Below are 54,720 nucleotides of genomic sequence, written 5' to 3'. Positions count from 1 at the left end.
CGAGGCCGCCAACCGCATCCATGTCTCACCCTCGTCCATCTCATCGGCCATCACCCAGGTGGAGGCCGAGCTGCAGGTGCCGCTGTTCGTGCGCCACCATGCGCAAGGCCTGTCCGTCACGCCCGCAGGCGCCGAGGTCCTGCGGGAGATCCGCGGCCTGCTCGACCAGGCCATGGCCTTGTACGACGTGGCCAGCAGCGCGCAAAGCCAGGTGCGCGGCCCCGTGCGCGTGGGCTGCTTCACCACGCTGGCGGCCATGGTCGCCCCCGAGCTGTGCCAGGGGTTCGCGCGCGCCCACCCCAAGGCCACGGTCACCCAGATCGAGGACCACCAGGAAGGCCTGATCCACAAGCTGCGCACCGCGCAGATCGATGTCGCCATCACCTACGACCTGCTGGTGGCCGAATCGGACATCTGCTTCGAGCCCCTGGCCCAGCTGCCGCCCATGGTCATCGTCAGCGAACTCAATCCGCTGGCCAACCACCGCTCCACCACGCTGGAGGCGCTGGCCCAGCTGCCCATGGTCCTGCTGGACCTGCCCCTGAGCCGCGAATACTTCATGTCGCTGTTCCGCGAAGCCGGCGTCTCACCCCTGATTGCGGCCCGCAGCGCCAGCCCCGACGTGGTGCGCTCCCTGGTCGCCAACGACGTGGGCTACTCCCTGGTCAACGTGCGCCCGCGCAACTCCCACGCGCTGGACGGCAAGAAGATCGTCAACCTGCACCTGAACGGCAACCACCGCCCCATGAAACTGGGCCTGGCCTGGGCCCGCGAACAAAAGCCCCGCCATGTGGTGGAAGCCTTCATGCACCGCTGCCGCAGCTTCATCTCCAATGAATACATTCCGGGGATGACGGCGCCTGGGCGCGGAGAGGCGAACTGAGCGGCGCGCAGACCGAATCAGGGCGCCCGTCAGCCCGTGCTCTTGCGCACCTCGTAATGCAGCACCGCCATGCCCTCGCCAATCTGCCGAACCGACAGCAGGCGCAACACCGGATGCAGCACCCGGCGCGGAAACAGTGGCTTGCCCCGGCCCAGCGTGGCCGAGCCCACGCTCAGGATCATCTCGTCCAGCAGGCCCGCATCGTAGAACTGCCCCGCCAGGTCCCCGCCTCCCATGATCCAGAGGTTGCGCCCGCCGGCCGCCGCCTGCATCTGCGCATGCACGGCACGCACATCACCGCTGACAAACCGGATATCGGCACCCGGGATACCAGGCAGCGTGCGGCTGGAAAACACCCAGGCAGGCTGCGTATAGGGCCACGCCGCCCCGGTCTCCTGCGCCACCGTCTCCGCGTGGCGCAGCATCCATTCGTAGGTGGCGGACCCCATGGCCAGCGCGCCCACGCCGGCAATGAACTCCGGGTAGCCCGTGGCCTGCATGTCGCCCAGCGGGAACAGCCAGTCCAGGGCGTCGTCCTCGGTGGCCAGGAATCCGTCGAGTGAGGTGGCGGCGAAGTATTGGGTCTTCATGGGGGAGATGGTAGCCAGGCAGGCGCGGCACGGCCATCCGCCCGCGTGTTGTGCAGGCCGCGCCTGGACCTCATCGTCAAATTTCTTTTGAAGCCGCCTTCAGTCCTGCGGGTCTTTTTCAATTGAAACACCCAGGTCAACATCGCTCCATACCCAGACGACTTGCGAACCGGATTTCCGCCACTGCCCCAACACCTGTACAGCTCCGCCAAAGAACCGCATGACCACCGCCTCCACGCCCCTGTTTAGCCCCCTGCAGCTCGGCCCGCTCAGCCTGCCCAACCGCATGGTGATGGCCCCCATGACGCGCAGCCGCACCAGCCAGCCAGGAGACGTGCCCAATGCACTGATGGCCACCTACTACGCACAACGCGCCAGCGCCGGCCTGATCGTCTCGGAAGCCACCCAGATCTCCCGCCAGGGCCAAGGCTACAGCTTCACCCCCGGCATCTATTCAGAGGCGCAGGTGGACGGTTGGCGCCGCGTCACGGACGCGGTGCATGCCGCCGGCGGGCGCATGGTGCTGCAGCTGTGGCACGTTGGCCGCATGTCGCATGCCAGCTTTCACGCCGATGGCCTGCCGGTCGCGCCTTCGGCGCTGTCGCCCCAAGCGCAGGTCTGGGTGGTCGGCGACGACGGTGTCGGCCGCATGGTCGACTGCCCCGTGCCGCGTGCACTGAGCGCACAGGACATCCAGGACGTGATCGGCGACTTCCGCAGGGGCGCGGCCAATGCGATGCGCGCCGGTTTCGACGGCGTGGAAATCCACGGCGGCAACGGCTACCTGATCGATCAGTTCCTGCGCACCACCTCCAACCACCGCACCGACGCCTACGGCGGCGGCATCGCCCAGCGCACGCGCTTTGCCGAAGAGGTCGCGGCCGCCGTGGCGGGCGAGGTCGGGGCCGAGCGCACCGGCATCCGCCTGGCGCCCTTCATCACGCAGCGCAACATGAACTGCCCGCAGATCATCGAGACCATCCTGCATCTGGCCAGCAAGCTCGACGAGATCGGCCTGGCCTACATCCACCTGTCCGAAGCCGATTGGGACGATGCGCCCGAGATTCCGCAAGACTTCCGCCACGCGCTGCGCCGCGCCTACCAGGGCAAGGTGATCGTTGCGGGCAAGTACGACGCGGAGCGCGCCCAAGCCATCCTGCACGAGGGCCTGGCAGACCTCGTCGCCTTCGGCCGCCCCTTCATTGCCAACCCGGACCTGCCGGCGCGCTACGCCGCCCAGGCGCCGCTGGCCGCATTCGATCCGAAGGCCCTGTTTGGCGGCGACGCGCGCGGCTACTCGGACTACGCAGCCCTCGCCACTGCCTGAAACCCTCCTTGCTCGCCCTCCCTGCTCTCCCTCCTTGCTATCCCCTCTTCCTCAACCTTTGAAAGCACGACCATGAAAGCCGTTGGATACCAGAAACCCCAGGCCATCAGCCAACCCGAATCGCTGATCGACATCACCCTGCCCGATCCCGTGGCCACCGGCCGCGACCTGCTGGTCGAAGTCAGGGCCGTGTCCGTCAATCCGGTGGACACCAAGGTGCGCGCCAGCGGCGCGCCCGCCGAGGGGCAAACGCACAAGGTGCTGGGCTGGGATGCCAGCGGCATCGTCAAGGCCGTGGGCCCCGAAGTCACGCTGTTCAAGCCGGGCGACCGCGTCTGGTACGCCGGCTCCATTGCGCGCGCTGGCACGAACAGCGAACTGCACCTGGTGGACGAGCGCATCGTGGGCCACGCGCCCAGGTCGCTGGACTTCGCACAGGCGGCGGCCCTGCCCCTGACCGCCATCACCGCGTGGGAGATGCTGTTCGACCGCCTGGGCATCGCGCCGGGCAAGCACCCCAGCCACAAGACACTGCTCATCATCGGCGCCTCCGGCGGCGTGGGCTCCATCCTCACGCAGCTGGCCACGCGGCTGACCAGCCTTACCGTCATCGGCACCGCATCGCGGCCCGAGACGCAGGCCTGGGTCAAGGAGCTCGGCGCCCACCACGTGATCGATCACAGCCAGCCGATTGCCGACGAACTCAAGCGCATCGGCTTTCCCACGGTGGACCACATCGTGAGCCTCACGCAGACCGACCTGCACTTCGCACAGATCGTCGAGGCGATCGCGCCCCAGGGAAAATTCGGCCTGATCGACGATCCCGCGTCGCTGGACATCACCAAGCTCAAGCGCAAGTCGGTGTCGGTGCACTGGGAATTGATGTTCACCCGCGCCCTGTTCGGCACCGACGACATGATCGGCCAGCACCGCCTGCTCAACGAGGTTGCCGCACTGGTCGATGCCGGCCTGATCCGCACCACGCTGGCCGAGCGCTTCGGCAGCATCAACGCAGACAACCTCAAGCGCGCCCATGCCCTGATCGAGTCGGGCAAGGCGCGCGGCAAGGTGGTGCTGGAGAACTGGGGCTGAGCCATGAAGACAGAGACCATTTTCAACCTGGCCATCCTTGAAGCGAAGGCCGGCCAGCAAGACCAGCTGCGCGACGCCCTGCGCGCGCTGGTGCCATTCACCCGGCAAGAGGCCGGATGCCTGGACTACACGCTGTTCGAGCTGGCGGACAAACCCGGCACCTTCTACATGCGGGAGTCATTCAGGGACCAGGCAGCGCTGGATGCGCACTTCCGCATGCCGTACTTCAAGGCGTTCGAGAAACGCTTCGACGAACTGCTGGCACGCCCCTTGCAACTGGTGGGCCTGAAGGAAGTGCCCTGACGGGCGGTACGGATCCGGGCGGTACGGGCCTGGGCGGAACGGACCCGGCCGACGACTAGCGCGCGGCTGCAACGCGCCGCCCCCACGCTGGCGGCAGCGTGGGGGTTGCCGCCGACAGCTCGTCCCATACGTACTGGGCGGCAAAGCCGTGGTGACGGCTGCGTGAGCGCACCAGGCAGGCTTGCCGGCCCAGATTTCTTTCGGCCAACGGGACTGCGTCCTGCACGTCCAGGCTCATTGCAGCGGCACCGTTGAGCAGCGCAACCATGCCGTTTTCACGGGCGGCATGCACCAGGTCCTCCAGCGTATCGGACTCCAGATGCACGCCCGGCTTCAGCCCCTGCGCCGCAAAGGCGTTGTCGAGCTGGCGCCGCATGGCGTATTCGCTTGGCAGCAAGGCCAGGGGGTGGTTCGCGACTTCGCTGAGCTCCAGCAGGCGTCGCCGCCGGCGGGGCTTCAATCCCACGGCCACCACCGGCTCGTCGAAACAGGCCAGGATCTCCAGATCGGCATGCGGCTCCGGGTCGAAGCTGACGGCGAGATCGAAATCGCCACGCAACACGCCCTCCACCAAGGCCTGTGCGGTGCGTCTGCGCAGTGCGATCGCCAGCTGCGGCCACTGCGCCTGGGCACTGCGCACGACGGGCAGTACCCAGCATCCCGCGTAGGACTGCACCAGGCCGATGCGCACCAGGCCCGCCACGGTGCTCGCACGCGCCTGCACGTCGCGCAGCGCCGCCTGCAGCTCACTGAGGCAGGCCGACACCCGGCGGTCGAGCTCATGTCCGGAGGCCGTGGCAACGGCGCGCCCGCTCGCACGGTCGAACAGCTGCACGTCCAGGGTCGATTCCAGCAAGGCGATCTGCTCCGACAGCGCCGCCTGCGAGATCGAGGCATCGCGCGATGCCGCACTGAAGCTGTGCGCCCGCATCGCCGACACGAAGTAGCGCAACTGGCGCAATGAGACGAGATCGAGGGGGTCGCGGCTGCGTGCGGACATGGCCATCGGATTATCCGATAGACGCGGCCAGAAAATGCGAATTGCGAAGAAACAAGGGCCTGCCGACACTACGGCCACGAGACAACTCTGGTCACGAGAGCACCGATGAAACGACGCAACTTCCTTCAGTACGCCAGCACGGCGACGGCCATTTCAGCCATGGGCGCAAGCCCCTCGGCGCGCGCACAGGCATTCCCTTCCAAGCCCATCCGCATCATCTGCCCCTATCCGGCAGGTGCGACCACCGATGCCGTCTCCCGCCTGATGGCGAACGCCTTGCAAACGGACAGCGGCAGCACGGTGATCGTGGACAACCGCAGCGGTGCGGGCGGCAACATCGGCACGGAGGCAGCAGCACGCGCAGAGGCCGACGGCTACACGCTGCTGCTGGGCGCACTCGGCCCCATGGCCGCGAACCCGGCGCTGTACTCCAGGCTCAACTTCGATCCAGCCAAGGACTTCACACCGCTGGCATGGGCCGCCTCGGTGCCGTTGATCTGGGCCGTGCATCCCTCCTTCTCGGCGGCCACGGCCAAGGAGGCGCTCGAATGGCTGCGCAAGAACCCGGGCAAGTTCTCCTACGCATCCGCCGGCAACGGCACGCCGCAGCATCTGGCGGGAGAACTCGTCAAGCGCCAGACCGGCACCTCGATCCTGCACATTCCGTACCGGGGCTCCGCGCCTGCACTCAACGACGTGCTGGGCGGCACGGTGCAGATGGTGTTCGAGGCCACGCCGGCCATCCTGCAGCATGTGCAAAGCGGGCGCCTGAAGGCGCTGGCGGTGACGTCCGCCAGACGCATTCCCGCTCTGCCCGGCGTGCCCACGCTCAAGGAATCGGGCGTGGACGCCGAGATCAGCGGCTGGTACGGCTTCCTCGCGCCCGCCGCGACCCCGGCCGACCGCAAGGCCTGGCTGGTCAAGCACATGGGCGCGGCGCTGGCGACCAAGGCCACGCAGGACAGGCTGGCCGAACTCGGCTCGGTGCCCATCGACAACTCGCCCCAGGCATTCGCACGCCTGCTGGACAGCGAGCGGGCACGCTGGCAGACACTGATCCGCGAAGTCGGCATCAAGCTCGACTGAAGGCGCCGCCCCATGCCGCACATCGCCATCGAGGTATCGCCATCCTTGCTCCCGTCGATCCAGTGGGAGCCGGTCCTGCACGCCATGCACCTTGCGCTGGCCGAGCGCGGATGGGCACGGCTCGCGGACCTGAAGTCGCGCGTGGCCCCCATCGCCGTCGGACTGTGCGGCGACGACCCCCACGCGCAGCAACTGATCGCCACCCTGACGCTGACCAACCCGCGCCCGCCGCAGATGTGCTCGGCCATGGCCGAGGTCGTATTCGAGCATCTCTCGCGCGCGATCGGTGCGATCGGCCCGAACGCCCCGTTCGAAGCGCCCCCGGAGTCAGCGGCGTGGGTGCAGTGCTGCGTGTTCCTGCAGGAGCACCCGAAGTCGCACTACTTCAAGCGGCAATGGAACGCGCCGCCGCCCGCTTCCTCAACTCCATGACAACGGGAAAAGCGCCATGTGTTGCGGCTGGCGCTTGGCCGCTGGCCGCTGGCCGCGCGCTGCCGGCTCAGCCCGCCAGGCCTGCGGCCAGCTGCCGCACGGTCCGGGCACTGGCGCCCTTGCCGGTGATGGCCACCGCCGGAGGGTGGGCCAGCATGCGCTCGAAGACCTTGCGCACTTCCTCGGCACCGATGCCATCGATCATCGCCAGCGTTTCGGCCACGGATGTCACGCTGCCATGGGCAAAGAGATCCTCGACAGCCCGCTCCATGGTGGCGTAGGTCCGCTCGCCCGCACGCACCCGCGAGACCGCCAGCTGGTTCTTGGCCCGTTCCAGATGCACGGGGTCGATGCCGGCCGCCTGGGCGCGCAGCAGGCCGCCTGTCGCTGCCACCAGTGCTTCGAGCTTGTCCGGCGTCGTGACCGCATGCACGATGAAGTTTGCCCAGACGTCACCGCCCTCCATCGCCGCATAGGCCGTATAGGCCAGTCCGAGCCGTTCACGCACGGTATCGACCAGGGGCGACGACATCCCCTCCCCCAGCAGATGGGCCGCCAGCGAGGCCACGAGACGCGCACGCTGCGGGTGCTCGCCCTGCAACTGCTCGAACACCAGGGGATAGGCCAGGTTCACGAACACCTGGGACACCTGCGTGAAACGTTGCGCCAGGGCCTGCCCCACATACTTTGCGGGCTGAGGGGGCAACGCCACAGCGGGATCGGCCGACGCAGGCATGCCGGCGAACAGCTGCGCCGCCTGCTCCAGCCAGGCCGGCACATCGAAGTTTCCGGCCGCAACGACGACGGTCTTTTCTCCCACGTAGTGGGACTGCACATGGCGCACCAGATCCTGCCGCGTGAAGCCTTCGATATTGGCCACCGTGCCGATCACCGGCATGCCCATGGGGTCGTCGCCCCAGATGGCGCGGTCCAGCAGGTCGCCGGCGCTGTCCTCCGGGTCCTCTTCGTACTCGATGGCCTCCTGCCGGATCACCTGCAGCTCCCTTTGCAGCTCATGCTCGGGAAACACGCTGTTCAGCACGATGTCCGCAATCATCCCCAGCAAGGCCTGCGCATGCCAGCCCAGGCCGGTCATGAAATAGCCGGTGATGTCTTTTCCGGTGAAGGCGTTGACCTCCGCGCCCAGCCGCTCCGCATCCAGGTTGATCTCCTGCACGGAACGCGTATGCGTGCCCTTGAACGCCATGTGTTCCAGCACATGGCTGATGCCGTTGCTGGTGGAGGTCTCGTCGCGGGAGCCCACGCGCAGGAACACACCCACGCTGACGCTCTGCAAATGCGGCATGGGCAGCGCCAGCAGCCGCACCCCATTCGCAAGAGTGCGCAAGGCCATGGCAGGCCGCTCCAGTTCGGTTGCCGCCAGGGGCTTTTCTTGAATCATGGGCTATTGTCGTCGCGCTCCAGAGGATGCGCAGGGCAGCCCTCTTCAGCCCTCTTTCATGTGCCTGTGATCAAAGCTGCGGGGAGCTCAGCCGCAGCCCATGCGCCACCGGCAGACAGCAAGGCGGACAAGGTCTCGGACCCTGCGCGTTACCCCACAAACTAGCTGGATCTCTGTCGCCAGGCACGATGGAACCATTTCTCATTTCCATACAAACAAACATGCTGACCATTGATTTCGATGACTTCAAATTCGATATCGTGCCGACTTCTCGTTCCATCGAGGAAGATGGCGTCCCTTATCGGGACTGGTTGACTCTCAATGTAAAAATCACGGACGGTAATTTTTCGCGCAGTGTGACCTGCCCCCTTTAGACGTGCCAATGTTCACTTAGCGAGTCCAAGGTTGTGGAGACTACTTGATCTCCAGTGATTGTCTTGCATCCCCAGCGCGCTGGCGATGCAAGGCAGCGAAGCTGGCCGGCGAGATACGCCCAATGAACTGTGAGGCCGCACCTCGTTGTAGTCGCGCCGCCAGCGGGTTATCTCCTGACGGGCCTGCGCTAGCGTCTCGAACCATTGCTCGTTCAAGCACTCGTCCCTGAACTTGCCGTTGAAGCTCTCGATGTAGGCATTCTGGGTGGGGCATCCGGCATCGTTGAGCGGGTGCCGAACGCCGCATGCCGCTGTCCACGCCATGAAGGCCCGACTGGTGAACTCTGGCCCCTGATCCGTGCAGATGGCCAGCGGGTAGCCGCGGAACTGCGCTGCCTGGTCCAGCAAGCGCACGACGTACTCGCCACCCATGCCGTGGTCCACCGCGATGTCCACACACTCGCGGCTGAAGTCATCGACCACCGTCAGGCACTTGATGCGCCGGCCGTTGGTCAGTGCGTCCATCACGAAGTCTGCGCTCCAGATGTCATTGACGTGCTGGCTGGCAGCCAGGGGCTGGCGCTCGCCAGTGGGGCGTTTGACCTTGCGGCGCTTGCGCACCGACAGGTTGGCCAGCTTGTACAGGCGCCACACGCGTTTGTGGTTCACCTGGTGGCCTTCAAGGCTCAACAGGTCGTGGATGCACCGTAGCCAAAGCGCCGGCGCTCGTGCGCCAACTCGACGATGCGCATGCTTAGGCTGGCCGTGGACTCGTTCATGCTGGGCGGCTCCCGGTAGCTGGTTCTGGACAACCCCGCATAGCGACAGGCGCGGCGCTCGCTGATGGACAGTCCCTGAACCATCCTGGCAGCGGCCTCGCGCCTGGCCTGCGGGGTCAGCGCTTTACCCCGAAGCCCACCTTCAGCGCTTCGATGTGCAGGTGGGCCTCGGCCAGCAGCTTCTTGAGCCTGGCGTTCTCGCTCTCGATCTCGCGTAGCCGCGTGGCCTCGCCGGCCTGCATGCCGCCGAACTTGGCGCGCCACTTATAGAAGGTCGCATCGCTGAAACCGCCCAGGCGACACAGTTCCTTGACCGGCATGCCGCCCTCGGCCTGCTTGAGAAAACCGATGATCTGTTCGTCGGTGAATCTGCTCTTCTTCATGTCCGTTCTTCCTCTGAAAACGGACTCTACTAACCTTCGACTGGTACGCCCTATGGGGAGCAGGTCAGGCGAGCACGCCGTGGCACCATGAAGGGAACAGCAGCCGCCCCCAACTACACCCGGTATTGGCAAGCGCAGCGCGCAGGCCCGGGTCTACGAACCGGGCCGAAGGCGTCGGTGAGATAGACGCCCGCATGGGGGTGAACCCCGACAACGGGTTCGATGCGCAGCACAACAAGGTCAGCGAGTACCTGCGCAATGAGTTTTACTGCACTTCAAGTTGCTGCTGGCGCATGGCTGCTGGCAGCGCGAAGGCGACATCCGCAATTTGGTGGCGAGCGGGCTGGAAGATTTGACGCCGCCTACTAGCGCGGCTCTCGGACGTTGCGAGCGGAGGCCGGGATTTCCACTGAGCGGACTTTCTACGACAACTCCCTCGGCAACGTCTGCTGAAAGAGTTCGTTCAGAGCACCCGCAACGATCCTGAAGCCTTCCGCTCCCCCGAGGAGTTCAGCTAGGGCTGGAACGTCGAGAGTCCCGCTCGCCAGGTGCTCCTCAATCCTCGCGCGCAGTGAATGAGTCGCATAGCCCAGTGCGGCTTCACTGAGGAAACTGATCCCCCGTGGAGCATTCTCGTCCACCGCAATGAAAGCGCCGAAGATCGTATGAACCGGCTCGGGGAAGCTCTTCTCCTGCTGCAAGCCCGTCACGAATTCGACCATCAAATTGAGAACGCGCTGCTGTTGTGTCGCCAGAATCTCATCGAGACGTCTGTCACGCTCGTACCCAGCCAAACTCGGCACAGCCAGCAGTTGCGGCAGCAGCGCCATCGCAGCATCTTTTCGCTCTGTCTCGTCGGCCGCTTTCAAAATTGGTCCCAAGGGATTGGGAACTTGACCAGTAGCAAGCAAACGGATGTATTCCTTGGCCACCTCCCTCGTACTGAGCGACAGGAACAGCCCAGGCTCCCACGACTCCACAATGTCATTAGGAGGACGTCGGGCCATCGGATCAATATGCGTCGTGAAGCGCTCAGCTAGGCTATCCGTGCCAGTGAGTTCACCCAAGTTGACTCCCAGGTGGAGTGCGTCATAGAACGAAATCAGCGCGACCACCCGCCGTCCTTCCTTGTCTGGTGCAATCACCACTGAATGCCCTATGTCGAATGGATTCTTCGAGCGCTGCGCGGCCACCTCGGGTGGCTCCCACCAAACGCGGTCCCCCACAGGCCCGTCGTTCTCGATCAAGTCGCGCGCTGCTGCAAGCGACTGCGAGCGGGCCAGTTCAGGAAATGCGTGGGCAAGAAAGGTCACAGCCAAGTACACGACACCACGCATGAAGGATTCACCACCGAACATCCGCACTGCGCTCAACGGGCGCGCCACGAACTGCGTTTTCACTTCGCTGGGTTTGCCGAGCGTAACCTTGTATCCGGCCCTCTCCTGCTGCGCCGCCCATTGTTGGGCTTGCTCCATATTGGCAAAACGCTGCTGAGATCCTTTACCCACGAGTTCAGGCGTCTTATCGAGGTTGAGTGGAGGCGCGATGTGGGTTGAACTCTTCGATACGAGAAACCGTTCGCCGTCTTGGGCAGCAGCAGGGGCTGGACGAACCTCGTCGTGGCGATCTGGGATCACGCCCAGCTTCGCGTTGAAGATGTCCATGCTCTCCAACAATGCCGCAACATGCCGACCAAATTCGTTGTTGTGCTTGGTGCAATAAATTCCCTTGTTCGTTCGCCGTCCGCCAAATGCGGCAGGAAATGTGTGTTCGCCCGAGCCAGCCGGGCCGCCGCCGAAGATGCAGGTTTTTGCCATAGGTGATGTGAGATAGAAAAATTCGGTGGCGGCCAGCTTGTCCAGCCGCTCTAGTGCGAGGAACCAATCGTTGCCCGCGCTCGAGCGCGGCAAGCTATTTCTGCCCGAGATGGTTCTTGAGCAGGAACCAGCACATGTTCAAGGCAAAGGAACGACCCAGCCTGGTCATCTGGTCTTCGGGAATCCCGACCGGACGGTGGGCACCAGGACTGAGAAACCCGAAGACGCCGGCCAAGCCTCTCTCCTCTTCTTGCGTAATTTCTCCACTGTTGCGCAAGAAGGTCAGCACCTCGCCCCACTTGGCAGGGTTATAGCCAGGCGCAGGCACGAGAGCTGCAGCCACATCAGCGGCGACATCCGCGGCGAGCGTTTCAAGTGCGACACGCGCGTTCACAAGCGCAGCGTTGTAGTCGGGCGGCAGCGTGCGGAAGGCATGGGCCGAATCGGCGATCTTGGCAACAATCTCGGTTGCCCGAGGCACACCAGAATTCTGCAACGCAACGACCAAATCGTCCTCCAAAGGCGAGGCATCCTCGATCGACGGGTCGATTTGTATCAGCTTAGCGTTCTGCACCGCATAACCATCCAGCAGCATGCACTGTGTCAGGTCGTGCCAGCGTTCCTTGAATCGATATTTCGGGCTCACTCTGATTTGCAGGTCACCCTGCGTGGCCACTATTTCGGCAAGGACCAACATCAACGTGCGATCGTCCAGATCTCGCACGATGTTGAGCAGTTCGAACAACAAGTGCCCCCGCGAGAGCGCGAGGTGCTGAACCCCGTACTTGCTGAGCATCACGATGGAGACGGCAGGCTCCTGTATTTCTAGGAACTGCGCAAGCGAATGACGTGTTCTCGATCCAATCATTTAAGTGATTCCTCCTCGGCTTGACTGCCTCTCTAGCCATAAGTCAACTAGTGCCTGGCTTCAGTACCGTCGATCCCATACAAGCGGGTACCTTCAACGACAGAACGCCAAGCAGCACGTTCGGGATATTGGAGACTTGCATCCTGGAGCCGCGCAGTCGCATGAGACTTGAAGTCAGCCAGAGGACAATACACCTCGTGCAAGGATACGTCCCGAGGCAGGCTGTATGAGTTCCCCTTCGACGAGTCCCAACCTCCCCCAAGGTAGTACAGAGCAAACTGGTCCAAGGTGGAATCCGATGCTCTGAGAACACCGAAGAGCGCGGGACACTCTTGGGGAGCGACCCTTGCCATCGTCCACAAGATGAATCCTGCGTGATTCATCTTCAACAGCTTCTCAAGTCTTGCCGCTTCCAGGACGTTCTCAGAAAAGGTCCGAAGGACTTTGCCTCTGTCTTTCGCTAGCAGTTCAATGCCATCGGAGTATCGATCTCGGCCCGCTACATAGCTCCGAGTCACGACCTCTGCAGCGCATGAGATCGCTACCGAATCCGTAGCAATCAATTTCGAGATTGCCGGAATACGCTCCTTATCCGTCGCCCCAGCCAGCAGACTCACGGCACGCAACGCCATGTCTTCAATCCGAAGTCGGAGTGCACGTCTGTTTGACGTGGCGCGGTCTACGAACAACGGCTTCTCCACCAACCTCGCAATTGACACACAGAGCTCATCGAGATCAGTGATCCCTTCTCCCCGCAGCGATTCGCCAACCTCTCCAAGCAGATCGATAAACTCATCACAGTTCTCACTTGCAAGCCCTGCCACCACCGACTCCCGCTGAGCAGGGTCCTGAAGATACTGCCGGGCAGCTTTGATGCTGACATCTCCGTCCGTCACGCTGAGCTGCAGCGCGATGGCCAACTTTGCAGGATGAGAAATGTTGCCCTCTACATAAGTGCCCTTCCCGAGCGAGAAGCTGTCATCAGCACTGGCTACTCCGGGGAAGAGAAAATGCACCACCCTTTTTGCGGCGCTCGCCGCCCCTGAGATTTCAAAGGCCATCTGCCGCTCTTCCGCCCCCTCTTTGATCACCTCTTCTGGCTTCTTCAAGATAGTGACGTCATCAGGCAACGCGCCCACGAAGAGACGGGGCTTCTTCCGGAGCAGGTCGAACACGGCCGGGGCCTTTACAGAGAGAGCCGCCAGTCCAAGAATGTCAGCAAAGACGATCTCGTCTCGCAGCAATGGCTCCATCATCCGCACTGCGTTGAATACACGTGCAACGTCCCGTGGCTGCTCCAGGAGATCACGCAAGCCCGAGTGGTACAGGGATCCCAGTCGATCGTCTTGATTGCGAAAGCGCTGGCGCAGTGCTTCCGGATCGAGTCCGTCCAGAGCGTCCTCGATCAGCTTTCTTCGCGCGACCAATGAAAGACTCGGAAGCGGCATTCTCACTTGGACGATCTTGTCCAGATAGCTCGCGGCCTGAGGAACGCCCAACCTCTCAAGGGCGCCGCTGACATACACCGAATCCCATGCGACCACGTAGCCTAGACGAGGCAATCCGCCCACAGCTTTGATGATTCGGACCATCTCGAACACTTCCAGCGGGAACAGTCGGTCTATGTCATCGATGAAGACGATGATCGGGCGATCGAATTTCCGAAGCGCCTCCTCCACTCGCAGCTTGTAAGCCTCGATATCTGGGGTTTTGTACTCGGAGACAGCGCCAGTTGCCTCGCCAGCTGCCTCGACGACAGACTTGATCATGGAAGCCCAGGGTTCCGCACCCGGGATCAGTTTGACCAGGTCGAAAACTTTGGCGTAGGCCTTGATCTCCTTCGCAACCTTCTTGCCATCACGGCTGTGATCATTCAATCTGACAGCGCTGGCGATTCTGGAGAGGAAATGGCGTAGCAACGCATCCTTGTCGCCGACAAGCCACGGATTGAAGTGGACGATCAACGGTGAAGCCAATTCCTCGTCCTCTAACAGCAGTGCCTCGATCATTGCCAGCGCGGAAGTTTTCCCACTTCCCCAGGCTCCTTCAATGGAGACAACCAAGCCCGCAGACGAAGGCACCTTACGCAGGGCCGCCGCAGCAATCCCTGCATATCCTTTGCGCGACAACTTGTCCCGCTGAAGGGCAGAGTCGGATTTCAGCGGAACGTCATAGTCAATATCTGAAGCGTGCTGCATGACTGCGTGCTCACTCTGGGAAGTCTTCTTACCCATCAATGCTCCTCGTCTGATAGCCAAGATGTTGTTGTCGATTGATCTCAATGACTCGAATCGTTGATTTGATTATTGTGCGGGATGGTCCGGCAGCTGAGGCGTGTTAGCACATTGGCAGCGAGCGTGGCCGGTTCAGCAAGCAGGATTCGGGCCGACACCGAACCTCTATACAAGCTTGGACGAACGTTTCGGCCCCAGATTCAAGATGAAATCCACTTGTTGGCTGCCGTTCCTCGATTCAAAGGCGAGCGAAATCAGGGGGTAAGCAATACCACTGTCACAAGCCCTCCGATAATGAATTCGCAGGAAAGAGGAGGCGATCGTGAACATCTCTGATCGAGTCATGGTTCTGGCATCCGCGACCGAAGCGCGCTACGAAGAGCGCGTCGGCATCCGCGAAAAGCGCCTGAAAGAAGCCAACAAAGGCAACATCTGGGCCGCAGACGATCCCGAGCGGGTGGCCAAGCGCCTCGCCCACGTGCGCACCACCGAAGGTGCCATGGTTGCTCCTGCAACCATGCTCAGGGAACTCGCGCCCTCTCCAGATCACGCAGACACCGAAACCCTGGTCGCGCAACTAGCGCAGGAACGGGCCATCGGCCGCGACGACCTCGTCACACCCCAGTTCCTTCAGCTGGCGCTCGCGGCCTCCCGCTGCGTGGGCCGCATCACCGTGCGTGGCGCAAGCGGTGCCCTGCTCGGCTACGGCACGGGCATGCTCGTCGGCCCCGGCATTCTTCTGACGAACCACCATGTGCTCGAGCGGGCCGCAGATGCGGTCCAAAGCGAAGTGACCTTCGGCTTCGAGACGAACACGACCTTGCCGTCCGAGGAGCGCGTCTTCCGCCTCGTGCCGCAAAAGCTCTTCATCACCGACGAGGCGCTGGATTTCACCTTCGTGGCGGTTTCGCCAGCGGACACTCGCGGACAGCCTGGCGCCGACCTGGGCTATATCTGCCTCAACCCGCAGGAAGGCAAGGCCATCAACGGCGAGTTCGTGAACGTGATCCAGCACCCCAACGGCGGGCCCAAGATGTTCGCGCTGCGCGAGAACCGCATCGTGGACGTGCTCACGAACTACCTACAGTATGTGGCCGACACCGCGCCGGGATCTTCGGGCGCACCGGTCTTCAACGACCAGTTCGAGATGGTCGCGCTGCACCACTCGGGTGTCCCGGAGCGCGACGCGCAGGGCCGCATTCTCAACCGCGATGGCCAGCCATGGACCAGCGACCAGGGCGAAGCCCGCGTGCATTGGAAGTCCAACGAGGGCGTGCGCGTGTCGGTTCTCGTCGAGCGCGCCAAGGGGCTCGCCAGAACCAGCGAAGAGCAGGCTCAGCTTGCCCAGGCATTCGACCTGTCGCGCGCCATCCCCCAACTGGAAGCGGCAGGTCCGTCACGGCAGGTGGCCGGTGACGTTGCGAGCGCCGCGCGCCAGCCCGCGATCGAGGGCGACGTGGCGACCTGGACCATTCCGCTGTCCGTGAGCGTGCGCCTCGGCGGGCTGTCCGGCCAAGCCGTCCCGTCAGGCGGCGCTGCCATATCGGCCGAGCCCCCCGCCCTGCCCTCACCGCCCGCCCCCGTGACACCGAAGACATCGCCTGAGCTGATGCGCGCCGTCGGCCGTGCGCGCGACGCATTCCGGACGATCCCAGGCCTGCTCCGCATCCGTGCCGGATGGCAGTTCACCGACGGCTGGATCACCGATCAGGCCGCGATCGTCGCAATCGTCGAGGAGAAGAAGACCACCGCCACGCTGGGCGAACAAGGCATACCCAAGCTGCCGGCGACCTTCGAGGGCTTCCCCGTGGATGTGCGCCAGGCCAGCGCCGAGGAACTCTACGAACTGAGCCGCCTGGACGGCGGCGCCGTGTTCACGGAGCGCACGGCAAACCCCGTCTACCAGAAGCCACCGAACCTCTCGCTGCCCCGGGTGAGGGAGCGCATGAAGGTCCTGGTGCACGTGAGCCCCGAGCAGGGCTGGCCCGTGCTCGACGCCTTCCTGCAGCAGACGAACACGAAGCTCACGGTGGGGATGTATGACTTCGGCGCGCCGCACATCGTCGACGCGATTGCGACCCGGCTCGAAGCAAAGAGCGCCAAGCTGGAACTGGTGATTCAGTACGGTTCCTCGGTGGGGACGGGCACCAAGGCTGGAGACACGGACGACGCTGAGACCGTGAGAACCCTCAAAGGTGCCCTAGGCAACAACTTCGAGATGCAATGGGCCAACGTCGGCCAGAGCGGTTCGCTCTGGGCCTCGGCCTTCCACATCAAGGTGGCTGTCCGCGACTCCCGGGCGTTCTGGCTTTCGAGCGGCAATTGGCAGAGCTCCAACCAGCCGCCCGATGCGCCGCCCGCCGACCAGGCTGGCGCCAAGGCGCTCCTCACGAACTACAACCGCGAGTGGCACGTCGTGATCGACAACCCAACGCTCGCCGGCATCTTCGAGTCCTACCTCCAGTACGACTTCGAGCAGTCGAGCGGCTTCGTGCCCAAGGGCGCTGAGCAGGCCTACGAACTCCTGCCGCCGCTGGAGCCCGATCCACGCGAGGCAGCTGCCGAGATCAGGACCTTCACCCCCCTGGAGATCGACCGCGAAGTGGATGTGCAGCCGGTGCTCACGCCCGACAACTACGTTCAGGTGGTGCTCCCGTTGATCGAGGGTGCGAGGTCGCGGATCTACCTGCAGAACCAGTACATCAACGAATCGCTGGATCCACGGGCCGAACAGACCTACATCCCGCTGCTGGAGGCCATCGCTCGCAAGCAGCAGGAGGGACTGGACGTGCGCATCATCCTGCGCGCCGAGAACGGCGTGGAGGCGCGCCACATCGAGTTCATGAAGACCCACGGCATCGACATGGGCCGCGTGCGCTGGCGCAACCGCACGCACACCAAGGGCATCATCGTCGACTCGACCAGCGTGCTGCTCGGGAGCCACAACTGGTCCTACGACGGCACCGTGCTGAACCGCGACGCCAGCCTGCTCTTCTACGACGCCGAGATCGCACGCTACCTGGAGGGCATCTTCATCTATGACTGGGAGAACTGGTCGAAGACCAAGGTCTACATCCGTCCCGGCAAACCCAAGATACAGGAGATCGCCTCCCCCGAGGAGCTAGCCGCGCTGCGGGCAACCGTCGACCAGGGAGAGGTTAGGGCCCGCCGGCTTTTCCATCCGGACGATTGAGCGCCATCGTCTGGGACAAGGCGCTCCTCAATGCCCGGGGTGCCAAGAGGAACGCTCAACGCGCAAGCGATCAGTCTCGCAGCTTGACGAGCGCCTGCCGCTTGCCCATCTTGAGCACAGCCCGAATCTTCTCGATCTGCGCCGCTCGCGGCATCGCCTTCCCGCTCTCCCACCGGGCCACGGAAAGCGTCGAGGACTCCAGCAGCGCCCCCATGGACTGCTGCGAGAGGCCCAACTGCTCCCGCTTGGCAGCCAGCACTTCGGCCTTGAACTGGAATCGGCGTCCCCGGCGTATCGGAGCCTCGGCGTCCTGAGCCTGCGCTGTGGCCGGAGCCGCCTGACGGGCTGCGGCCTTGTGCAGCCCCTTCACCTGCGACACCAGGTCCTTCACATCCTGCTTGAGCGCCGCGATCTCGGAGCGCTGCGCCATGACAGTCTTGCGCAGGCTGCCCAGTTCGCCCTTGATCTCCTTGCGCGCCATGCGCAGGACTTCGGCTCGGAATGCGTCGGAGAAAGCTGTCATCGTTTCGATCCAATCTATGGATGGTGTGGAGCGTAGCGGGCCCCAACAAAAAACCGCCCGAGGCCGATGCACACGGGCGGTTTGCAGCGAGGCCCTGCGTTTACTTGCCGGCCTTCTCGGCCTTGCGCTTGGCGGCCTCGGGATCCACCACGGCCTTGAACTTCGCACCGGCCACGAACTTAGGCACCGTGGCTGCGGGGATCTTCAGTGACGCGCCCGTGGCGGGGTTCTTGCCGGTGCGTGCGGCGCGCTTGGCGGACTTGAACGTGCCGAAACCGACCAGTTGCACCGCATCGCCCTTCTTCACGGTGGTCTGGATGGTTTCGATCAGCGTGTCGAGCACAGCGTTCGCAGCCGTCTTGGACAGGTCGTTCTTGGAGGCGAGGATTTCGACGAGTTCGGCGCGGTTCATAGCAGCAAAGTGAAATGGCTAAAAGGACCAGTTTATCTCCAAGGCATTACGCTATCCCCTTCAAGAACACATAGGAGAGGCATCGGCATGAGAAGCAATGCGCTGTATTCCCCCAATATAGAGTTGCCGCGCGATGCGTGGACAACCAGAGCGCTTCTCTATTGGGACAGACTGTCGTCCATTGTTCCCCTCGATCACATGCATCGCCCCGACCAGATGAGCGAGCACATGCGGAGACTGCTTGGTGAAGGCCTAGTGGAGCCACTGAGCCCCGGCCCATTCGTGCGCGACATACCCAGGTTTGACGACTGCTTTATCGATCTGGTGGAACACCGCCACTTGAAGAAACATCCCTCTGCAAAGAGAGACACTCCCCCCGCCCAAATCGTACTCATTCATGCAGAAAAGCTCGGTCGCATACCCGACTTCTTGGTCGAAGTGGGGCTCGCCAGACAAGTCCACTGGGCCTGGTATGAGGTAGAAGAAGCGGTCGCCAATCAGTTCATGTCCTATTTGGCGATGTGTCTGGGAGCGATACCCGAAGTCAATGCTGCTCCCGTGACAGACAAGATGGTCTTCGCTTCGCTGCTGCGCCCGCGCGCGCGCCAGATGGCCGGTCAAGTCTTGCACAAGCACAAGGCTCGGGAGGTGGTGCTCCGATCCCTGTTGCCAACGCCCGCTGAGCCAGTGGATATCGACCAACTATTGCTGTTCAAGCAGCGCCATGGTCATCTGCTTCCGCCGCTGCGCGCAAAGGTAGAGGCCCATTGCACGCGCGTGGCGGTGCTTCCGGACCCAGAAGACCGCATCGAGGCCAACGAAGCCTTTCTTCAAGACTGCCAGCAGCAGATCACCGAGATCGAAGCGGTCATGCGAACGAGTTTCGGCAAGATCGTGCTGGGAGCGCTCACGCCGCTGTTTGGGTCAGGACTCTCCCTGCATTCGACGGACCCGGGGAATCCGGTGGCCTATGCGGGCGCCGCGCTGTCCCTTTCAGGTGCAGCCTACCAGGCCTTGGCGAGCATTCATGGCAGTCGAGCCGCCGTAGCAAACCGGCCGCTTGCCTATGTCGCCCATGCGAGAGCGGCGCTCCTGCCGCGCCCTTCATCCTCACCCCAATAGAACGATGCTCAAAACCGAGTCCCTGGACCCTCTGTTCTCGCTGCTGGAGGAGATGACACTTGTCCAACGCGAAGACGGCGCGTTTCAGCCTTCTGCGCGAATGCGCCGCCTGGAGAGTGCGACGCTCTACGGCTACTTGGGCGCCATGGCCCTCCTGGTGATCGCTGCCTGGGTGCAGCGCGCATGGCCCTCGCAATCAGTCGCCACAAGTATCTGGCCGCTCTACGTGGTAGTGCTACTGTGCGCCCTGGCCTATCTGCTGACTAGCGCCTTCAATGCGGGCCATGTGCTCTGGCGCCATCGCAAGCAACGCTTTCCCGGACTGCTTGCCCGTATCAAGCTCGATATCCAGGCCGATGCAAACTTCCTGACCCAATTACACGGTTACGACAAGGCCACGCTGGAGTACGCGCAGTTGCAGTACCGCCACCGCTGGAATATCTTCGACGGCAGGGTCGGGTTGCTCACTGGGGACTTGCGCAAGCTTGGCCTGTTCCCTGCATTGACGGCTTCGGCCATGGCTGCATCGACACTGCTGAAGAACGACAGCAACATTTATCTGTGGATGCCGTTGATCCTGACCGCGTGTTTCTACCTCGTGGCATTCCATGCCCATGGTCGGCGTGAGCGACCTCAGCAGGTCGTCGATCTGCTCGACTACGCCATCGACCACGCGGAGGCTAAAGCCGCATCCCCTCCCGAGGCTCCCAGGACAACTGGACACACCCGGATCAAAGCAGCCCGCGCTCCACGGACGACAGCCCGGCCGCGAGCGGACAACCGAACACATCTGCAGTTGCCAGCAGGTTCTTGAGCGCCTGCGTCGCCCATGTCTCTAAACTATGGACACAAGAAGGAGGCACCAATGGACGACGAGGCGGAGATACATCGGAAAAAAATTCCCGGCAAAACCTACATCAGCCCTGCGGTAGCGACAGCCGAGGGCCCGCTCCGCATTGCCTCCAAGGTCATCGACTCAGAGGGCTTGCACTACGCCAAGGTCAAGCAGGAAGTGGTGCTACGCCACACACAGAAGGGCCGAACGGAGATCATCGCGAAGTTCCTGGAGAGCGACAGAGACCTACGCGTCGTGACGCTGCAGGCCTTCAACGGCTCCACGGGCGTTCCGCACAACACGCACTTCTCCTTCATCGGCAATGAGATCCCCACATTGCTGCGCTTCTTCCAAGATATCGCAGCCGTGGAATTCAATGGCCCGCAGAAAGTCAACATCACGGACTCAGAGCTTCGCCGGTTGGTACTTTCCAAAGAGCAAGCTGCGAACCTCGTGCATGACAACCAGGAGGTATTTGCCGAAGTCGTTCAGGCGGAGCTGACAAAAGAGGATGTAGTCACGCTTGGCTACCGCAAGAAGCAGTTGGCCATCTTCCAGCGGTTGCTGGAGGATGCTGGTTACTTCGACCAGGTGAAGCAGGCCAAGCACGCCCACGGCGATGAAGCCTTGTGGCAGATGTTCTTCGAGAAGAACCAATGGGTGTTCGGCTACGGCCTGAGCTATTTTTTCGTCACCGGCTTCGACGACCGTAAGCTGGAACAGGTAGTGCAGGGGCACGATCTGTTGAGCCATGGCAAGCGTGCCGATGGCTTGATGAAGACCCGCGGCATTATCAACGCTCTGTGCTTTGTGGAGATCAAGAAGCACAACACACCACTGCTGGATGCGTCGGCCTATCGTTCTGGCTGCTGGGCCCCCTCTTCCGAACTGGCCGGTGCTGTGGCTCAAGTTCAAGGTACTGTCGCGGCTGCAATGCAGAGGCTGTACGGGTTGATCCAGCCCAACGACAAGGACGGCAATCCGACCGGGGAATCCGTCTTCAACTTCAGGCCACGCGCCTTCATCGTCGCGGGCTCCCTGAGCGAATTCGTCTCGGAGCATGGCGTGAACACCGACAAGATGCGCTCCTTCGAGCTGTATCGCAACAGCATCGCAGGCATCGACATCATGACCTTCGACGAACTCTACGAGCGCAGCAAGTTCATCGTTGAGGCCGCTGCCATGCCAACCTCATCGAGCTAGAGCAGCACAAGCCGTCACAAGACCAATGACCGCCTCCAGAGCCTAAGCGTACGGACCCGATCGGTTTGGAGGTGTTCTGTTGGAAGCGCAATCTCCGGCCCCGTCGGAACACTGGAGGCCTGGATTCCGCAAAGATTCACTGCGCAGCGAATATCGCCATCAAAGCGAATACGCGCATTGGAATCCGATCGGTCACGCTCTACTCCGGGCTGCGCCTCAGCAGGTTGTACCAATCGTTCGCGATAGCCACCATGAGCGACAACGCATCCGCCTACGGTCACCGCCATGTCGACACCCTTGCCGCAATCCCCGGACAGACATTTACCCCTCCCAGCCCCAAGCACGACGGGTTATGACGAAGTACCCCAGTTCCTCTCGAAGCCACCCTTGCCATTTCGCAGAACCATCCGCCGTCACGAGCTGCGCCAGATCGTCCCTCTGGCTGAAACAACAATCTACGAGATGGAGCAGCGCGGCGAATTTCCGCGACGCTTCAGGCTCACCGCCCGCTGTGTCGTCTGGGACCTAGAAGAGGTCGAGAGCTGGATCGAGGCAAAAAAGGAAGCTTCGCGATCAGCAAACACCAGCGCACACCCTGGCCCTGACGTCAGGCTCCGCCAATATCGCCCCGTAAGATGACCATCTTCCCTCCACGACATCGTCTGGCATGCCGTCATGTGTCAGGGCTTTTGGGTGAATCCATGGATCCGAAATTGAGGCGTATCTGGGGTTCAAGGGCATGTACCTCGATGATGAGATGACGGCAGATCGCATTGAGCGAGTCCAAAGTCCGGTCCGCCATCTGGCCAAACACGAAGATGTTCGTCATGAGTATCCCCTTCAGCGCGGCCCCGCCCGTGGATGCCACGGGATACCGAAATGAATACGAGCCAGGGTCGACGCGATCCAGATCGGACAGGAACTGCAGCTCATCCTCGTCAATGACTCGCAGGGCAAGAGGAAGCCTGTCTCTCATGGCGGTAAGGACGGGTTGTGCCATGCTCAGCAGCTTCATGAGCGAATGCTCTCTCCACAGCCTTGGCAATACCCACCGAAGCTCCTGGTCATCGACACTGAGCTTGGCCAAGCGATACACCATCGCCTTCAGGTAGAGCTCGATCGCGTGGCGAAAGAGAAAGATGACCGGACAAGCACCATAGTCAATATCACCGACGCCCCTGCGCTCGTAATCGGCGATCAAACAATGTGCTGCGTTCCGGTAACTCACCGCATAGGAAACCACATCGCTCGGCGCATGCTTGCTCCAGTTCAGCAGGGTATTCCCATACGTCCCGCGAGGTGCGGAGTAGAACTCTTCAGTCGTCATGATGTCGAGCAAAAGGTAAGACGGGGCGCGACAAGAGCAATGATGCAGTCATCTGATGTGCGCCCTGCTTGATACGTCACAACTTGCGCAGATTTTCATGGCTGCCGAATGCGGCGCTCGCGCTTGGCGAGCTTCGACAACAAGTAGGCAGACACCGTGCCCACGACCTCGATGGCGGCCTTCGCTTCCTCATCAGCGAGTGTCGGCAGCCACGGCCGGCCATGGCCAGAGCCCTGCTTGTTGCGAACCCGATTGACACCCAAGGCCGAAAGGAAGAGCCCTCGCTCCATCGACTTGACCGCCGGCTCGCCAGGCTGCTCGGGCATTTCGGGGACGGCGAGGTCGAGGGCTACGAAAGCCATGCCGAGCAGTGCCTGGAAGTTGGCGCCGCTGGGATATCTTCCTTGCAGCGTATCGAGGACATGGGCGGCCGTGGCCTCCATCAAGTCTTTTCCGGTGCCCGTGATCAGGGCAGCATCCTCGGCGCCCTTTTGTGCTCGTCGGGCGTAGGCGGCGAGCGCATCAGTTAGCGCGATGCCGTGCAAAGAGGAGAGCACCTTGGGAGAAAGCGTGCCGTCGTCGGTCAAAACAAAACCTTCCGCGTCGAAGGCTGCCTTTGCGTTGTCAATCGCTTCGCGACCCACATAGTTGGTGGACGCCTCTCGGAATCCGCCGCATGCGCGCACCTTCGCGAGCAAGCCTGAAGCGAACCGGCTTGCTGCCACCGGGTTTGAGTCCATAACCGCGTAGAGGACAGCTCGAACGCGCTTCGCCTTTCCAATTAGCTGTCCCTGCTGCTTGGGGTCGTGCTCTGCAAGGCCCGACTGATTGACGTGAAATTCGATGTCGGCATGCGAAGGCTCTCGATAAACGCCGTTGTTGTTCGAATCGTCTACGAGTTGCATGAGTGCGTGGGCGATCGTGTCAGTCACCGGGATGTGAGACATTTTTCTTTCCTTTTTTGGAGGGTGCAGCCTGGGTCATCCGTTCACTCTCACGTTTGAGCAGAATGCATAGTCCCATATTGCCCGATGGCGCTGACTTGTCGGAACCACAAGAAGAGAGGTTGAACAATGCAACAGGATCACACGCACCCGATGACCGACGCCGTTCTGACCGCAACGCTTGAGAAGTACAAGGCTGTCGTTGTTCACTTTTCGCACCTGCGAACATGCGCGAAGGTGGAGTATTTCCCGATGACCTGCAACAGGCCATCAACAACAAGGACAAATGGCCTCTATCATGTTCGGTCCTGTGGCCCGGACACACCATGCAGCCCTGCGGCAGCGTTGGCGTAGTGTTCAGGCCAACTGCTGCCTCCGTTCTATCCGTTTCTAACACCGACGCGGGCTCCTTCTCAGCGCCGGACGGTACCGATCATTCCGGAGGGAAGCCGCTAAGCATGGACACCCTTGAGGAAACTTTTCAAGTCGCAGGCCCATACAACGAGTGGCGCGTCCGCAGCGCAGAAGTGATCGGCATCTTTGTCCACAACATCCACTATGTGGAAGCGAAGAAGGAGCTACAGATCCCAGGTCTGCCTGATGGAGAGATATTGAATGCGATCGGCGTGACGCGCATTGAGCTTGCGGAGGTGTTCGCCGCATTCGAGCCCTTGCAGGTCTTCACGATGACGCCTTCAGGATTGGCTCGAGTAGCCCGACCTTAGCCTCCCGTGCGACCGCTCCTGGGATCCGACGATAAATGCTGTAGCGAGCGCTGCATTGCGTGCATCCTCAACTGCTGCGGCTTAAACACTCTCGCGAGCGCCAGCAGGCAGTTCATTTTTCATGCATTTTGATCACTCATAGTGCTCAAAGTGCAGTTTCCATAAACCGACAAGATCTAACGCCTCGCTGGCAAGGACTACGGCAGGTTGCTCCCCGCCGAAGTAGCGCAGATCGAGCAGCGCAAGCGCCCTCTCACGACGGCGCATTAAAAGCGAACGTCCTGCACTGAAAAACCGCCCTGTTCGGGCGGGTTCGAGTGCTGTATAGGGCCGGACAGCGCCGCTTATCCAACCAAGGCTTCCAACTCCTTGGATGCCGAGCGCGGCAGCCGCCGCCCCTCTTTCGCCACGTTGACCAGCAAGGCCACCCGCGCCACGTCAAAAACATCCTTGGCCAGCGCGTAGCTGCCCTTGGCCTGCAACCAGGCCAGCACGTCCGCTAGGTGCCAGATCGACGCACTCCCCTCATGCACGGGCGCCGGAAAGCTACTCGGATGGGCCAGCATCAGCTTGCGCATGTTCTGGCGCGACACACCCACGATGTCAGCCACGTCGGTCAGCCCCACCAGATCCGGCGCCACCTCGATCAGCCGGGCCGAAGGCACGGCGCGGCGCACGTCGGTCAGCGCACTGCGTACCGCCTCGTCCGCATCAACGGCTTCACGGGTGAACTCCAGCACCAGGCGCCCCGGCTGCCCGATGCCGACCAGGGCATCGTCGCAACCGGCTTCGCCCAAGCGCTCGACCAGCGCATCGGCGTCGCGGTCCTCGTCCGCAAGCTGATATTTCAAGGTGAACGTATATTCCATCGCGCTACTCCTGGGCACCGTCGTCAGCCTCGCGCTGCTGGCGGTGCGTGGTGCAGTTGTCCACGACGCGCCACAAGGCGCGGGCGTGGTTGCCGGGGTTCTTCGGCGTGCTCCAGACACTGGTGATGCAGAACTCGCCGCAGCGACATTCCTCATCGTTGTATGGGCAGTAAATTCGCCCCCAGGCATGACTGCCGCCGACTTCGACGCGCCAGCCCTGCCCTTCGGCGTGCCTGAGAGCTTCCTCGACCTCTTTCTTCGGATGAGGGGAACGAGCCATCAGTGGTCTCCAGTATGGGGATAATCATCAAGGTTGTCAAGCGACAACCTTGGCACCGTTTCAGGCTGTCGCGCTCAACGTCGGCACTACCACGTTCTCCGGCATCAGCTTCGGCACGTAGGTCTGCCCGTCGATCCAGGCGTCGACCAAGTTGGCCCACTCCTGCAGCATGTGCCGCCGCTGTTCGGCGTACTCGGCCTTGTTGTAGATCGAGCGTGAGGAACGCCCATCCTCGTGCGCCAGACACTTCTCGATCCAATCCCGGTTGAAGCCGATTTCGTTCAGCAGCGTCGAGCCAGTGCGGCGCAGATCGTGGACGGTGAACGGCTCCAACGGCAGGCCCGCAGCCTTCGCGCGCTCCGCGACGATCTGCGTGACCCGGTTCAAGGTCGCGTTCGACATGCAGCGGTTGGAGTCATACCGTGACGGCAGCACGAACTTGGAACCTGCTGCGCAAGTGTGCAGCGCCACGAAGATGTCCAGCGCCTAGCGCGACAGATAGACCACGTGCGGGTTGCGCCCCTTCATGCGCTGCTTCGGGATCGTCCAGGTCGCATGCTCGAAATCGACCTCATCCCAGGTGGCCTGGATCAGCTCGCTCTTGCGTACCAGGGTCAGCAGGATCATGCGCAGCGCCAGCCGGATGGTCGGATAGGTCGCCACCGACTCCATCTGCCGCACCATCAACCGGATCTCCAACGGCGACAGGGCGCGATCCTTCGGCACGAAGGTCGCGATCGACGCTGCGCCCACATCCTCTGCCGGGTTGTCCACCTTCTCACCGTGCAGGATGGCGAAGGCATAGACCTGCTTCACGATGGCGCGGACGTGCACCGCCGTGGCGGGCGCCCCGCGTGCCTTCACCTTGTTGCAGAGGGCGCGCAGGTCATCAGCGGTGATTTCGTTGAGCTGCCGGTTCTGAAAGGCCGGCAGGATGTCCCGATCGACGATGCTCTTGCGCATCGCCTTGGTGCTGTCGGCCATTCGAGCTCCGGCCAGCCACTTCTCGGTCACGTCGCCAAATGTCTTGGCAGCGGTCAACCGACGCTTCTCACGCTGCTTCTCCAGCGCGGGGGACTTGCCCTGCGCGACGGCCTTCTTGGCGTCGATCAGCTTCTCGCGGGCCATCGCCAGCGAAATGCCCGCCGGCCCATAGCGGCCAATGGTCAGAGTCTAACGGCGGCCGTTGAGACGGTAATCGTAGCGGAAGGTGACGGTACCAGTGGGTGATACCGTCACGTACATCCCATCCCGATCGGAAGCCTTATAAGTCAATGACTTAGGCTTCAAATTGCGCAGTGCGGTGTCGGTAAGCATCGAGGTTTTCCTCCTGTTTCGTGACGGCTTTTACCGTCAGGGGTCAGGAGAGCTGCTGATGCCGGGAAAGCCGCATGAAACAAGCTTTCCCGAGGAGACCTTTACCGTCAAAGACAGCTTTGGTCTGAATAGTGAACGGGACGGTCTTAATCCGGCCCTCGGTTCTTACCGCCAGTTCCACCGCCAACCTGTTTTGCTGGCCGGCGATAGCTACCGATAGCTTCCGTGACGTATCTTATTTTAAATCAACACGTTACAGTAAATTTTCGATAACCTGCGATAGTCCCCGAAGGACGTATTTTCACTCCCACTCGATCGTCGCCGGCGGCTTGGTCGAAACGTCGTAGGTCACCCGGTTGATGCCGCGCACTTCATTGATGATTCGGCCAGACACCTTCTTGAGCAGGCCGTAAGGCAGCTCGGCCCAGTCGGCGGTCATGAAGTCGCTGGTCTGCACAGCGCGCAGGGCCACGACGTAGTCGTAGGTGCGGCCGTCGCCCATGACGCCCACGCTCTTGACGGGCAGGAAGACGGTGAAGGCCTGGCTGGTGAGGTCGTACCAGTTCTTGCCGGTGGCTTCGTCGGTCCAGTTGCGCAGTTCCTCGATGAAGATGGCGTCGGCGCGGCGCAGCAGGTCGGCGTATTCCTTCTTGACTTCACCCAGGATGCGCACGCCCAGGCCCGGGCCCGGGAAGGGGTGGCGGTAGACCATTTCACGCGGCAGGCCCAGGGCCACGCCGAGTTCGCGCACTTCGTCCTTGAACAGGTCGCGCAGGGGCTCGAGCAGCTTCAGGCCGAGCTGCTCGGGCAGGCCGCCGACGTTGTGGTGGCTCTTGATGGTGACGGCCTTCTTGCTCTTGGCTCCGCCCGACTCGATGACGTCGGGGTAGATGGTGCCCTGGGCCAGGAAGGTGGCGCCCTTGTGGCCACCGTCGCCCGCCTTGAGCTTGGCGGCCTCGGCCTTGAACACGTCCACGAACAGGCCGCCGATGATCTTGCGCTTGGCCTCGGGTTCGCTGACGCCGGCCAGCTTGCCCAGGAACAGGTCGCTGGCGTCCACGCGGATGACCTTGGCGTGCAGCTTGCCCTCGAACATTTCCATGACCATGTCGCCTTCGTTCAGGCGCAGCAGGCCGTGGTCCACGAAGACGCAGGTCAGCTGGTCGCGGATGGCGCGGTGGATCAGGGCCGCGGCCACGGACGAATCCACGCCGCCCGACAGGCCGAGGATGACTTCCTCGTCACCCACCTGCTCGCGGATCTTGGCGACGGCTTCCTCGATGTAGTCGCCCATGATCCAGTCGGCGTTGGCCGCACAGATCTCGCGCACGAAGCGGTTGAGCAGGGCCGCGCCCTGCACGGTGTGCGTGACTTCGGGGTGGAACTGGACGGCGTAGAAGCGGCGCGCCTCGTCGGCCATGCCGGCGATGGGGCAGGACGGCGTGGAGGCCATGACCTTGAAGCCCGGGGGCAGCTCGGTGACCTTGTCGCCGTGGCTCATCCAGACCTTGAGCATGCCGTGGCCTTCGGCCGTGGCGAAGTCCTCGATGCCCTTGAGCAGTTCGGTGTGGCCATGGGCGCGCACTTCGGCGTAGCCGAATTCGCGGGTGTGCGAGCCTTCGACCTTGCCGCCCAGCTGGGTGGCCATGGTCTGCATGCCGTAGCAGATGCCCAGCACGGGAATGCCCAGCTCGAACACGGCATCGGGGGCGCGGTCGTCCACTTCGTAGACGCTGGCGTGGCTGCCCGACAGGATCACGCCCTTCAAGCGGCCGTCGGCGGCGAATTCGCGCACCCAGTCGCTGCTGACGTCGCAGGGGTGGACTTCGCAGTAGACATGGGCTTCGCGCACGCGGCGGGCGATCAGCTGGGTGACTTGGGAGCCGAAGTCAAGAATGAGGATCTTGTCGTGTTGCATGGTCATCTCAGGCAAAGGTGATGGGAGGGGATCAGAAATCTTCAGGGGCCAGCAGCGCCAGCCCGCGCTTGCGCGCGGCGGCGGCCTGGGCCGCGTCAAAGGTGGCCAGCGGCAGGCGCAGCGACTGCGCCAGCCACAGGTAGGCCGCGTCATAGACCGGCAGGCGGGTGTCCAGCGCCACGTCGAGCACGGCCTTGTGCTGGGCGGGCGCCAGCTCGTGCAGCTCCACGCGGTGGCGGATGGCCTCGAGCACGCCCCACAGGCCTTCGACCGAGCTGTGCGGAATGCGGCCGCCGTGCACGCCCGAGGCGATCAGGTTGCCGCACTCCCACTGCCAGAGGTTGGGCGCCTGCGGGTCCACTTCATGGCGGCGGATGCGGGTATACAGGCGCTGGGTGTGCACGCTGGCGGCATCGGGCAGCAGCCAGGCGGCGGTGACGGAGGCATCAAGCACGAAGGAGGTCATGCCTGGCTCCGGCCTGCGTGGCGCAGTCGGGTGGTGGAGTCCGGCGCCTGTGCAGACTGGGCCGGCTGGGCTGGCCGCACCGTGGCCTGCAGCGCCTGCATCTGCTCCAGCTCGCGGGCGATCTGCTCGTCGGTGATCACGGGGCGGCGGCGCACCGGCAGCATGCGCACCACTTCCTTGCCGTGGCGGGTGATGCGCACTTCCTCGCCCTGCTCGACAAGTTCGATCAGGGCGGAGAAACGGGTCTTGGCTTCGTAGATACCGACAGATTGCATGGCGGGGCTGAAAACAAAAACAGGCCTGGTGTCCGGCCTGGCCCGAATTCTATCATTCTGGCCAGAATTTCCAAAAATTCAGACCAGAACCTTGCGGATATTCGCGGGCCTTGCCTCGGGGGCTGTTGGTGAACGCCACTCAGCGCTGTTCTCGCACGAAGCCGACAAACCGCGCCAGCGCGGGCGACATGGCTCCGGCAGGCCAGGCCAGGCTGGTCTCGCAGACCGGCAGGGCAACGGCCTTGCTGCCTGCACGGGCGCTGGCGAAAACCGCCTCGCGGTAGACCACGCCAGGTCTGCAGAACTGCATCACGCTGGCGGGCACCCAGGCCAGGCCGATGCCGCCCCATACCAGGTTCACGATGGTCTGCATCTGTATCGCCTGCTGCGCGATGCGCGGCACATGTCCGTGCCGTCGGTACAGATCCGTCACCGCGTCATGGAGCGAGGGCATGATGCGGCGCGGAAAGATCACCAGCGGCTGCTCCAGCACTTCGTCGAGCATCAGCCGGTCCGCGCCGGCAAGCGCATGCTGCTGAGGCAGTGCCAGCACCATGGCTTCCCGTCCCACGGCCAGGCGCTCCAGGCCGGCCGGCGCATGCCCGGGGGCATGCAGCATCAGCCCGGCATCGATCTGCCCGCGCTCAAACGCCTCCATCTGCACATCGCTGGTGGCCTCGACCAGCTCCAGCGCCACACCGGGCGTGCCTGCCACGAAGTCCCGCACCCACAGCGGCAGCCGGGTGAAGCCGATGGTGGAGACAAAGGCCAGCCGCACGCGCCCCACTTCTCCCGCTGCCGCAGCCCGCGCAATCCCCGGCAGCGCTGCCGCCTGCGCCAGAAGCTCACGCACCTGCGGCACAAGCGCCTCGCCGGCGGGCGTCAGCGCGACGTGGCGGCTCGAGCGCTCGAACAGCGCCACGTCCAGGCTGCGCTCCAACTGGGCGATGGCCTGGGTGAGCGGCGGCTGCGTCATGTGCAGGCGCGATGCGGCGCGGCCGAAGTGCAGCTCGTCCGCCACGGCCAGGAATTGCCGCCAGACGCGCAGATCAATGGGGGGCTCATTCATATGCGCAGCATATCAATCATGCCGATGAATAGGATTGGATCAGATGGATCAGTCGGCCCATACTCATCCAACCCCCACAACGAGAGACATGCCATGACCCCGCCGAACCAGATCAACCGCCGAAGCGCCCACATCACCGAAGGCAAGGCGCGCGCAGCCAACCGCTCCATGTTCTACGGCATGGGCTACAAGGAAGAGGATTTCAAGAAGCCCATGGTCGGCGTGGCCAACGGCCACAGCACGATCACGCCGTGCAACTCCGGCCTGCAAAGGCTGGCGGACGCGGCCATCGCAGGCATCGAGGAAGCCGGCGGCAACGCGCAGGTGTTCGGCACGCCGACCATCTCGGACGGCATGTCCATGGGCACGGAAGGCATGAAGTACTCGCTGGTCAGCCGCGAGGTGATCGCCGATTGCATAGAGACCTGCGTGGGCGGCCAGTGGATGGACGGCGTGCTGGTGGTCGGCGGCTGCGACAAGAACATGCCCGGCGGCATGATGGGCATGCTGCGCGCCAATGTGCCGGCCATCTATGTCTACGGCGGCACCATCCTGCCCGGCAGGTGGAAAGGCCGGGACCTGAACATCGTCAGCGTGTTCGAGGCCGTCGGCGAAAACGCCGCGGGAAAGATCAGCGACCAGGAGCTCAAGGACATCGAGCAGCACGCCATTCCCGGCACGGGCTCGTGCGGCGGCATGTACACCGCCAACACCATGTCCAGCGCGTTCGAGGCGCTGGGCATGAGCCTGCCCTACTCCTCCACCATGGCCAATCCCCATGATGAAAAGGAAAACTCGGCCAAGGAATCCGCCAGGGTGCTGATCGAGGCCATCAAGATGGACCTCAAGCCGCGCGATATCGTGACGCGCAAGTCCATCGAGAACGCGGTCTCGGTGATCATGGCGACCGGGGGCTCCACCAATGCCGTGCTGCACTTTCTTGCGATCGCCCATGCGGCCGGCGTGCCCTGGTCCATCGACGACTTCGAGCGCATCCGCCAGCGGGTGCCGGTGCTGTGCGATCTCAAGCCCAGCGGCAGATACCTGGCGGTGGACCTGCACCAGGCGGGCGGCATCCCGCAGGTCATGAAGATCCTGCTGAATGCGGGCCTGCTGCACGGCGACTGCATCACCATCTCGGGCCAGACCATTGCCGAGACCCTGGCCGGCGTGCCTGACGAACCGCCCAACCCGCAGGTCATCCGCCCCCTCTCGGATGCGCTCTATCCGCAGGGCCACCTGGCCATCCTCAAGGGCAACCTGAGCCCGGAAGGCGCGGTGGCCAAGATCACGGGCCTGAAGAACCCGGTCATCACCGGCCCGGCACGCGTGTTCGACGATGAGCAATCGGCACTGGCGGCCATCCTCGACGGCAGGATACAGGCCGGCGACGTGATGGTGCTGCGCTACCTGGGCCCCAAGGGCGGCCCCGGCATGCCGGAAATGCTGGCCCCCACGGGCGCCCTGATCGGCGCCGGCCTGGGCGAGAGCGTGGGCCTGATCACCGATGGCCGTTTCTCCGGCGGCACCTGGGGCATGGTGGTCGGCCACGTGGCGCCGGAAGCGGCCGTGGGCGGCACCATCGCGCTGGTGCACGAGGGCGACTCGATCACCATCGACGCGCACGCATTGCAGCTGCAGCTGAACGTGCCCGAAGACGTGCTCGCCCAGCGCCGCGCGGCATGGAAGGCCCCCGCGCCCCGCTACACGCGGGGCGTGCAGGCCAAGTTCGCTTTCAACGCATCGAGCGCCAGCTCGGGCGCGGTGCTGGACAACTTCGCCATCTGAGCGTCGCCATCTGAGCTTCGTGAGCGCACGAAAAAAAGAGGTCCGGGCAGTGGCTGCCCGGACCTCTTTTCCATCTCGCGCCAAGGCGCTGGATCGGGATCAGTCGGCGCGGTAGTTGGGCGCTTCCTTGGTGATCTGCACGTCATGCACGTGCGATTCACGGATGCCTGCGGCGGTGATCTCCACGAACTCGGCCGTGTTGTTCATCTCTTCGATGGTGGCGCAGCCGCAGTAGCCCATGGCAGCGCGCACGCCGCCGGCCATCTGGTAGACGATGGAGACCATGGAGCCCTTGTAGGGCACGCGGCCTTCGATGCCTTCGGGCACGAGCTTGTCGGCGTTGGGATTGCCGGTGCTCGATTCCTGGAAGTAGCGGTCGGCCGAGCCCTGCTGCATGGCGCCGATGGAGCCCATGCCGCGATAGCTCTTGTACGAACGGCCCTGGTACAGGATGACTTCGCCCGGAGCCTCTTCGGTGCCGGCGAACATGCCGCCCATCATGATGGTCGAGGCGCCAGCGGCCAGGGCCTTGGCGATGTCACCCGAGAAGCGGATGCCGCCGTCGGCGATCAGCGGCACGCCCGTGCCCTGCAGGGCCTGGGCCACGCTGTCGATGGCCATGATCTGGGGCACGCCCACACCGGCGACGATGCGCGTGGTGCAGATGGAGCCAGGGCCGATGCCGACCTTGACGGCGTCGGCGCCTGCCTCGGCCAGTGCCAGCGCAGCGGCGCCGGTGGCGATGTTGCCGCCGATGACATCGACCTGCGGGTAGTTCTGCTTGACCCAGCGCACGCGGTCGATCACGCCCTTGCTGTGACCGTGGGCCGTGTCCACAACCAGTGCATCGACGCCGGCCTTGACAAGCAGCTCCACGCGCTGCTCGGTGCCCTCGCCCACGCCCACGGCAGCGGCCACGCGCAGGCGGCCTGCGCTGTCACGCGCTGCGTTGGGGAAGGTGGTCTGCTTGGTGATGTCCTTGACGGTGATCAGGCCCTTGAGTTCAAAGGCGTCGTTCACGACCAGGATGCGCTCGAGCTTGTGCTTGTTGAGCAGGGCCTTGGCTTCCACGGGCGTGGTGCCGTCCTTCTCGTTGACGGTGATCAGGCGCTCGCGCGGCGTCATGATCTGGCTGACCTTGACGTCGTAGCGGGTCTCGAAGCGCAGGTCGCGGCTGGTGACGATGCCGACCACCTTGCCGCCGTCGCACACGGGAAAGCCGGAGATGCCGAGGTTCTCGGACAGCTGCAGCACCTGCAGCACGGTGTGCTCGGGGGTGATGACCACGGGGTCGTGCACCACGCCGGATTCGTGGCGCTTGACCTTGGACACTTCGGCAGCCTGTTGCTCTGCCGTCATGTTCTTGTGAATGACGCCGATACCGCCCTCTTGCGCGATGGCAATGGCCAGACGCGCTTCGGTCACGGTATCCATGGCGGCGGACACAAGGGGGATGTTCAGGGAGATGTTGCGCGAAAAGCGCGTCTTGAGCGAGGTGTCCTTGGGCAGGACCTGGGAGAAAGCGGGGACCAGGAGGACGTCGTCGAAGGTCAGGGCTTTACCGAGAAGGCGCATGTGAGAGCTCCAAAAGAAGGATTGTACCCGTGCGCCGGATCACAATGTATGCTGTAGGCCATTGTTCCCCGCTATCGCTGCCCGCCATCATTTCCTGCTATTGCTACCTGCAACCGGCCCGATCACCCCAATCACCATGCACGCCACCAAGCTTGTTTTGCTAGCCGCGCTTGCCGCCTGTTCGCTGTCCGCAGCCGCCCAGTGGCAATGGGTCGACGCCACAGGCCGCAAGGTCTTCAGCGACCGCGCGCCACCCCCTGACATTCCGGCCAAGAACATCCTGCGCCAGCCTGGCGGCAGCGCGCCCGCTCCAGCAGCGGCGGCGCCATCCACGGCACCGGCGGCTACAGATGCGGCCACGCAGCCCGCTGCAGATGCAACGGCACAGGCAGCGCCTGCCGCCGCCGCCAAGGACGCCAAGCCCGCAGGCACCGACAAGGCCCTGGAAGAGCAAAAGCGCAAGGCCGAGGCCCAGGAGGCCGCCAAGGCCAAGGCAGAAAAGGACCGCATTGCCAAGGATCGCCAGGAAAACTGCGCCCGGGCGAAACAGGCCAAGACCTCGCTGTCATCGGGCGGTCTGCTGGCCTATACCAATGCCCAGGGCGAGCGAGGCTTCATGGACGAAGCCACGCGCAACAGCGAACTCAAGCGCGCCGACGCCACCATCGCCTCGGACTGCGGCCCGATGCGCTGAGCGCCTCCCTCCTTCAGTAACCGGCCTTGGCCCCGGGCCTTTGGCGCTGGAACAGGCCCGTGGCGCGGGCTCCCTGGCGCGCAAAGCGCTCGCGGCGCGCCACCTTGGGGTCCACGGTCAAGGGCCGGTACAGCTCCACGCGATCGCCGTCGCGCAAGCCTTGCGTCAATGGTGCGCTGCGGCCCCAAAGGCCAGCGGGCCCCTCCTGTGCAAAGCCCAGCGCCTGCCAGCCACCAGCGGCCTCGACTGCGTCGGCAATCGAGGCACCGGCCGGCAATTGCAGGGTCAGCTCAACGACTTCACCGGCACGCGGGCTGCATGCCAGCGTGATGCACAGAAACGGCCGGGGTTCAGCCATAGACCTGCTCGGCGCGCTTGACGAAGGCATCGACCATGGAGCCCGCGATGCGGTCGAACACCGGGCCGACCACGGCGGCCAGCGCCATGTTGTCAAAGCCATAGTCCAGCTGCAGCTCCACGCGGCAGGCACGCTGCGTGCCGTCGCCCACGGGGCGGAACATCCAGTTGCCCTCCAGCCGCGAGAACGGCCCCTTGATCAGGCGGATGCTGACCTGGCGCCCGCCATCGTCGAGCACGCTGTGCGTATTGCGCGTGACGAAGGACTTGCGCATGCCGCCGAATGCAATGCCCACCTCGGCCGTCATGCCCTGCTCGTCCTGCTCCAGCACCCTGGCCTGGTCGCACCAGGGGAGGAAGTCGGCATAGTGGGCCACGTCCGTCACCAGGGCAAACATTTCTTGGGGGCTGTACCAGATCAGGACGGACTTGTTGACTTTTTTCATGAATGGGGCGGGCTGCACGGCATGCAAAACACCGGCTGCGCGGTCATGGCGCATACGGCTGTCACAATGACGGCAAGGCGAAACTAAAATCCCGCACGGAGGCGAGACGGCAATCCAGTATTGTATGGAGAGCTTTCATCTCCAGGTTTTCGCCGCATCTATTACTCCATGGCCAAGAAACCTGAAACACAGTCGCGCATCGCCGACAACAAAAAAGCCGCGTTCAACTACTTCTTCGAGGAACGCTTCGAGGCCGGCATCGTGCTGCACGGCTGGGAAGTGAAGGCACTGCGCAGCGGCAAGGTGCAGCTGACCGACGGCTACGTCATCGTCAAGGACGGCGAGCTGTTCCTGCTCGGCTGCCAGATCAACCCGCTCAAGACCGCCTCCACCCACGTCAACCCCGACGCGGCGCGCATCAAGAAGCTGCTGCTCAAGAAGGACGACATCCTGCGCCTGATCGGCAAGGTCGAGCAAAAGGGCTTCACGCTGGTGCCCATCAACCTTCACTGGAAGAACGGCTTCGTCAAGTGCGACATCGCCCTTGCCAAGGGCAAGGCCGAGCACGACAAGCGCGACGTGATCAAGGACCGCGAAGGCAAGCGCGAGGTCGAGCGCGCCATGAAGAGCTTCAACCGTTGACGGGCATCCGCAGCTTTTTTTGCACTGCTGCGGAATAAACCGGCACGGCCCAGTGTTCATTGCAGTGTCCGGCCGCAATTTCGCGCGCCGGCAAGCACCGGAGACAGCGATGAAGAAGCTCGGCATGAAACTTGGTACCTGTGCCTTCACGGCAGCCCTGACATTGACCCTGGCAGGCTGCTATTCCGCGCCTGCGGCCAACGCCTCTGGCCAGACCCCGCCCAGCGCGGTCAGCGTGCAAAACGGCATGCTGGTCGGCGCCAACGGCATGACGCTCTACACCTTCGACAAGGACACGGCCGGCAGCGGCAAGTCCGTCTGCAACGGCCCCTGCGCGACCAACTGGCCGCCGCTGATGGGCAAGCAGGCGCCGTCCGGCGGCAACTACAGCGTGATCCAGCGCGACGATGGCAGCAGCCAGATCGCCTACAAGGGCAAGCCGCTGTACTACTGGGTGAAGGACGGCAAGGCCGGTGACACCACGGGCGACGGCGTCATGGGCGTCTGGCATACCGCACGCCCCTGATTCCAGCCGCATCCGCCTTCGGACCTGCCCATGGACCGCAGCCAGATCCTGGAGCACCTGCCCGGCCTGCGCCGCTATGCGCGGCTGCTGGCAGGCGATGCCTGGGCCGCCGACGACCTTGTGCAGGACACGCTGGAGCGTGCCTGCCGCAAATGGCTGCTGTGGCGCCCCGGCGGCGATCTGCGCGCCTGGCTGTTCACGCTGATGCACAACCTCTACCTGAACCAGCGGCGCTCTGCCGCGCGCGGGCAGTGGCTGGACATAGACAGCCTGTCCGAGACCCTGGCCGCACCCGAGGACAGCAGCGACGCGGCCCTGGACCTGGAGCGCTGCCTGCAGCGCCTGCCCGCCGAGCAGCGGGCCGTGCTGCTGCTCGTCAGCGTGGAGGACATGAGCTACGCCGACACGGCGCGCGTGCTGCAGCTGCCCCTGGGCACCGTGATGTCGCGCCTGTCGCGTGCACGCTCCCGGCTGCGCGAATTGATGGAGGCCCCATCGGCCACCTCGGCCATCTCGGCCACCTCGGCCTCCTCTGCAGCGCCTGCACAGTCAGCACCGACTGCCAAGGCCGCAACCCCCCAAGCCGCAGCCCCCGCGCTGCGCCGGCTCAAATGACGAGGCCGCCATGACCGCATCCGCCCCCACCCCTCTTTCATCTTCCTCGCCCTTGCCCCCGCCCATTTCCGACGAGCAGTTGCACGCCCTGGTCGATGGCCGCCTGCCCGCGCAGCAGGCGCAGGCGCTGCGCGACCAGCTGGACGAAGACAGTGCCGCGCGCGTGGAGCAATGGCAACGCCAGCGCCAGTTGCTGCGCGCCCTGCATGCTGCCCGGGACGAACCCGGCATGCCCGACGAAATGCGCGCCGCCGCCGAACAGTTGCAGGGCCTGCACCAGCGCCAGCAGCAGTGGTGGCGCTGGGGTGGCATGGCCGCGGGCTGGATGCTGGCCTTCGGCCTGGGCTGGCTGGTGCATGGGCAGCAGGCGGTGCCCGCCGCCGCGCCATCAACGGCGGCCACGCTGGCTGCCGCCACCCCGGCCCGCTTCGCCCACCAGGCGGCCGTCGCCCACGCGGTCTACCAGCCCGAGCAACGCCACCCGGTCGAGGTGGAGGCCGCGCAGCAGGCCCATCTGCAGCAGTGGCTGTCCAAGCGCCTGGGCCGGCCGCTGAAGCTGCCGGCACTCACGGACCTGGGCTATGAGCTGGTGGGCGGCCGATTGCTGCCCGGCGACAGCGGCGCACGCGCCCAGTTCATGTACCAGGACGCGGCGGGCGAGCGCATCACCCTGTACCTGGGTGCGCTGGAGGACCCGGCCACGCGCGGCGAGACCGCCTTTCACTTCAGCAGCGACGGCCCCGTGCCCAGCTTCTACTGGGTGGACCAGGGCTTTGGCTATGCGCTCAGCGGCGCCCTGCCGCGCAACCGGCTGCTGCAGCTGGCCACGGCCGTGCACCAGCAGCTTTGAAGCCTGGGGCCACGTCTACCAGGGCAGCGGCGCCGCCTCGCCGTTGCCATGCTCGCCGTAGTACAGCGAGGGCAGGAAGCGCGACAGATAGGTGAACTCCGTGTAGCAGTGGCGCAGCAGGCCCAGGCCCAGCGCGTCGGGCAGCTCGGCCGCCGGGTCGGCGCAGGACTGGCCCAGCAAAAAGCGGCTGCGCAGCACGCAGCCAAAAGGCGTGTCACGCGCCAGGTGCACCATCTGCCCGTCCATGGGGTCTCCGCTGGCGTCCAGCTGCACATGCTCACCAAAACCGATGCGCGCATACACGGCGGCCGAGGCGCGTTTTTCGGCAAAGGCCAGCTCCAGCTGCGCAGGGTCGAACAGCTCGCGCGGATCGTGGAACTTGAGCCTGGCCGCCACGGGCGGAATATCGGCCAGGGACTCCACGGCCTCGATGGACGCGCCGATGTAGCTCTCGCCCTTCTTCCATTGCGCATCCCAGCCGCGATGCGCGATGTGGTCGTGCGGATGCCACCACTTGATGTGCTGCGTGGTCTCGAAGAACTTGAACCACCAGTCCAGCATGCGGCCGCTGCAGCCATGCAGGTCGGTGCGGCAGGCCACCACCAGGCAACCGCTGGGCAGGCGCTGGATTCCCGTCTCCAGCCGCAGCGGCGTGATGTGCAGCAGCTCGTCGATGCGGGAAATGTCGGGCTCGAAGGCATGGGAGTTCATGGGTGTTTTCCGTTCCTGGGTTGATGAGGAAAAGCCATCTTATATTAAAGAAACGAACGACGTTTCCAAACAATCGGATAATCCCTGACGGGTAACAAAATGCTGCACAACACCGAACGGAACGACAAGAAATCCAATGGAATCCGAAATCACTCCTGCGGCCCCAAGGCCGCGCGGGCGGCCGGCCCGGCCCGAGCACGAGGCCAACGATGCCGCCCTGGCCGCCGCCACCTGGCTCTTGCTCAACGAAGGCTATGCCGCCACCACCATGGAAGCCGTGGCCAGGCGCGCGGGGCTGGCCAAGAAGACGCTCTACCGCTTTGCCGCCAACCGCGAGGACCTGGTGGCCCTGGTGGTGCGCAGCTGGACCGACGGTTTCCGCCCTGCCCTGTCGGCCGATGCGCAATCGGCCTCAGAGGTGGCCCCAGCGCTGGCCGAGATCCTGCGCGTGATTGCCGCGCGCGTGCTGTCGGCCGATGCGGTGGGCATGTTCCGCCTGCTCACCACCGACTTTCCCGCCAAGCCGGAGCTGCTGGAGGTCTACCAGCGCAACGGCATAGAGCGCGGCCGCGGCATGCTGGTGGACTGGCTGCGGCGCCAGTGCGGCAAGGGGTTGCTGCGGGCCGAACAGCCCGAAGTCGTCTGCGACCTGCTGCTGTCCATGGTCATTGCCGAGCCGCTGCGGCAGATGGCCCTGGGCCTGACGCCGCCCGTGCCCGAATGGGATCCGGGCCCGCGCATTGACGACGCGGTACGGCTGCTGGCAGGCCATTCCTGCCGCATGGAGCCTGCGGATCGTTGAATGAAAAAAGGCCACCCGGCATGGCGCCGGATGGCCTTTTGGAAGCCTGAACGCTCTGCGCCGCGATCAGTCCAGCGCTGCCAGCGGATGCGAATGCGCCGGCCAGGGGCTGTCGAAGAAGGCGCGCCATTGCGCGTCCTGCACGTCTTCGATGCGCGCGGGGTTCCAGCGCGGGTGGTGGTCCTTGTCCACGGCCAGTGCGCGTATGCCTTCGATGGTCTCGCTCTGGCCCGGGCGCAGGTAGAAGCAGTGGCGCACCATGTCGCGCTCCATGCGCAGGTCCTGGGCCAGCGTCATGCCGCGCGCGCGGCGAATCTGCTCCAGCACCACGTGCAGCATCAGCGGCGAGCGCTTGCGCAGCGTGGCTGCCGTGTGCCGGGCCCACTCGCCATCTGCCGCTTCCAGCGCCTGCACCATGGCAGCCACCGTGGGCAGGGCAAACACGCGGTCGATCTCGGCGCGGGGCTGGGCCGCCGGCTTGGCCGGGGCCGTGAACTTCGACTTCACCAGGGCCTCGACGGCCGCTGCATCGGCAAAGCTGCCGGCGGCCAGCGCGTCCCACAGCGCAGGCTGCTGGTCCGAGGGCAGGTAGCCATCGGCCAGGCCGAAGTCCAGCGCATCGGCCGCGCCGATCACGTCGCCCGTCAGCGCCAGCCACTCACCCGCGTGACCCGGGCAGCGCGAGAGGAAGTAGCCGCCACCCACATCGGGGAACAGGCCGATGGCCGTCTCGGGCATGGCCATCTTGGTGCGTTCGGTGACGATGCGCAGCGTGCCGCCCTGGCTGATGCCCATGCCGCCGCCCATGACGATGCCGTCCATGAAGGCGATGTAGGGCTTGCCAAAGGTGTGGATCAGGTGGTTGAGCGCGTACTCCTCGGTGAAGAAGTCCTCCAGCTGCGGATTGCCCGTGCTGCCCGCGCCATGCAGGAAGCGGATGTCCCCGCCCGCGCAGAAGGCGCCGAAGACCCCTTCCTTGCCCATGCCTCGGATGGCCACGGCCAGCACCTGCTCATCCTTTTGCCAGGCCAGCAGGGTGGCCAGCAGATCGCGCACCATGCCCAGCGACAGCGCGTTCAGCGCCTTGGCCCGGTTCAAGGTGATCATGCCCATGCGGCCCCGCACTTCGCTGAGGACTTCGCCGGCAGCTCCCGTCATATCTTGCTCCTTGTTGCTATGCATGCCCTGCCCCGGCAGCCCGGGGCAATGAGCCGCAACCATAGCTGAAAAACCGCGCCCGCCCCTGACAAACAGGTGCCAATTTGCGCAACTGCGCGACAAGCGCCGCAACGCCCCGCACTCAGTCCAGAGAGACGCCCGTGCTCTTGACCACGCCGGCCCAGCGCTTGATCTCGCTGCGGATGTAGGCGCCGTATTCCTCCGGCGTGGAGCCCAGGCCTTCGGCGCCCTGCAGCTGCAGCTTCTCGACCACGCCCGGGTCCTTGAGCGCGCGCATCAGCTCCTGGTTGAGCCGCTGGATGATGGCGGCCGGCGTTTTGGCCGGCACCATCACGCCCTGCCAGGCCCCGGCCTCGAAGCCGGACATGCCGCTTTCGGCCAGCGTGGGTGCATCGGGGAAGTTGGGCAGGCGCTTGGAGGAACTGACGGCCAGCAGCTTGAGCCGCCCTTCCTTGATGAAGGGAGCGACCGAGTTGATGGTGTCGGTCATGAAGTCGATCTGCCCGGCCACCAGATCCACGTCGGCCGGCGCGCTGCCCTTGTAGGGCACGTGGCTGGCCTCGATCTGGTAGTGCTGCACGACCTGGAAGGCCGCCAGGTGGGTGACGTTGCCGTTGCCGGCCGAGCCATAGGACAGCTGGCCGGTCTTGTCCCTGGCATGGCGCACGAACTCCTGCACGTTCTTCACCGGCAGCTTGGGATTGACCACCAGGCCCAGCGGCACCACGGCCGTCAGCGCCACGGGCATCAGGTCCTTGCCCACGTCGTAGCTCATCTTCTTGTAGAGCGACGGGCTCAGCGCAATGGACGAGGTGTTGTAGAGCACGGTATAGCCATCGGGCGCGGCCTTGGCCACCAGGGCATTGCCGATGTTGCCATTGGCTCCGGGCCGGTTGTCCACGATCACGGTCTGGCCCAGTTGCTGGCCGACCTGCTGGGCCAGCACGCGCGCCACCAGGTCGGTGGGGCCGCCCGGCGGGAAGGGCACGACCATCGTGATGGGCTTGCTGGGCCAGGGCTGCTGCGCCAGCGCGGCGCCGGGCAGTGCCGCCCCCACTGCCACCGCCGCAGCCACCGCCGCTGCCGCCGCAATGGGGGCAGCCAGGGTGACCAGCGCCATGCGGCGCCCTCTTTTGCGGGCCGCCTTGTCGATCTGCTTGTCCATGCTTTTGTCTCCTGATGTCGTTATGGGAATGCTTGTGGCCGCCTAGCTGCGCCCGGCCAGCAGGCGCACGGCCGTGTATTCCATGACCTTCTGGTGGCCCTGGTTGAAGACCTCGATGCGCGAGGTGACGACGGCGCGGTTGCCCTTGGAGGTGGGCTTGATGGCGGTGACTTCGACCAGCGCCTCGATGGTGTCGCCCACCAGCACGGGGCCGAGGATCTTCTGGTGCAGCTCCAGCATGGCCAGGCCCGTGCCCTGGATCATGCTTTGCAGAATGAAGCCTTCGATCAGCGCATAGGTCATGGCGCCCGGCACGGGGCGGCCGGCAATGGCGCCGCCGTCGTAGCCCTCCTCGATGAAGATGGCCTCCAGCATGCCCGTGGCGTTGATGAAGGCGACCAGGTCGGACTCGGTCACGGTGCGGCGGAAGGTGCGCAGCTGCTGGCCAACCTGCAGGTCCTGCCAGAAAAAGCCCTGGCCCATGCGGGGCACGGCGTTCCAGGCGGCGCCAGGGCGGGGCTGCGGGGTGTTCACTGTCATCTCATGTCTCCTGTTGCGTGATCTGCAGGCCGGCGATGCGCTCGGCGCTCCAGCCCGCCTGGGCCAGCAGCGCCGCCGTGTGCTCGCCCAGGCGCGGTGGCATGCCCATGGGCGCCTGCCGGCCATCCATGCGCACGGAGGAGCGAGGCAGGTGCACGGTGCCCATGGCGGCGTCCTGCAGCGGCACGAAGAACCCCGTGGCCTGCAGGTGCGGATCGGCGGGCAGATCGTCCATGCGCGCCACGGGGGCGGCGGGAATCTCCAGGCGCTGGCAGGTGTCCAGCCAGTGCTGGGTGCCTTGCAGCGCCACATGCTCGCCCGCGGTCTCCAGCAGCTCGGCAATGTGGGCCGTGCGGCTGGCCTGGCTGGCAAAGCGCGCATCCAGGGCCAGCTGCGGCTGGCCCACGGCGGCGAAGAAGCGCTGCCAGTGCGCATCGGTGTACGGCATCATGCAGACGTGGCCGTCCAGCGTTCGGTAGGGCTTGCGCCAGGGCGCCATCACGCGCGGATAGCCTGCGCCGCTGAGCGCGGGGCTGAAGTGCATGCCGTAGAAATGCTCGACCAGGTTGAAGCCCACCATGGTCTCGTACATGGGCACTTCCACAAAGCAGCCATGGCCGCTGCGCTCGCGCTGGAACAGCGCCGCCAGCACGGCATGCGCGGCCACCAGGGCGCAGGTCTTGTCGGCCGCAATGGTGGGCAGGTAGCGCGCCTCGCCCGTCTGGCGCTCCATCAGGTCGGCCAGGCCGCTCATGCCCTGGATGACGTCGTCATAGGCGGGCATGCCCGCATAGGGGCCGCCTTCGCCAAAGCCATGCAGGCCTGCATAGACCAGGCGCGGATAGCGTTCGCGCAGCGTTGCGGGGTCCAGGCCCAGCGGGGCCAGCTTTTGCGGGCGCATGCTGTGCATGAACACATCGGCCGTGGCCAGCAGCGCATGCAGGGCCTGGCGCGACTCTTCCTGCTTGAGGTCCAGCACCACGCTCTTCTTGCTGCGGTTGGTGCCCATGAACATGGCTGCCATGCCGGGCTCCACGGCCGGGCCGGTATGGCGCGTGGAGTCGCCGGCCGGCGGCTCGATCTTGATGACTTCGGCGCCATAGTCGGCCAGCACCTGGCTGGCCAGCGGCCCGAACACCACGCTGGACAGATCCAGCACCCGAATCCCTGTCAACGCAGCCTGCACTGTGGTCTCCATGTTGCTTCAGGGAGCCAGTATTTGATATCTTCAAAGCTGCGTCTAAGACTTAATTCAGCATCTCTGATACACGGTAGATATCAATGGACCTGCGCCAACTGCGTCACTTCGTCACCCTGGCCCGCACGCTCAACTACCGGCAGGCGGCCGAGCAGCTGCACATGTCGCAGCCGCCGCTGTCCCAATCCATACGCCGGCTGGAAGACAGCCTGGGCGTGCAGCTGTTCCAGCGCGACCGCCGGGGCACGGCGCTGACCGAGGCAGGCCTGGCGGCCCTGGAAAGTGCCGAGCTGGCCCTGCACCATGCGCGCCAGATGCAGGAGGTCTCGCGCGCCACGGCCGGCGGCGAGCGCGGACGCCTGCACATAGGCTTCATAGGCTCGGCCACGTTCTCGTTGATTCCGCGGCTGGTGCAGGCCTTTCGCAGCGAATATCCGCTGATCGACCTGGTGCTGACCGAATCGACCACGCGCGAGATCTGCGCGCAGGTGGCCAGCGGCGATTTCGATGCCGGCCTGCTGCGCTACCCGGTGACGCAGGCCACCGACCTGTCCATCACGCCCGTGGAAAAGGACGAGCTGGTGGCCGTGCTGCCCGAAGGCAACCCGCTGCTGCAGCGGCCCGCCTTACGGCTGCGGGACCTGGCGGACCAGCCCTTCATCAACTACCGCCCCAGCGAGGTGCCAGGCCTGCATGCGCTGGTGGTGCTGGCCTGCCAGAACGCGGGCTTCATGCCCCAGGTCAAGCAGCATGCCGTGCAGGCGCAGACCTTGGTCAGCCTGGTGGGTGCGGGCCTGGGCGTGGCGCTGGTGCCAGCCGTGGTGGCCAAGGGCAGCACGCCGGGGGTGGTGTTCCGCGCGCTGGCAGATACCGAGAACCTGCCCTCCATCGGCCTGGCCCTGGCGCTCAATCCGCAGCAAAGCGCAGCGGCCGGGCAGCGACTGCGCGAGTTGCTGCTGCAGCTGCAGTAGCAAGCAGTTGCAAGCAGCAGCAGCAGCAGCAGCAGCAGCAGTTCCTTTGCCGTGGCGCCCGCACGCCTGAACGGCGCGCCACAAAAGACAAAGGCCGCAGATGCGGCCTTTGACAGTCAGGGCGGTGAAGCCATGCGGCTTGCGTGCGCCCTTGGTCGCAACAGCGCTTATGCGCCGCGCGAAGCGCGCTTGCGCTCGTTCTCGGACAGGTGGCGCTTGCGAACGCGGATGCTCTTGGGGGTGATTTCCACCAGCTCGTCGTCCTCGATGAATTCCACCGCGTATTCCAGCGACAGGTCGATCGGGGGCGTGATCTTGATGGCATCTTCCTTGCCGGAAACGCGGAAGTTGGTCAGCTGCTTGGTACGCGTGGCGTTGACCACCAGGTCGTTGTCACGGCTGTGGATGCCGATGATCATACCTTCGTACACGGGATCGTTGGCCTTGACGAACATGCGGCCACGGTCGTCCAGCTTGCCCAGGGCGTAGGTGAAGATTTCGCCTTCGTCCATGGAGATCAGCACACCGTTCTTGCGGCCGCCGATTTCGCCCTTGTGCGGCTCGTAGCTGTCGAAGATGTTGGAGATCAGGCCGGAACCACGGGTCAGGTTCAGGAATTCGTTGGTGAAGCCGATGAGGCCACGCGCAGGAATGCGGTACTCCAGGCGCACGCGGCCGCGGCCATCGGGTTCCATGTTGACCAGCTCGCCCTTGCGCTCGCCCAGGGCCTGCATCACGCCACCCTGGTGGCCTTCTTCGATGTCGGCCGTCACCAGCTCGATAGGCTCGTGGCGCACGCCGTCCACGTCGCGGTAGACCACGCGGGGCTTGGACACGGCCAGCTCGTAGCCTTCACGGCGCATTTCTTCCAGCAGGATGGTCAGGTGCAGTTCGCCGCGGCCCGACACTTCGAAGATGCCGTCTTCGTCGGTTTCCTTGACGCGCAGGGCCACGTTGGAACGCAGTTCCTTTTGCAGGCGGTCCCAGATCTGGCGGCTGGTCACGAACTTGCCTTCACGACCTGCCAGCGGCGAGGTGTTGACGCAGAAGTTCATGGTCAGCGTGGGCTCGTCGATCTTGAGCATCGGCAGCGGCCGGGGGTTCAGCGGGTCGGTCAGCGTGACGCCCATGCCCAGGTCGGCGATGCCGTTGACCAGCACGATGTCGCTGGGACCGGCTTCGGTCACTTGCACGCGGTCAATGCCCTGGAACTTCAGAACCTGGTTGATGCGGCCCTTGTAGCTCTTGCCGTCAGGACCTTCCATGACCAGCACGTCGGTCGAAGGCTTGAGCGTGCCGGAGGTGATGCGGCCCACGCCGATACGGCCCACGAAGGTGGAGTAGTCCAGCGCCGAGATCTGCATCTGCAGCGGAGCGGCAGGGTCGCCCTTGACGGCGGGGACGTGCTTCAGGATGGTGTCGAACAGGGCCGACATGTCGGGGCCCCACTGTTCGCCCGGAGCGCCTTCTTCCAGCGAGGTCCAGCCGTTGATGCCCGAGGCGTACACCACGGGGAAGTCCAGCTGCTCGTCGGTGGCACCCAGCTTGTCGAACAGGTCGAAGGCGGCGTTGACCACGTAGTCGGGACGCGCACCGGGCTTGTCCACCTTGTTGACCACGAGGATGGGCTTCAGGCCCAGGGCCAGTGCCTTCTTGGTCACGAAGCGCGTCTGGGGCATGGGGCCTTCCTGCGCGTCGATCAGCAGCACCACGCCGTCCACCATGGACAGGGCACGCTCCACTTCACCGCCGAAGTCCGCGTGGCCGGGTGTGTCGAGGATGTTGATGTGCGTCTCGTTCCAGCTCACGGCGCAGTTCTTGGCCAGGATGGTGATGCCACGCTCGCGTTCGATGGCGTTGTTGTCCATCACCGTGTCCACGACTTTCTCGTGCTCGGCGAAGGTTCCGGATTGGCGCAGCAGCTGGTCCACCATGGTGGTTTTGCCGTGGTCCACGTGGGCGATGATCGCGATATTGCGGATTTGTTTGCTCATAGTGTTTTCCCATTGCCGCTGCGTCATGGGCGCGGCGTGTCTTCCAAAATCTGTTGAATTTCCAGTGAACTGAGCAGGCGCCCGGGGATGAGTTCCCCACGCACCACGCGCCCCACTCCCAGCAGAGCCTGTGGGTTCTCGCCATACACAGCCACCGCCTCGGCATCGGCCCAAGCGCCCTTGCGGGGCAGGCCCGTGAGAAAACGGGCCGCATCTTGCTCGCCCAGCGTGACAGCCGTGTGGCTGGCCAGTAGGGCGTCGACAGGCTGCAACTGCTGCAGACGCTCGCCCTCGCCCATGGCGGCCAGCGCCTCCAGCGAGATACAGCGCTCGACACCCAGCCCCCCGGTGTCGATACGGCGCAGCGCGCGCAGGTGCGCGCCGCAGCCCAGGGCCTCGCCCACGTCCTCGGCCAGCGTGCGGATGTAGGTGCCCTTGCTGCAGGTCACCTGCATCCGGATCGCAGGCAGGCCTTCGCTGTCTTGCGTCAGCGAAAGCTCCAGTGCGTGGATTGTCACTTCGCGCGCCGGGCGCTCGACTTCGATGCCGGCACGCGCATATTCATAGAGAGCCTTGCCGTCCTTCTTGAGAGCGCTGTACATGGGTGGCACCTGGCGGATCGCACCCGTGAACTGCGCCTGCACGGCGGCCAATCGCTCGGCCGTGAGGGCGGCGAGGTCAACGGCGCGCTCGCGCAGCACCTCGCCCTCGGCATCGGCCGTGGTCGTGGTCTGGCCCAGGCGCGCAATCGCCTCATAGGTCTTGGCAGCTTCAAGCTGCAACTGGCTGAACTTGGTCGCCGCACCGAAGCACAGCGGCAGCACGCCGGTGGCCAACGGGTCCAGCGTGCCGGTGTGTCCGGCCTTTTCGGCGCGCAGCAACCACTTGACCTTTTGCAAGGCGTCGTTGCTGGACAGCTCCAGCGGTTTGTCGAGTAGCAACACCCCATGCACAGGGCGCCGCTGCACCCTTGTGCGTGGCGCGTTCATGGGGCTACTCTTCCTTTCCGCGCGAAGAAACGGCCTTGGCGATCAAGGCGTTCATGTCGGCCGCACGCTCGGAGGTGCGGTCGTAGATGAAGTGCAGCGTGGGCACTGTGTGGATGTGCAGGCGCTTGAACAGGCCATTGCGCAGGAAGCCTGCGGCCTGGTTCAACGCTTCCTGCGTCGCCTGTGGATCGCCCACGAGCAGGCTGAAGTAGACCTTGGCGTGGGCATAGTCCGGAGTCACCTCCACGCTTTGCAGCGTGACCATGCCCACGCGCGGGTCCTTCAACTCGCGCGCGATCAGCTCTGCCAGATCACGCTGGATCTGGTCAGAGACTTTGAAGCTGCGATTCGGCGCAGCGGACTTGCGTGTTGCCATGGCGAATTACAGCGAGCGCGCGATTTCCTTGATCTCGAACACTTCGAGCACGTCGCCTTCGCGAATGTCGTTGTAGTTCTTGAGCTTGATACCGCACTCGAAGCCTTCCTTGACTTCCTTGACGTCGTCCTTCAGGCGCTTGAGCGATTCGATCTCGCCCGTGTAGATGACCACGTTCTCGCGCAGCAGGCGGAAATGCGCATTGCGCGTGACCTGGCCTTGCGTGATGTACGAGCCGGCCACGGTGCCGATCTTCGAAGCCACGAACACGGTGCGGATCTCGGCCATGCCGATGATCTCTTCCTTGCGCTCGGGAGCCAGCATGCCGGACATGGCCGCCTTCACCTCTTCGACTGCGTCGTAGATGATGTTGTAGTAGCGCAGGTCCACATCGTTGCTCTCGGCCGTCTTGCGCGCCTGGGCATCGGCCCGGACGTTGAAGCCGATGATGATGGCCTTGGAGGCCAGCGCCAGGTTCACGTCGGACTCGCTGATGCCGCCCACGCCCGAGTAGACCAGCTGAACGCGGATCTCGTCGGTCGAGAGCTTGAGCAGCGATGTGCCCAGCGCTTCCTGCGAGCCCTGCATGTCGGCCTTGATGATGATGGGCAGGGTCTGGACCTCGCCTGCACCCATTTCGGCAAACATGTTCTCGAGCTTGGCAGCCTGCTGGCGGGCCAGCTTGGTGTGGCGGAACTTGCCGGCGCGGTAGGTCGCGATTTCGCGGGCACGACGCTCGTCCTGCAGCACCATGAAGTCGTCGCCGGCCTGGGGCACGTCGGACAGACCCTGGATTTCCACCGGGATGGAGGGGCCGGCAGACTTGGTCTGCTTGCCGTCTTCGTCCAGCATGGCGCGCACGCGGCCGTAGGTCTGGCCTGCCAGCACCACGTCGCCCACCTTCAGCGTACCGGACTGCACCAGCACCGTGGCCACAGGGCCGCGGCCCTTGTCCAGCTGGGCTTCGATGACCAGGCCCTTGGCAGCGGCTTCCACGGGAGCGGTCAGCTCCAGCACTTCGGCCTGCAGCAGAACCTGCTCCAGCAGCTCGTCGATGCCCTGGCCGGTCTTGGAGGACACGGCGATGAACGGGGACTCGCCGCCGTACTCTTCAGGCACCACCTGCTCGGCCACCAGGCCTTGCTTGACGCGGTCGAGGTTGGCATCGGGCTTGTCGGCCTTGGTGATGGCAACCACGATGGGCACACCAGCCGCCTTCGCGTGCTTGATGGCTTCCTTGGTCTGGGGCATCACGCCGTCGTCGGCCGCGCACACCAGGATGACGATGTCGGTGGCCTGGGCACCACGGGCACGCATGGCCGTGAAGGCCTCGTGGCCCGGGGTATCCAGGAAGGTGACGATGCCGCGGGGCGTCGTCACATGGTAGGCACCGATGTGCTGGGTAATGCCACCGGCTTCGCCCGACGCCACCTTGGTGCGGCGGATGTAGTCCAGCAGCGAGGTCTTGCCGTGGTCCACGTGGCCCATGACGGTGACCACGGGAGCACGCGACTCCTGGGCAGCTTCCTGCTGGGACACTTCCTCGGCCGTGAAGGCTTCGGGATCGTCCAGCGCGGCGACCTTGGCCGTGTGGCCCATTTCCTCGACCACGATCATGGCCGTGTCCTGGTCCAGAGGCTGGTTGATGGTGACCATCTGGCCCATCTTCATCAGCACCTTGATCAGCTCGGACGCCTTGACCGACATCTTGTGGGCCAGTTCGGCCACGGTGATGGTCTCAGGCACGTGCACTTCGATGGCGCGGAATTCCGCTGCCGCGCTCTGGTGCTGACCGTCATGACGGTCATTGCCACGACGGCCGCCACGCGGGCCGCCGCGCCAGTTGGAACGGCCACCCACGCCACCGGAGCTGTCGCCACGGGTCTTGATTTCCTTCTTCTTGCCATCGCCAGCCCAGCTCGACGAGAGCTTGGCGGACTTGACTTCCTTGCCGGCACCGGCAGGCGCACCCGCACGCGCACCGGCTCCACCGGTGGTCGTGCCAGCGGGCTTGTGCAGCGTGGTCTTCTTGGCATCGCCGGCAGCGGGCGCTGCAGGCTTGGCCACGGGCTTGGGCTCTTCAGGCTTCTTGGCCACGAGCACCTTCTTGGGCGCAGCCATCATGGCGCGAATGGCTTCGGCCTCGGCCAGCGCCTTGCGGCGGCGGTCTTCCAGATCCTTGGCGCGTTCGGCTTCCTCGGCCGCGCGGGCCTTGGATTCTTCCTCGGCCTTGACGCGAGCCGCAACCTGGGCTTCGGCGCGCGCGGCCTGGCCTGCAGCCTGCTCACGCGAAGCTTCCTGCTTTGCGCGGTTGGCCTCGAGGATCTTTGCGGCTTCTGCAGCCGCATAGGCGCTTGCGCGCTCTTCGGCTTCTCGCTCGCGTTGTTGAACTAGTTCGCGCTCTTCGCGCTCACGGCGTTGCTGTGCCAATTCTTCCTCCTCGCGGCCGATCATTTCGGCCTGGCGACGTGCTTCCCCTTCGCGGCGCACCAGATCCTGGGACTCGCGCTCCGATGCCGCGCGCTGCTCCTGGGCAGCGGCAACGACAGCGGGATCGGAGGCACCCTCGGCGACCTCGTCACGCTTGACGAAGGTGCGCTTCTTGCGCACTTCCACCTGGATGGTGCGGGCGCGGCCCGACGAATCGGCCTGCTTGATCTCGCTTGTGGACCGTTTGGTCAGCGTGATCTTCTTGGCGCCACTTCCGTGGCTGGCCTGCAGATGGCTGAGCAGTTGCTGCTTGTCGCCGTCGGTCAACGCATCCGATGCGTTGTCCTTGGCGACGCCTGCAGCCTTGAGCTGCTGCAGCAACGTGTCAGGGGTCTTGTTGAGCTCTCTTGCAAACTCGGCAACCGTATTACTGGACATATATGCTCTGAACCTCCCTGACCTTACTCTTGCCCTTCGGTGAACCAGTGTTCACGCGCCTTCATGATCAAAGCCTTCGCTTCTTCCTCGGTCTGCCCGGTCAGCTCGGTCAACTCGTCGATGGCCAGATCGGCCAGATCGTCTCGGGTGTGCACATCGGCCTCGGCCAGCTTGTCCACGATCTCCGGAGTCATTCCCTCGAGCGTCAGCAGATCCTGCGACACTTTGCCCACGTTTTCCTCGTGCGCGATTTCCTGCGTCAGCAGTGCATCTTTCGCCCGGGTGCGCAACTCGTTCACCGTCTCTTCGTCGAACGCCTCGATTTCGAGCATTTCCTGCAGCGGCACATAGGCCACTTCTTCCAGGGTCTCGAAACCTTCCTCGATGAGGATGTTGGCGATTTCCTCGTCCACATCGAGCTTTTCCATGAACAGCTGGCGCGCAACAGCGGACTCGTCCGCCTGCTTTTGCGCAGACTCAGCCGCGTCCATGATGTTGATCTTCCAGCCGGTGAGCTCGGAAGCCAGGCGAACATTCTGACCGCCACGGCCGATGGCGATGGCGAGGTTTTCCTCGTCAACCACCACGTCCATGGCATGCTTTTCCTCGTCCACAACGATGGACGACACATTGGCCGGAGCCAGCGCGCCAATCACGAACTGTGCAGGGTCTTCGGACCACAGCACGATGTCCACGCGCTCGCCAGCCAGTTCATTGGTGACGGCGTTGACACGGGTGCCTCGCACGCCGACGCAGGTGCCGATGGGATCGACACGCTTGTCATGGCTGAGCACGGCGATCTTGGCGCGGCTGCCGGAATCGCGAGCGCAGCTCTTGATCTCCAGCAGGCCCTGCTCGATCTCGGGCACTTCATTGCGGAACAGCTCGACCATGAACTCGGGCGCCGAGCGCGACAGGATGATGGGCGCGCCGCGCAGCGTGGCGTCCACTTCCATGATCATGGCCCGCACGCGGTCGCCGTTGCGCAGGTTTTCCTTGGGGATCATCTCGTTGCGGCGCAGGCGTCCTTCGACACGGCCGGCCTCGACGATGATGTCGCCCTTGTCCATGCGCTTGACGGTGCCCGTGAAGATCCGGTCGCCGCGCGACAGGAACTCGTTGAGCAGCATTTCGCGCTCGGCGTCACGGATCTTCTGCAGGATGACCTGCTTGGCCGCCATGGCGCCGATGCGGCCGATGGGCACCGACTCGATCTCTTCCTCGATGTACTCGCCTTCGGAGATACCGGGGACGCGGTCCTGTGCGTCCATCAGCATTTCTTCGGCATCGGGGTTTTGCAGGCCCGCATCATCGGGCACCACCAGCCAGCGGCGGAAGGTGTCGTAGTTACCGCTATCGCGATCGATGGCCACGCGGATGTCCACCTCACCTTGGTACAGCTTCTTGGTGGCCTGGGCCAGGGCCGATTCCACTGCACCGAACACCAGATCGCGCTCCACGTTCTTTTCGCGCGAAATGGCTTCTACCAACATCAACAATTCGCGATTCATGCGACGACTCTCCTATTTCAATCACACAGGAAGGGGATGGCAGTGCCCTTCCTGCCCCAATGATTCGACGTACCCTGCCTGCTCCGATCAGACCGGCTTGGCAGAACGCCCCTTGAAATCCACGATGGGAGCCAGACGCGCCTCGCGCAGCTCCTCCAGAGTGAAGCCCAGCGCCTGCAGGGGCGCGGGAACACGCTTTTTGCTGACCTTCTGGCCAGGCTTGACGGGTGGCTCGTCGCTCCAGACGATCTGCCAGCCACCATCTTCGGCACGCTCCAGCGTGCCGCGGAATTTCTTGCGATTGGCGCTGACCTGCCCTTCAGCGGCGGCGCCGATGGGCTCCTTGAGGGTCAGGTCGATGACTTCACCGACAAAGCGGGTGAAGTCCTGCTCGTGCCGCAGGGGGCGGTCGATACCAGGGGAGGAGACCTCAAGGCGCGTGTAATCTGCGCCATCAACCTCAAGCGCGAACTGCAGCTGGCGCGTGATCTTCTCGCAGTCCTCGACTGTCACGAACTGCTCCGGCACCACCGGCCCGCCCTCCACCGGGGGCTGCCAAGGCAAATCAATTGTGACGCGCAACAGCCCGCCCGCGGAGCGTTCTATTTCCACCAGGTCATAGCCCAGACCTGTCACGGTTTGTTCAACGATTTGCTGTAGTGCCACGTGTATTTAAATTCAGTCCTGCAAACACAAAAGACCCGGAACGCCCCTGAAACATTGGCAGCAGCCATGTCCCAACAGCGCCGAGCCCCATGGCAATCCCGAAGGTCGCCCGAAGATCGCCCAAAAAAAAGGGCGGTTGGTACCCGCCCGTTTGGTCGTGAATATGCCATTGTATCCGCAAACGACCTTCAGGCCAAGCCCGCCCCGCACAAAAGCGGGGACAGGACGGGGCGCTCAGGCCCGCCCGCGCACCCTTGGCCCGGCGTCAGGCGCCAACGCGCTCCAACGCCTGCGCCGACTGGAGCCGCCGCAAGAGGGCCTGCGCCTCGGCGGGATCGGCAGGGGCCGCGCCCGGATCCTGGGCCAGTGACTGCAGCATGCGCGCCACAACCCCCGCCTGGGGCAGCACCGGCCCCAGAAAACGTGCGCGATCGCCATCGGCCACCAGCAGCGAGGGGAAGGTTTCGATGTCCAGATCTCCGGCCACGTCCTCGCGGTCCTCGACATCAAGCCAGACAAAGCGCATCTGCGGGAACTGGCTTGCCAGTTCCGCAAACGTGCTTCGGTATTGGTTGCAAACGCCGCACCATTGCGCGCACAGGCAAACCACCCACCAGGGGCGGGTGGCGTCGCTGTCGTCCGGCAGCTTGCCGGCCATTGAATCCATGAAAGCCCCTCAGAAACCACGCCCTTCCCGGGCGCGATAAACCTCCATGTTACCGATTTCCGCTGCCTTGTTGCCCCAGGCGTTGCGCACATAGCTGGCCACGGCGGCCACCTGTGCGTCGGACAGCACATGACCGAAAGGCGGCATGCCGTGCGGCTGCGGCTGCTGCCGGGTGGAGGGTGGGTAGCCCCCCTCCAGCAACACCAGCAACAGGTTGCGCGGCTCGGCCAGGGTCACGGAGGCATTGCCCGCAAGCGCGGGAAACGCGCCCGGCGTTCCCTGGCCCTCGGCACCGTGGCAAACCGCGCATTGCCGCTCGTAGATGGCCCGCCCCAAGGCCATTTGCCCGGATGGCACGGGCGCGGCAGCAGGCCTGCTCCTGTCTCTTATACACATCTGACGCTGCCGACGAAATGCGAACAAAAAAAGGGGGGGGGGGGGGGGGGGGGGGGGGGGGGGGGGGGGGGGGGGGGGGGGGGGGGGGGGGGGGGGGGGGGGGGGGGGGGGGGGGGGGGGGGGGGGGGGGGGGGGGGGGGGGGGGG

General features: G+C 64.3%; 55 protein-coding genes and 2 pseudogenes (1 of these 57 only partly in view). 23 read left to right on the top strand and 34 right to left on the bottom strand.

The window, feature by feature from the left end:
* Positions 1 to 883: the 3' portion of a LysR family transcriptional regulator gene (locus JHD82_RS03155; protein ID WP_034398359.1), read on the top strand. It extends 68 nt beyond the left edge of the window; only the last 883 of its 951 coding nucleotides appear in the window; the start codon falls outside the window, past its left edge; its stop codon occupies positions 881 to 883.
* Positions 884 to 912: 29 nt separating this feature from the next.
* On the opposite strand, the gene JHD82_RS03150 is transcribed toward JHD82_RS03155, so the two are convergent.
* Positions 913 to 1,473, bottom strand: coding sequence for a dihydrofolate reductase family protein (locus JHD82_RS03150; protein ID WP_097202720.1), 561 nt, complete (start codon positions 1,471 to 1,473; stop codon positions 913 to 915).
* 220 nt (positions 1,474 to 1,693) lie between these two features.
* On the opposite strand from JHD82_RS03150, the gene JHD82_RS03145 reads away from it, so the two are divergent.
* From JHD82_RS03145 to JHD82_RS03135, 3 genes are all read left to right on the top strand, one after another.
* On the top strand, positions 1,694 to 2,800 hold the full coding sequence (locus tag JHD82_RS03145) for an alkene reductase (protein ID WP_013802997.1): 1,107 nt from the start codon (positions 1,694 to 1,696) through the stop codon (positions 2,798 to 2,800).
* A gap of 72 nt (positions 2,801 to 2,872) precedes the next feature.
* Positions 2,873 to 3,892 (top strand): zinc-binding alcohol dehydrogenase family protein, encoded by a 1,020-nt coding sequence (locus JHD82_RS03140; protein WP_199135384.1) that lies wholly within the window; start codon positions 2,873 to 2,875, stop codon positions 3,890 to 3,892.
* 3 nt (positions 3,893 to 3,895) lie between these two features.
* On the top strand, positions 3,896 to 4,195 hold the full coding sequence (locus JHD82_RS03135; RefSeq protein ID WP_043820762.1) for a putative quinol monooxygenase: 300 nt from the start codon (positions 3,896 to 3,898) through the stop codon (positions 4,193 to 4,195).
* Between the two features lie 55 nt (positions 4,196 to 4,250).
* Here the strand turns inward: JHD82_RS03135 and JHD82_RS03130 are convergent, their stop codons facing one another.
* A complete protein-coding gene (locus JHD82_RS03130; RefSeq protein WP_233174600.1) occupies positions 4,251 to 5,195 on the bottom strand; it encodes a LysR family transcriptional regulator in 945 nt (314 codons plus the stop codon).
* A gap of 105 nt (positions 5,196 to 5,300) precedes the next feature.
* Here JHD82_RS03130 and JHD82_RS03125 point away from each other — a divergent pair, with 105 nt between their 5' ends.
* Together JHD82_RS03125 and JHD82_RS03120 are read left to right on the top strand one after the other, a co-directional pair.
* Entirely contained in the window at positions 5,301 to 6,281 is a 981-nt protein-coding gene (locus JHD82_RS03125; protein ID WP_199135382.1) for a tripartite tricarboxylate transporter substrate binding protein, read from the top strand.
* A gap of 12 nt (positions 6,282 to 6,293) precedes the next feature.
* The gene (locus tag JHD82_RS03120; RefSeq protein WP_199135381.1) at positions 6,294 to 6,713 is read left to right on the top strand and encodes a 5-carboxymethyl-2-hydroxymuconate Delta-isomerase; all 420 of its coding nucleotides are present in this window, start codon (positions 6,294 to 6,296) and stop codon (positions 6,711 to 6,713) included.
* A gap of 67 nt (positions 6,714 to 6,780) precedes the next feature.
* Here JHD82_RS03120 and JHD82_RS03115 read toward each other — a convergent pair whose 3' ends face one another.
* Entirely contained in the window at positions 6,781 to 8,067 is a 1,287-nt protein-coding gene (locus JHD82_RS03115) for a pitrilysin family protein (RefSeq protein WP_199135380.1), read from the bottom strand.
* 269 nt (positions 8,068 to 8,336) lie between these two features.
* Here JHD82_RS03115 and JHD82_RS03110 point away from each other — a divergent pair, with 269 nt between their 5' ends.
* Complete coding sequence (locus tag JHD82_RS03110) at positions 8,337 to 8,489, top strand: hypothetical protein (RefSeq protein ID WP_199135379.1); 153 nt, start codon at positions 8,337 to 8,339, stop codon at positions 8,487 to 8,489.
* A gap of 40 nt (positions 8,490 to 8,529) precedes the next feature.
* Here the strand turns inward: JHD82_RS03110 and JHD82_RS03105 are convergent.
* Positions 8,530 to 9,651 (bottom strand): annotated as a pseudogene (locus JHD82_RS03105) (IS3 family transposase).
* Between the two features lie 194 nt (positions 9,652 to 9,845).
* Between JHD82_RS03105 and JHD82_RS03100 the strand changes: the two are divergent.
* Positions 9,846 to 10,007 (top strand): hypothetical protein, encoded by a 162-nt coding sequence (locus JHD82_RS03100; RefSeq protein WP_199135378.1) that lies wholly within the window; start codon positions 9,846 to 9,848, stop codon positions 10,005 to 10,007.
* Positions 10,008 to 10,073: 66 nt separating this feature from the next.
* On the opposite strand, the gene JHD82_RS03095 is transcribed toward JHD82_RS03100, so the two are convergent.
* Genes JHD82_RS03095 through JHD82_RS03085 form a run of 3 tightly spaced genes read right to left on the bottom strand, consistent with a single transcriptional unit; the run spans position 10,074 to position 14,570 of the window.
* Positions 10,074 to 11,561, bottom strand: a complete 1,488-nt coding sequence (locus JHD82_RS03095; RefSeq protein ID WP_199135377.1) for a hypothetical protein — start codon at positions 11,559 to 11,561, stop codon at positions 10,074 to 10,076.
* Between the two features lies 1 nt (position 11,562).
* Positions 11,563 to 12,336, bottom strand: a complete 774-nt coding sequence (locus JHD82_RS03090) for a hypothetical protein (protein ID WP_199135376.1) — start codon at positions 12,334 to 12,336, stop codon at positions 11,563 to 11,565.
* A gap of 47 nt (positions 12,337 to 12,383) precedes the next feature.
* Positions 12,384 to 14,570 carry a P-loop NTPase fold protein gene (locus JHD82_RS03085; protein WP_199135375.1) on the bottom strand — a complete coding sequence of 729 codons (2,187 nt, stop codon included), beginning with the start codon at positions 14,568 to 14,570 and terminating at the stop codon, positions 12,384 to 12,386.
* A 322-nt stretch (positions 14,571 to 14,892) separates the two neighbouring features.
* Between JHD82_RS03085 and JHD82_RS03080 the strand changes: the two genes are divergently transcribed.
* The gene (locus JHD82_RS03080; RefSeq protein ID WP_199135374.1) at positions 14,893 to 17,763 is read left to right on the top strand and encodes a phospholipase D-like domain-containing protein; all 2,871 of its coding nucleotides are present in this window, start codon (positions 14,893 to 14,895) and stop codon (positions 17,761 to 17,763) included.
* 70 nt (positions 17,764 to 17,833) lie between these two features.
* On the opposite strand, the gene JHD82_RS03075 is transcribed toward JHD82_RS03080, so the two are convergent.
* Complete coding sequence (locus JHD82_RS03075; protein ID WP_199135373.1) at positions 17,834 to 18,286, bottom strand: DNA-binding transcriptional regulator; 453 nt, start codon at positions 18,284 to 18,286, stop codon at positions 17,834 to 17,836.
* A gap of 100 nt (positions 18,287 to 18,386) precedes the next feature.
* Positions 18,387 to 18,698, bottom strand: coding sequence for an HU family DNA-binding protein (locus tag JHD82_RS03070; RefSeq protein ID WP_199135372.1), 312 nt, complete (start codon positions 18,696 to 18,698; stop codon positions 18,387 to 18,389).
* An 87-nt stretch (positions 18,699 to 18,785) separates the two neighbouring features.
* Between JHD82_RS03070 and JHD82_RS03065 the strand changes: the two genes are divergently transcribed.
* From JHD82_RS03065 to JHD82_RS03050, 4 genes are all read left to right on the top strand, one after another.
* On the top strand, positions 18,786 to 19,820 hold the full coding sequence (locus JHD82_RS03065) for a hypothetical protein (RefSeq protein ID WP_199135371.1): 1,035 nt from the start codon (positions 18,786 to 18,788) through the stop codon (positions 19,818 to 19,820).
* A gap of 4 nt (positions 19,821 to 19,824) precedes the next feature.
* Positions 19,825 to 20,634, top strand: a complete 810-nt coding sequence (locus tag JHD82_RS03060) for a hypothetical protein (RefSeq protein WP_199135370.1) — start codon at positions 19,825 to 19,827, stop codon at positions 20,632 to 20,634.
* Between the two features lie 51 nt (positions 20,635 to 20,685).
* Positions 20,686 to 21,858: a Shedu immune nuclease family protein gene (locus JHD82_RS03055; protein WP_199135369.1), complete on the top strand. Its 1,173-nt coding sequence runs from the start codon at positions 20,686 to 20,688 to the stop codon at positions 21,856 to 21,858.
* A 285-nt stretch (positions 21,859 to 22,143) separates the two neighbouring features.
* Complete coding sequence (locus JHD82_RS03050) at positions 22,144 to 22,497, top strand: AlpA family transcriptional regulator (protein ID WP_199135368.1); 354 nt, start codon at positions 22,144 to 22,146, stop codon at positions 22,495 to 22,497.
* A gap of 34 nt (positions 22,498 to 22,531) precedes the next feature.
* Here JHD82_RS03050 and JHD82_RS03045 read toward each other — a convergent pair whose 3' ends face one another.
* Together JHD82_RS03045 and JHD82_RS03040 are read right to left on the bottom strand one after the other, a co-directional pair.
* Positions 22,532 to 23,185: a hypothetical protein gene (locus JHD82_RS03045; RefSeq protein WP_199135367.1), complete on the bottom strand. Its 654-nt coding sequence runs from the start codon at positions 23,183 to 23,185 to the stop codon at positions 22,532 to 22,534.
* A 95-nt stretch (positions 23,186 to 23,280) separates the two neighbouring features.
* The gene (locus tag JHD82_RS03040; RefSeq protein ID WP_199135366.1) at positions 23,281 to 24,132 is read right to left on the bottom strand and encodes an abortive infection family protein; all 852 of its coding nucleotides are present in this window, start codon (positions 24,130 to 24,132) and stop codon (positions 23,281 to 23,283) included.
* 455 nt (positions 24,133 to 24,587) lie between these two features.
* On the opposite strand from JHD82_RS03040, the gene JHD82_RS03035 reads away from it, so the two are divergent.
* Positions 24,588 to 24,854, top strand: a complete 267-nt coding sequence (locus JHD82_RS03035; RefSeq protein ID WP_199135365.1) for a hypothetical protein — start codon at positions 24,588 to 24,590, stop codon at positions 24,852 to 24,854.
* A gap of 344 nt (positions 24,855 to 25,198) precedes the next feature.
* Here JHD82_RS03035 and JHD82_RS03030 read toward each other — a convergent pair whose 3' ends face one another.
* From JHD82_RS03030 to JHD82_RS03020, 3 genes and pseudogenes are all read right to left on the bottom strand, one after another.
* The gene (locus JHD82_RS03030) at positions 25,199 to 25,723 is read right to left on the bottom strand and encodes an AlpA family transcriptional regulator (protein ID WP_199135364.1); all 525 of its coding nucleotides are present in this window, start codon (positions 25,721 to 25,723) and stop codon (positions 25,199 to 25,201) included.
* A gap of 4 nt (positions 25,724 to 25,727) precedes the next feature.
* The gene (locus JHD82_RS03025) at positions 25,728 to 26,003 is read right to left on the bottom strand and encodes a hypothetical protein (protein ID WP_199135363.1); all 276 of its coding nucleotides are present in this window, start codon (positions 26,001 to 26,003) and stop codon (positions 25,728 to 25,730) included.
* A 60-nt stretch (positions 26,004 to 26,063) separates the two neighbouring features.
* Positions 26,064 to 27,320 (bottom strand): annotated as a pseudogene (locus tag JHD82_RS03020) (tyrosine-type recombinase/integrase).
* Between JHD82_RS03020 and JHD82_RS03015 the strand changes: the two are divergent.
* Positions 27,295 to 27,540 (top strand): hypothetical protein, encoded by a 246-nt coding sequence (locus JHD82_RS03015; protein ID WP_199135423.1) that lies wholly within the window; start codon positions 27,295 to 27,297, stop codon positions 27,538 to 27,540. The pseudogene JHD82_RS03020 and the gene JHD82_RS03015 sit on opposite strands and share 26 nt — an antisense overlap.
* An 81-nt stretch (positions 27,541 to 27,621) precedes the next feature.
* Here JHD82_RS03015 and guaA read toward each other — a convergent pair whose 3' ends face one another.
* The 4 genes from guaA to JHD82_RS02995 all read right to left on the bottom strand — a co-directional run bounded on the left by guaA (position 27,622) and on the right by JHD82_RS02995 (position 31,048).
* Positions 27,622 to 29,238 (bottom strand): glutamine-hydrolyzing GMP synthase, encoded by a 1,617-nt coding sequence (gene guaA / locus JHD82_RS03010; protein ID WP_199135362.1) that lies wholly within the window; start codon positions 29,236 to 29,238, stop codon positions 27,622 to 27,624.
* Positions 29,239 to 29,269: 31 nt separating this feature from the next.
* Positions 29,270 to 29,704: a type II toxin-antitoxin system VapC family toxin gene (locus JHD82_RS03005; RefSeq protein WP_012204856.1), complete on the bottom strand. Its 435-nt coding sequence runs from the start codon at positions 29,702 to 29,704 to the stop codon at positions 29,270 to 29,272.
* Entirely contained in the window at positions 29,701 to 29,979 is a 279-nt protein-coding gene (locus JHD82_RS03000) for a type II toxin-antitoxin system Phd/YefM family antitoxin (protein ID WP_012204855.1), read from the bottom strand. The genes JHD82_RS03005 and JHD82_RS03000 overlap by 4 nt, the downstream gene beginning before the upstream one ends.
* A 139-nt stretch (positions 29,980 to 30,118) precedes the next feature.
* Positions 30,119 to 31,048, bottom strand: coding sequence for a LysR family transcriptional regulator (locus tag JHD82_RS02995; protein WP_199135361.1), 930 nt, complete (start codon positions 31,046 to 31,048; stop codon positions 30,119 to 30,121).
* Between the two features lie 93 nt (positions 31,049 to 31,141).
* Between JHD82_RS02995 and ilvD the strand changes: the two genes are divergently transcribed.
* The gene (gene ilvD / locus JHD82_RS02990) at positions 31,142 to 32,836 is read left to right on the top strand and encodes a dihydroxy-acid dehydratase (RefSeq protein ID WP_047474146.1); all 1,695 of its coding nucleotides are present in this window, start codon (positions 31,142 to 31,144) and stop codon (positions 32,834 to 32,836) included.
* 99 nt (positions 32,837 to 32,935) lie between these two features.
* Here ilvD and guaB read toward each other — a convergent pair whose 3' ends face one another.
* On the bottom strand, positions 32,936 to 34,411 hold the full coding sequence (guaB, locus tag JHD82_RS02985; protein WP_013803023.1) for an IMP dehydrogenase: 1,476 nt from the start codon (positions 34,409 to 34,411) through the stop codon (positions 32,936 to 32,938).
* A 136-nt stretch (positions 34,412 to 34,547) separates the two neighbouring features.
* On the opposite strand from guaB, the gene JHD82_RS02980 reads away from it, so the two are divergent.
* Positions 34,548 to 35,105, top strand: a complete 558-nt coding sequence (locus JHD82_RS02980) for a DUF4124 domain-containing protein (protein WP_199135360.1) — start codon at positions 34,548 to 34,550, stop codon at positions 35,103 to 35,105.
* A 13-nt stretch (positions 35,106 to 35,118) separates the two neighbouring features.
* Here the strand turns inward: JHD82_RS02980 and JHD82_RS02975 are convergent, their stop codons facing one another.
* On the bottom strand, positions 35,119 to 35,463 hold the full coding sequence (locus JHD82_RS02975) for an RnfH family protein (RefSeq protein ID WP_012204850.1): 345 nt from the start codon (positions 35,461 to 35,463) through the stop codon (positions 35,119 to 35,121).
* Positions 35,456 to 35,908: a type II toxin-antitoxin system RatA family toxin gene (locus JHD82_RS02970; protein ID WP_043783393.1), complete on the bottom strand. Its 453-nt coding sequence runs from the start codon at positions 35,906 to 35,908 to the stop codon at positions 35,456 to 35,458. The genes JHD82_RS02975 and JHD82_RS02970 overlap by 8 nt, the downstream gene beginning before the upstream one ends.
* Before the next feature lie 168 nt (positions 35,909 to 36,076).
* On the opposite strand from JHD82_RS02970, the gene smpB reads away from it, so the two are divergent.
* The 4 genes from smpB to JHD82_RS02950 all read left to right on the top strand — a co-directional run bounded on the left by smpB (position 36,077) and on the right by JHD82_RS02950 (position 38,541).
* Positions 36,077 to 36,550 (top strand): SsrA-binding protein SmpB, encoded by a 474-nt coding sequence (gene smpB, locus JHD82_RS02965; protein ID WP_013803027.1) that lies wholly within the window; start codon positions 36,077 to 36,079, stop codon positions 36,548 to 36,550.
* 109 nt (positions 36,551 to 36,659) lie between these two features.
* The gene (locus JHD82_RS02960; RefSeq protein WP_012204847.1) at positions 36,660 to 37,076 is read left to right on the top strand and encodes a hypothetical protein; all 417 of its coding nucleotides are present in this window, start codon (positions 36,660 to 36,662) and stop codon (positions 37,074 to 37,076) included.
* A gap of 30 nt (positions 37,077 to 37,106) precedes the next feature.
* Positions 37,107 to 37,691 carry an RNA polymerase sigma factor gene (locus tag JHD82_RS02955; RefSeq protein ID WP_199135359.1) on the top strand — a complete coding sequence of 195 codons (585 nt, stop codon included), beginning with the start codon at positions 37,107 to 37,109 and terminating at the stop codon, positions 37,689 to 37,691.
* Between the two features lie 10 nt (positions 37,692 to 37,701).
* Entirely contained in the window at positions 37,702 to 38,541 is an 840-nt protein-coding gene (locus JHD82_RS02950) for an anti-sigma factor (protein ID WP_199135358.1), read from the top strand.
* 15 nt (positions 38,542 to 38,556) lie between these two features.
* Here the strand turns inward: JHD82_RS02950 and JHD82_RS02945 are convergent, their stop codons facing one another.
* Positions 38,557 to 39,252, bottom strand: coding sequence for a DAPG hydrolase family protein (locus JHD82_RS02945; protein WP_012204844.1), 696 nt, complete (start codon positions 39,250 to 39,252; stop codon positions 38,557 to 38,559).
* A 136-nt stretch (positions 39,253 to 39,388) separates the two neighbouring features.
* On the opposite strand from JHD82_RS02945, the gene JHD82_RS02940 reads away from it, so the two are divergent.
* On the top strand, positions 39,389 to 40,054 hold the full coding sequence (locus tag JHD82_RS02940; protein WP_199135357.1) for a TetR/AcrR family transcriptional regulator: 666 nt from the start codon (positions 39,389 to 39,391) through the stop codon (positions 40,052 to 40,054).
* Positions 40,055 to 40,120: 66 nt separating this feature from the next.
* Here the strand turns inward: JHD82_RS02940 and JHD82_RS02935 are convergent, their stop codons facing one another.
* The 4 genes from JHD82_RS02935 to JHD82_RS02920 form a co-directional block, all read right to left on the bottom strand.
* Complete coding sequence (locus JHD82_RS02935; RefSeq protein ID WP_141833593.1) at positions 40,121 to 41,212, bottom strand: enoyl-CoA hydratase/isomerase family protein; 1,092 nt, start codon at positions 41,210 to 41,212, stop codon at positions 40,121 to 40,123.
* Positions 41,213 to 41,354: 142 nt separating this feature from the next.
* A complete protein-coding gene (locus tag JHD82_RS02930; RefSeq protein WP_199135356.1) occupies positions 41,355 to 42,398 on the bottom strand; it encodes a tripartite tricarboxylate transporter substrate binding protein in 1,044 nt (347 codons plus the stop codon).
* Positions 42,399 to 42,440: 42 nt separating this feature from the next.
* On the bottom strand, positions 42,441 to 42,938 hold the full coding sequence (locus tag JHD82_RS02925) for a MaoC family dehydratase (protein ID WP_012204840.1): 498 nt from the start codon (positions 42,936 to 42,938) through the stop codon (positions 42,441 to 42,443).
* A gap of 1 nt (position 42,939) precedes the next feature.
* Positions 42,940 to 44,136, bottom strand: a complete 1,197-nt coding sequence (locus JHD82_RS02920; RefSeq protein WP_199135355.1) for a CaiB/BaiF CoA-transferase family protein — start codon at positions 44,134 to 44,136, stop codon at positions 42,940 to 42,942.
* A gap of 83 nt (positions 44,137 to 44,219) precedes the next feature.
* On the opposite strand from JHD82_RS02920, the gene JHD82_RS02915 reads away from it, so the two are divergent.
* Positions 44,220 to 45,107 (top strand): LysR family transcriptional regulator, encoded by an 888-nt coding sequence (locus tag JHD82_RS02915; RefSeq protein ID WP_012204838.1) that lies wholly within the window; start codon positions 44,220 to 44,222, stop codon positions 45,105 to 45,107.
* Positions 45,108 to 45,274: 167 nt separating this feature from the next.
* Here the strand turns inward: JHD82_RS02915 and typA are convergent, their stop codons facing one another.
* The 8 genes from typA to JHD82_RS02875 all read right to left on the bottom strand — a co-directional run.
* Positions 45,275 to 47,101, bottom strand: coding sequence for a translational GTPase TypA (gene typA / locus JHD82_RS02910; RefSeq protein ID WP_012204837.1), 1,827 nt, complete (start codon positions 47,099 to 47,101; stop codon positions 45,275 to 45,277).
* Positions 47,102 to 47,124: 23 nt separating this feature from the next.
* Entirely contained in the window at positions 47,125 to 48,090 is a 966-nt protein-coding gene (gene truB / locus JHD82_RS02905) for a tRNA pseudouridine(55) synthase TruB (protein ID WP_199135354.1), read from the bottom strand.
* Between the two features lie 4 nt (positions 48,091 to 48,094).
* A complete protein-coding gene (rbfA, locus tag JHD82_RS02900) occupies positions 48,095 to 48,466 on the bottom strand; it encodes a 30S ribosome-binding factor RbfA (protein ID WP_012204835.1) in 372 nt (123 codons plus the stop codon).
* A 6-nt stretch (positions 48,467 to 48,472) separates the two neighbouring features.
* Positions 48,473 to 51,334, bottom strand: coding sequence for a translation initiation factor IF-2 (gene infB, locus JHD82_RS02895; protein ID WP_034392162.1), 2,862 nt, complete (start codon positions 51,332 to 51,334; stop codon positions 48,473 to 48,475).
* Between the two features lie 23 nt (positions 51,335 to 51,357).
* Positions 51,358 to 52,845 (bottom strand): transcription termination factor NusA, encoded by a 1,488-nt coding sequence (nusA, locus tag JHD82_RS02890; protein ID WP_012204833.1) that lies wholly within the window; start codon positions 52,843 to 52,845, stop codon positions 51,358 to 51,360.
* 87 nt (positions 52,846 to 52,932) lie between these two features.
* Positions 52,933 to 53,511: a ribosome maturation factor RimP gene (rimP, locus tag JHD82_RS02885; RefSeq protein WP_012204832.1), complete on the bottom strand. Its 579-nt coding sequence runs from the start codon at positions 53,509 to 53,511 to the stop codon at positions 52,933 to 52,935.
* Between the two features lie 265 nt (positions 53,512 to 53,776).
* Positions 53,777 to 54,178, bottom strand: coding sequence for a thioredoxin family protein (locus JHD82_RS02880; RefSeq protein ID WP_199135353.1), 402 nt, complete (start codon positions 54,176 to 54,178; stop codon positions 53,777 to 53,779).
* 9 nt (positions 54,179 to 54,187) lie between these two features.
* Positions 54,188 to 54,720, bottom strand: a 533-nt coding sequence (locus JHD82_RS02875; protein ID WP_233174599.1) for a cytochrome c, incomplete at its 5' end; no start/stop codon positions are given.

The organism is Delftia sp. ASV31, from assembly GCF_016428765.1.
Classification (GTDB): Bacteria; Pseudomonadota; Gammaproteobacteria; order Burkholderiales; family Burkholderiaceae_C; genus Comamonas; species Comamonas acidovorans.
This window is presented reverse-complemented; position numbering and strand designations above follow the sequence as displayed.

What these genes read in the sequence shown, in the direction of transcription:
- truB (WP_199135354.1), bottom strand. Translation starts at nt 48,090, where the DNA reads ATGAACGCGCCACGCACAAGGGTGCAGCGGCGCCCTGTGCATGGGGTG.
- JHD82_RS03060 (WP_199135370.1), top strand. Translation starts at nt 19,825, where the DNA reads ATGCTCAAAACCGAGTCCCTGGACCCTCTGTTCTCGCTGCTGGAGGAG.
- JHD82_RS02940 (WP_199135357.1), top strand. Translation starts at nt 39,389, where the DNA reads ATGGAATCCGAAATCACTCCTGCGGCCCCAAGGCCGCGCGGGCGGCCG.
- JHD82_RS02970 (WP_043783393.1), bottom strand. Translation starts at nt 35,908, where the DNA reads ATGAAAAAAGTCAACAAGTCCGTCCTGATCTGGTACAGCCCCCAAGAA.
- JHD82_RS03050 (WP_199135368.1), top strand. Translation starts at nt 22,144, where the DNA reads ATGTCGACACCCTTGCCGCAATCCCCGGACAGACATTTACCCCTCCCA.
- JHD82_RS03110 (WP_199135379.1), top strand. Translation starts at nt 8,337, where the DNA reads ATGCTGACCATTGATTTCGATGACTTCAAATTCGATATCGTGCCGACT.
- JHD82_RS02975 (WP_012204850.1), bottom strand. Translation starts at nt 35,463, where the DNA reads ATGGCTGAACCCCGGCCGTTTCTGTGCATCACGCTGGCATGCAGCCCG.
- JHD82_RS03030 (WP_199135364.1), bottom strand. Translation starts at nt 25,723, where the DNA reads ATGGAATATACGTTCACCTTGAAATATCAGCTTGCGGACGAGGACCGC.
- JHD82_RS03035 (WP_199135365.1), top strand. Translation starts at nt 24,588, where the DNA reads ATGGACACCCTTGAGGAAACTTTTCAAGTCGCAGGCCCATACAACGAG.
- JHD82_RS03150 (WP_097202720.1), bottom strand. Translation starts at nt 1,473, where the DNA reads ATGAAGACCCAATACTTCGCCGCCACCTCACTCGACGGATTCCTGGCC.
- JHD82_RS03100 (WP_199135378.1), top strand. Translation starts at nt 9,846, where the DNA reads ATGGGGGTGAACCCCGACAACGGGTTCGATGCGCAGCACAACAAGGTC.
- JHD82_RS02960 (WP_012204847.1), top strand. Translation starts at nt 36,660, where the DNA reads ATGAAGAAGCTCGGCATGAAACTTGGTACCTGTGCCTTCACGGCAGCC.
- JHD82_RS02935 (WP_141833593.1), bottom strand. Translation starts at nt 41,212, where the DNA reads ATGACGGGAGCTGCCGGCGAAGTCCTCAGCGAAGTGCGGGGCCGCATG.
- JHD82_RS02995 (WP_199135361.1), bottom strand. Translation starts at nt 31,048, where the DNA reads ATGAATGAGCCCCCCATTGATCTGCGCGTCTGGCGGCAATTCCTGGCC.
- JHD82_RS03115 (WP_199135380.1), bottom strand. Translation starts at nt 8,067, where the DNA reads ATGGCCTTGCGCACTCTTGCGAATGGGGTGCGGCTGCTGGCGCTGCCC.
- guaB (WP_013803023.1), bottom strand. Translation starts at nt 34,411, where the DNA reads ATGCGCCTTCTCGGTAAAGCCCTGACCTTCGACGACGTCCTCCTGGTC.
- infB (WP_034392162.1), bottom strand. Translation starts at nt 51,334, where the DNA reads ATGTCCAGTAATACGGTTGCCGAGTTTGCAAGAGAGCTCAACAAGACC.
- guaA (WP_199135362.1), bottom strand. Translation starts at nt 29,238, where the DNA reads ATGCAACACGACAAGATCCTCATTCTTGACTTCGGCTCCCAAGTCACC.
- JHD82_RS03005 (WP_012204856.1), bottom strand. Translation starts at nt 29,704, where the DNA reads ATGACCTCCTTCGTGCTTGATGCCTCCGTCACCGCCGCCTGGCTGCTG.
- JHD82_RS03135 (WP_043820762.1), top strand. Translation starts at nt 3,896, where the DNA reads ATGAAGACAGAGACCATTTTCAACCTGGCCATCCTTGAAGCGAAGGCC.
- JHD82_RS03040 (WP_199135366.1), bottom strand. Translation starts at nt 24,132, where the DNA reads ATGTCTCACATCCCGGTGACTGACACGATCGCCCACGCACTCATGCAA.
- JHD82_RS02915 (WP_012204838.1), top strand. Translation starts at nt 44,220, where the DNA reads ATGGACCTGCGCCAACTGCGTCACTTCGTCACCCTGGCCCGCACGCTC.
- nusA (WP_012204833.1), bottom strand. Translation starts at nt 52,845, where the DNA reads ATGAATCGCGAATTGTTGATGTTGGTAGAAGCCATTTCGCGCGAAAAG.
- JHD82_RS02925 (WP_012204840.1), bottom strand. Translation starts at nt 42,938, where the DNA reads ATGACAGTGAACACCCCGCAGCCCCGCCCTGGCGCCGCCTGGAACGCC.
- JHD82_RS03075 (WP_199135373.1), bottom strand. Translation starts at nt 18,286, where the DNA reads ATGACAGCTTTCTCCGACGCATTCCGAGCCGAAGTCCTGCGCATGGCG.
- typA (WP_012204837.1), bottom strand. Translation starts at nt 47,101, where the DNA reads ATGAGCAAACAAATCCGCAATATCGCGATCATCGCCCACGTGGACCAC.
- JHD82_RS03090 (WP_199135376.1), bottom strand. Translation starts at nt 12,336, where the DNA reads ATGATTGGATCGAGAACACGTCATTCGCTTGCGCAGTTCCTAGAAATA.
- JHD82_RS03045 (WP_199135367.1), bottom strand. Translation starts at nt 23,185, where the DNA reads ATGACGACTGAAGAGTTCTACTCCGCACCTCGCGGGACGTATGGGAAT.
- JHD82_RS02930 (WP_199135356.1), bottom strand. Translation starts at nt 42,398, where the DNA reads ATGGACAAGCAGATCGACAAGGCGGCCCGCAAAAGAGGGCGCCGCATG.
- JHD82_RS03000 (WP_012204855.1), bottom strand. Translation starts at nt 29,979, where the DNA reads ATGCAATCTGTCGGTATCTACGAAGCCAAGACCCGTTTCTCCGCCCTG.
- JHD82_RS03140 (WP_199135384.1), top strand. Translation starts at nt 2,873, where the DNA reads ATGAAAGCCGTTGGATACCAGAAACCCCAGGCCATCAGCCAACCCGAA.
- JHD82_RS02980 (WP_199135360.1), top strand. Translation starts at nt 34,548, where the DNA reads ATGCACGCCACCAAGCTTGTTTTGCTAGCCGCGCTTGCCGCCTGTTCG.
- JHD82_RS03120 (WP_199135381.1), top strand. Translation starts at nt 6,294, where the DNA reads ATGCCGCACATCGCCATCGAGGTATCGCCATCCTTGCTCCCGTCGATC.
- JHD82_RS02950 (WP_199135358.1), top strand. Translation starts at nt 37,702, where the DNA reads ATGACCGCATCCGCCCCCACCCCTCTTTCATCTTCCTCGCCCTTGCCC.
- rbfA (WP_012204835.1), bottom strand. Translation starts at nt 48,466, where the DNA reads ATGGCAACACGCAAGTCCGCTGCGCCGAATCGCAGCTTCAAAGTCTCT.
- JHD82_RS02955 (WP_199135359.1), top strand. Translation starts at nt 37,107, where the DNA reads ATGGACCGCAGCCAGATCCTGGAGCACCTGCCCGGCCTGCGCCGCTAT.
- JHD82_RS03065 (WP_199135371.1), top strand. Translation starts at nt 18,786, where the DNA reads ATGAGAAGCAATGCGCTGTATTCCCCCAATATAGAGTTGCCGCGCGAT.
- JHD82_RS03085 (WP_199135375.1), bottom strand. Translation starts at nt 14,570, where the DNA reads ATGGGTAAGAAGACTTCCCAGAGTGAGCACGCAGTCATGCAGCACGCT.
- JHD82_RS03145 (WP_013802997.1), top strand. Translation starts at nt 1,694, where the DNA reads ATGACCACCGCCTCCACGCCCCTGTTTAGCCCCCTGCAGCTCGGCCCG.
- JHD82_RS03125 (WP_199135382.1), top strand. Translation starts at nt 5,301, where the DNA reads ATGAAACGACGCAACTTCCTTCAGTACGCCAGCACGGCGACGGCCATT.
- ilvD (WP_047474146.1), top strand. Translation starts at nt 31,142, where the DNA reads ATGACCCCGCCGAACCAGATCAACCGCCGAAGCGCCCACATCACCGAA.
- JHD82_RS02945 (WP_012204844.1), bottom strand. Translation starts at nt 39,252, where the DNA reads ATGAACTCCCATGCCTTCGAGCCCGACATTTCCCGCATCGACGAGCTG.
- JHD82_RS03055 (WP_199135369.1), top strand. Translation starts at nt 20,686, where the DNA reads ATGGACGACGAGGCGGAGATACATCGGAAAAAAATTCCCGGCAAAACC.
- JHD82_RS03025 (WP_199135363.1), bottom strand. Translation starts at nt 26,003, where the DNA reads ATGGCTCGTTCCCCTCATCCGAAGAAAGAGGTCGAGGAAGCTCTCAGG.
- smpB (WP_013803027.1), top strand. Translation starts at nt 36,077, where the DNA reads ATGGCCAAGAAACCTGAAACACAGTCGCGCATCGCCGACAACAAAAAA.
- JHD82_RS03070 (WP_199135372.1), bottom strand. Translation starts at nt 18,698, where the DNA reads ATGAACCGCGCCGAACTCGTCGAAATCCTCGCCTCCAAGAACGACCTG.
- JHD82_RS02920 (WP_199135355.1), bottom strand. Translation starts at nt 44,136, where the DNA reads ATGGAGACCACAGTGCAGGCTGCGTTGACAGGGATTCGGGTGCTGGAT.
- JHD82_RS03130 (WP_233174600.1), bottom strand. Translation starts at nt 5,195, where the DNA reads ATGTCCGCACGCAGCCGCGACCCCCTCGATCTCGTCTCATTGCGCCAG.
- JHD82_RS02880 (WP_199135353.1), bottom strand. Translation starts at nt 54,178, where the DNA reads ATGGATTCAATGGCCGGCAAGCTGCCGGACGACAGCGACGCCACCCGC.